Genomic DNA, 56,653 nt, shown 5'->3' with positions numbered 1-56,653 from the left:
GTACCGAGAACCATGGAGGAGGGAATCTGCCGTGACCAGCCTGACCATCCCCGCCGAGTACGTCGACTGGCGGACCAAGGGTTTCTTGCAGCCGGGCGCGCCCGTCGCGTTCGAGGAGTTCGCCGCCGCCCGCCACCAGCTGTTCGGCGGCCCCTTCACCTGGCCGGTGATGGTCGCGCGGGAGTCGGCGCTGAAGCACAACATCGCCGCGCTGGCGTCGTTCTGCGCCGCGCACGACCTCGCGTTCGCGCCGCACGGCAAGACGTCGATGGCCCCGACGCTGTTCCAGGCGCAGCTCGACGCGGGCGCCTGGGGCATCACGGCCGCGACCGCGAACCAGGTCCTCGCCTACCGGACGTTCGGCGTCCCCCGGATCCTGCTGGCCAACGAGCTGCTCGACCCGACCGCGCTGCGCTGGCTCGGCGGCGAGATCGGCCGCGGCCTGGAGTTCCTGCTGTACGCCGACTCCGTCGAGGGCGTCGCCGCGATCTCCGCGGCGGCCGGGGACCGTCCGTTCCAGGTGCTCGTCGAGCTCGGCCACCGGGGCGGGCGGACGGGCTGCCGCACCGTCGAGGAGCTGACCTCGGTCGCCCGCGCCGTGACCGCCGCGCCCGGCACCGAGCTCGCCGGGGTCGCCGGATACGAGGGCGGGCTGCCGGACGTCCCCGCCGCCGGCGCCTACCTCGGCCTGCTCCGCGACGCCACCGCCGAGCTGTCCAAGGCCGGGCTGCTCCCCCGCGACGTCATCGTCACCGCGGGCGGCAGCGCCTACTTCGACCAGGTCGCCGAGCAGCTGTCCGGGGCGTGGCTGCCGGGGCACGAGCTGACCGTCATCCTGCGCAGCGGCGCCTACGTGTCCCACGACGACGGCATCTACACGCAGCGGACGCCGTTCACCCGCATCCCGGGCTCGCTGGACGCCGCGCTGGAGATCTGGGCGCAGGTCACGTCCGTCCCGGAGCCCGGCCTCGCGATCGTCGGGATGGGCAAGCGGGAGGCGCCGTACGACGCCGGGCTGCCCGTCCCGCTGCGGCTCCGGCGGCGGGACGGGACCGTCCACCCGGCGGGCGGGCTGCGCGTCACCGACACCAACGACCACCACGCCTACGTGACGGTCGACGGCCCCCCGCCGCGCCCGGGGGACCTGCTGTGCTTCGGCATCTCCCACCCCTGCACGGCCTTCGACAAATGGCAGGTCATCCCCGTCGTCGACGACGACGAGACGGTGACCGACCTGATCCGCACCTATTTCTGAAACGGCCCTTCCGACACGTCCCACCCGACACGGACTTGAGAGGACCATCATGATCCCCCGCTTGGCGCCGGGCTGCGCGCTGACGTCGACCGGAGTCGTCGCGGTCGTGCGCGGCGCCCGCGCCGGCCGCGTCGCCGACGTCCTGGACACCCTCGCCGACGCCGGCGTCCGCTGCCTGGAGATCACCCTGAACACGCCGGGCGCGCTCGCCGAGCTGCGCGCGGCGCGGGACCGGCTGCCCGGGGACGTCGAGCTCGGCGCCGGGACGGTGCGCACCGCCGCGGACGCGTCCGCGGCGGCCGACGCCGGGGCGTCCTTCCTCGTCGCGCCCGACACCAGCGCGGAGGTCGCCGAGACCGCGGGCGATCGCGGCGTCGCCTACTTTCCCGGCGCGCTGACCCCCGGCGAGGTCGCCCGCGCCTGGGAGCTCGGCGCCACCGCCGTCAAGGTGTTCCCGGCGAACGCGCTCGGCCCGCGCTACCTGCGCGACCTCGCCGAGCCGTTCCGCGACATCCCGCTGCTGCCGACGGGCGGGATCGGCCCCGACACGGCCGCCGGCTACATCGCGGCGGGCGCGGTCGCGGTCGGCGCGGGCGGCTCCCTCGTCGGCGACGCCCTCGACGGCGGCTCCCTGACGGAGCTGGCGGACCGGGCCGGACGGCTCCTCGCCGCCGTGGAGGCCGCCCGATGACCGCGGCGGAACGCCGGTCGGCGGGGGACGGGTCGCGGGGATCGTCGGACGGCTCGTCGTCGGAAGATTCGGGGGCGTCCTCCCGAGGGCGCCGCCCGGAGCCTGAGCCGGGCCTCGACCTCGTCACCTTCGGGGAGACGATGGCGCGGCTGGAGAACCCCGTCGTCGGGCCGATGCGGCATGCCCGCACCCTCGACCTCGGCGTCGGCGGCGCCGAGTCGAACACGGCGATCGGGCTGCGCCGCCTCGGCGGGACGGCCGCCTGGTTCGGCCGCGTCGGCGACGACGAGTTCGGCCGCCTGATCACGACCGTCCTGGCGGGCGAGGGCGTCCAGCTGGGGCATACCGTTGTGGACCGGTCCGCGCCGACCGCGCTGCTGTTCAAGGAGCGCCGGTCGGGGACGCTCACCCGCGTCCAGTACTACCGGACGGGCAGCGCCGGCTCGCGGCTGCGCCCGTCCGACGTCCCCCACGATCTGATCCGCTCGGCGCGCGTGCTGCACGTCACCGGGATCACCGCGGCGATCAGCGGCACCGCCCGGCAGGCCCTCGACGACGCCGTCGAGACCGCGCGGGACGCGGGCGTCCCCGTCTCGCTCGACCTCAACTACCGGCAGGCCCTGTGGACGCCCGCCGAGGCGGGCGAGTGCCTGCGGAACCTCGCCAAACGCGCCGACCTCGTCTTCGCGACGGAGGAGGAGGCCCGGCTGGTCGTGCCCGCCGACGGGGCCCGTCCGGCGTCCTCCCCCGACGACCTGGCCGGGCTCGCCGCGTCCCTGGCCGCCCTCGGCCCCCGGGACGTCCTGATCAAGCGGGGCGCGGCGGGCGCCGTCGCGCTGTGCGAGGGCCGCCTGCACGTCCAGCCCGCGCACAGCGTCCCGGTCATCGACCCGGTCGGCGCGGGCGACGCGTTCGCCGCCGGATACCTCGCCGAGTTCGTCCGGGGACGCCCGGTCGCCGAGCGCCTCGACACGGCCACGGCCGCCGGCGCGTACGCCGTGACCGTCCGCGGCGACTGGGAGGGCCTCCCCAGCCGCGCGGACCTTGATCTGCTGAAATCTGCCGAAGACACCGTCACCCGTTAAGGAGACAGATATGAGCAAGCGTGAACTCCGGAGCTCGGCCGCGCCCGCGCCGCTCGGGACGTATTCGCAAGGCCTGGTGGCCGGCGACTTCGTCTACACGTCCGGCATGGGCCCGATCGACCCGAAGACGGGCGAGGTCGTGGGCGCGGACGTCGCCGAGCAGACCCGGCAGGTGCTGACCAACCTGTCCGCGATCCTCGCCGAGCACGGCCTGGGCCTGGACGACGTCGTGAAGTCGACCGTCCACCTCCAGGATCTGCACCGCGACTTCCCCGCCTATGACGAGGTGTACCGGGCGCATTTCAACGAGCCGTACCCGGTGCGGACCACGGTCGGCTCCGACCTGATGAACATCCTCGTTGAAATCGATTTCGTGGCTTACAAGAGGAGCTGATGGACTCGTCGCTCTACGTCCTGGTGGAGGATCTGCACGGCGGCGTGGACGCCGCGCAGATCCTCTCCCACGGCGTCTCGTCCATTACCGTCGGCGCCGCCTACCACCGCGCGCGCGACGTGACTCCCCACGGACGCACCCGCGTGACTCTGCGCCACGACGGAATCCATTTCCCTCCCGGCGACCTGTTCGACGGGCTCCGCCTCGTCCCGCCCGTCCAGCGGAACGCCGAAAGGGAACCTCTGCGCGCCCTCCGCGAACAGACCCGTGAGCTGGACGTTCCGCTGCACGGCTGGGGCGTGTTCCTCCACAACACCACCCTCGGCCTAGCCTTTCCGGACGTCACCCAGGAGAACTGCTTCGGCGACCGTGCCGCGCCCGCCGACCTGTGCCCGTCCAACCCGGACGTCCGCGCCTATGCCGTCGCGCTCGGCCGCGCCATCGCCCGCCAGGGAATGGACTCGGTCGTCACCGAGTCGCTCCATTTCGGGACGTTCGGGCACGGCTACCACCACGAACGCTCATTCGTCGATCTCGGCCCGGCCGCCGAATTCGCGTTGGGCCTGTGCTTCTGCCCGCACTGCCAGGCCCGCATTCCCTCTGCCGAAAAGGCGAGGGATGCCGCGTCCCGCCTGGCGGCCTCCGTTCTCGACGGCGGGCCGCCCACCGAAACGCTTCCCGCCGTCCTTGAGGACTACGCCCGAGCCCGCACCCCGATCGTCACGTCGCTGGCCGCCGAGGCCGCCGAAGCCGTGGCGGACGAAGGCTCCCGCCTGACGTTCCTCGACCTGACCGGCGCCGTGAAGGGCTACGCCGACGGACGTCCCACCGGCGCCCCGGCCGCCGATTCCGCCTGGCAGATCGGTGTGGATCCACAGGCCGTGAGCGAGGTCGTCCCGTCCTACGCCATTCTTTGCTACGCGCACGACGAGGCCCGCATAGCCGAGGACGTCGCCGCCTACCGAACCGCGCTGGGCGCACAGACGACGCTCCGAGCCGTCCTGCGTCCCGGCCTCCCGGACACGGAGTCGGCCGAGCATCTGGCGGCCAAGGTCAAGATGGCCCGCACGTCCGGCGCGGACACGGTGGACTACTACCAGTACGGCCTCGTCCCGTTGCCGACCCTCGCCCGCATCCCGCACTGACCGTTCGGACACCCGCACCGGCTCGACCCGGCGGCCGATCTTGGACACAGCGCCCCCGCCCGCCGGACGCGCGGTTACGGTGGCCCCCGACAAGAGGACTTCTCCGTACGGGAGCGCAGCGTGACGACCTACGACGAAATCCCGGACGACATCCCGACCTCCGCCCGCGTCTACGGCTGGTATCTCGGCGGCAAGGACAACTACGAGATCGACCGGCAGTTCGCCCTGGCCCACCTGCCCGACTTCCCCGAGGGCCTGGACATCACCAGGGCGAACCGCCTGTTCCTCTACCGCGCCGTCCGCCATCTCGTCCGGGACGCGGGAATCCGGCAGTTCATCGACATGGGCTGCGGCCTGCCGACGGACGACAACGTCCACCAGGTCGCGCAGCAGTTCGCCCCGGACGCCCGCGTCGTCTACGTCGACATCGATCCCATCGTCCTGATCCACGCCCGCGCCCTGCTGGCCGGAGACGGCTCCACGACCGTCATCACCGCCGACATGCGCGACCAGGACACGATCCTGAACCACGACGACACGCGCCGCCTCATCGACTTCAGCGAGCCGGTGGCGGTCCTGTTCCTCTCCGTCGGCCACCACCTGCCCGACGCCGACGATCCCCGCCGCGTCCTGCGCACCATCCTCGACCGCGCCGCCCCCGGCAGCCACCTGGCGTTCTCCCAGGCCGTCACCGAGAACACCGCCCGCGGCGCCGACCTGCAAGCCCGCATGACCGGCGCCGGAATCCCCTGGCAGACCCGCTCCCGCGCCGAGGTCGACGCCCTCTTGGACGGCCTCGTCCCCGTCGCCCCCGGCCTGGTCGACGTCAGCGACTGGCGCCCCGACCCCGACCAGCCGCCGCTGGCCCCCGCCCCCGTCGAGGTCGAGCACTTCCTGGGCGCGTCCAAACTCAACCGGGACTTCCGCGAGTACGGCGGCATCGTCCGCAAGCCATAGACGCCTTCAGCAACCCGCGCATCAAGGGCACGGGTTCGCGGGCGGAAGGCCGAACCTGCCGACCAGGTCCGGACCGCCGCCGAACACGACGATGCGCGCGATGCCCTCGTCCGTCACGTCGAGGACGCCGAGCCCGAACGCGCGGTACACGCCGTCGTCGTCGCGCCGGTAGGCGGCCGCGGCGGGCTGCCCGTTGGCGACGGTCGGGATCATCCGCCAGTCCCCCGGCGAACCGATCACCCGGGCGAGGAAGCGCAGGCAGGTCGCGCGTCCCGAGAACCAGGTGCGGGTGCCGACCAGCTCGATCGCCGCGTCCGTGCGCAGCGCTCGCTCCAGCGCCGCCGTGTCGGCGTTCTCGAAACCGGCGATGTACTGGCCGAGCAACTCCCGCGTGCGCGGCTCGGTGGGTTCGCTGATCCGCCCCCGTTCCGGGTCCACCTCGTCGAGGCGGGCACGGGCCCGCTGCAACGTGCTCTTGACCGCCGCGACGGTGGTGCCGAGCATGTCCGCGACCTCGGCGGCCGGGAACGCGAGGACCTCGCGCAGGATGAACACCGCCCGCTGCCGCGCGGGCAGATACTGCAGGCTGGCGATCAGCGCCAGCCGCAGCCCCTCACGAGAGGCGACGATGGCCGCCGGGTCCTGCGACTCCGGGGCGTCCGCGATCGGCTGCAGCCACGCCACATCGGCCTCCTCGGCTCCGACTGGGACATCCAGGTCGTCGGCGGGACCGCCCAGACCGGACGGCAACGCCCGCCGACCGCGGTTCTTCAACGCGGTCAGGCAGGCGTTGGTGGCGATCCGGTACAGCCAGACCCGCAGCGACGACCGTCCCTCGAACGTGCCGTAGGAGCGCCACGCCCGCAGATAGGTCTCCTGGACGACGTCCTCGGCCTCGTCCGCCGACCCGAGCAGCCGATAGCAGTGCGCCAGCAGCTCGCGCCTGAACGGCTCGGCGCGCTGGGCGAACTCTCCGGCCTCGGGCACCGCGCCCTCCTCGTCGATCACAGGTCAAGCCTTGGACGTACCCAGTCGGCCATGCGGCGGATCGCGTCGTCCGCCTCCGGCGCTCGTCCGGCCGCCATCTGGAAGGTGTGCTGCATGCCGGGGAAGACGTCGAGCCGGACGTCGACTCCGGCCTTGCGGGCGTGCTCGTCCAGGCTCCGGGCGTCGTCCAGCAGCACCTCGTCCCCGGCGGCCTGGATGTAGATCGGTCCCAGCCCGGTCAGATCGGCGTACAGCGGGTTCGCCATCGGATCACGAGGATCGCCGCCCTCCCCCAGAAACGCGCTCGCCAGCCCGCGCACGACGTCCGCGGTGAAGAAGGCGTCCTTCTGCCGGTTGGTCTCGTACGACTCGCCGACGGCCTCCATGTCCACCCAGGGCGAGAACGGCAGCGCGGCGGCAGGCAGCGGCAGCCCCTGCTCCCTGGCCCGCAACTGCGTGGTGATCGACAGCCCGCCGCCGCTGGAGTCACCGGCGAACGCGACCTGCCCGGCGCCGATCCCCTGGTCGAGGAGCCACCGGTAGACGGCGGTGGCGTCATCGACCTGCGCCGGATGGACGTGCCCCGGCACGAGCCGGTAATCGAAGATCAACGCCCGCGCCCCGGTCGCCTTGGCGAGATGGCCGAACAGTTTGCGATGCGAGTACATCGAGCCGCCCACGAACCCGCCGCCATGCATGCACAGCAGCACGTGCCGCTCGCTGCTCCCCTTCGGCACCGCCCACATCGCGGGCCGGCCGCCCGCGTCGGTCTCGATGTAGTCGACCTGGCGCGGTTCGGCCGTCAGACCGCCCCACGCGTCGTCGGCGACCTCGGCGTCCTGCCAGTCGCCCCGGCGCGCCGCCGCCCAATGCCTCTTGACCGCTTCGGACTGCTCACTCGGCATGACCACGTCCTCCTTCCCCTCCGACAATGCAGACCACCGACGCCCAGAAAAGGAATCGCCGCCGCTCAGACACCAGGGAACGAGCGAAAAGATGCCGCCAGGGGGCGCTGCGGCACAAACCTTTCGACCACGGGCACGAAATCGGTTTGAATGCTCGGCATGCAGATGATCGAAAAGCCGTGGGGCGTGGCCGCCTATGGCGCGTCAAGCGTGAAGGCGATGCCCGACCTGGTGCGGGCCAGGTTCAAGGTGATCCGGGTCGAGCAGACGCCCTCGCAGGCGTTCGCCGCGGCCAGCGACGCCGTCCAGGCGGTGCGGCAGACGCTTCGGCAGCACGGGATATCGGACGCGGCCGTCCAGCGTTCACGGCTCGGCCTGAAAAGTTCGTGGAGCTTCGGCGGATCGAAGCGCAAGTTCCTCGGGTACGAGTGCCAGGCCTCATTCGCCGTCGAGTCTGGGAATCTGGACGACGTCCAATCCCTGCTCGTCGATTTGGTCGCCGCAGGCGCCAACGAGATCGAGGGGGTCGACTTCGACGTCACCGGCAAGGGCGACCTGCGAGCCGAGGCTCGCCAGAAGGCAGTCGGCGCCGCCCGTCGCAAAGCCGAGCTGTACGCCGAGGCCGCGGGCGTCCGGCTGGGAGCCGTCGTCCACATCGACGACGTCGACCCCGAACAGGCCGGATTCGAGCGGTATCGCAGCCACAGCTCAGGCGGCGCCGCCTCAGACCAGGATCTGGCCCCCGGCCACGTCGTGGTATCCGCCGCAGTAATCCTGGGCTTCTCCCTAACCCACGACTGACAGGTGCCTCAGCGGGCGGCCAGAAGTTTCTCCATGCCGAGAAGACCGGCCTCCAATGCCCTGAGATCGGGCACGCTCATCCGCCACTCGACGGCCGGCTCACCGCCCGGCGGCGGCAGCCTCGGGCCAGTTTGGTGGGCCAATGGCGAGAGGGGGCTTGCACTTGCCTTCACGCGCAGAGCCTGCCCATAGCCGCCGGCCCTTTCGCCGAGAGCAATGCCTAGACCGGGGCCCGATCGTAAGGCGTCCAACCCTGCCGGAGCGCCTGCCACAACAGCGTAATGACGCGTAACCCATTCAAACCCCGCTGATGAAACGGCCGGGCAGCGAGGCCTTCGTCAGGCAGAGTCAAGCCGGTGAGCGCCTCGACAAGCGGGGACTGATTGAGTGCGTTGGCGAGTTCGGCGACGTGCTGTTCTCGCAACGGACGCCAAGCGGCCCGGCGATCAATGTCGATATTGAGGCCGGAGCGGACGATCAAGTCCACGCGATCGCTGCTGTTCGGTTGTTTCGGAGCTTGGATGACCTACGGGTCGGCCTGTGCGAGCGTGTCCTGTTCAGCGAACAGGGCGGCGAGGTGCTGCCGGGTGGCCGGAGCCGTCGTCCATCGGGACCGGGAGCACCTCGGGCACCCATGGAGGCTCGAGAACGTGGTGGCAGTGCTGGGAGACCGCCTCGATCGTCTTCTCCCTGACCCCGGTGATCTTGCGGTCATCGGTGACACCGACCGAATTTTGTTGACGTCCTTCGCCGGCACGCCGCGGGTGAAGATCGACTCATGTCGCGAAGGTGTAGCTTGACGGATTTATGTGCGTTGTTCTCGCCAATAGTCAGGGCACGGACGCGGGCCGAGGCGTTACATTCGCGGAGTGGGACCGGCGGGACGAATTACGCGATCTACTCGGCTTTGTCTCATCGCCGTCTGCTGTGTAGGCGTCGGGCTTCTAGTGCCGATGCTGTTTCTCACCGCGCGCGGTCATTTCACGGTCGGCGAATTGATCAAAGCTGCTGGGCTGGTCGTGGCGGTGGCCTCGTTCGTGGTGTCGGCGATCGCGTTGTTGCTGCAGCGCTATACCGCGGGAGGCGGAGACGATGCCGCGGTTCTCGACAGGGCCGCCGAACGGCTGGCCAGGCTGGTGCGGCAGCAGTGGGTCGACGAGGTGGCGACGCGTCGCCTGTATCCCGCTCCGATCCGGGTGCGGTGGTCGAGCACGGGACGTCCGGTGGCCGCTTCGGCGAGCGTGGTGATGGGCGAGGAGTCGTCGGACGACCGGTCGCGGCGGTTGGCCTTTCAGGGGGACGTCTCCCAGATCGTCGAACTGATGGACCGGCTGCCGGCGCACCAGCTAGTGATCATTGGGAGTCCGGGGTCGGGTAAGACGGTGCTCGCGGTTCTTTACACCCTTGCGAGGCTTGAGCGGCTGGGACCAGGCGACCCTGTACCGGTGGTGCTCGCGATGTCCAGTTGGAACCCTTCGCGGGAGCATCTCCATACATGGCTGAGCCGGCGCATTGCCGAGGATTATCCGATGCTGATGGACGAGTTTGCCTATGGTCGAGATGCAGCGATTGAGCTGGTCAGGTCTGGAAGGGTCCTACCTGTCCTGGACGGCCTGGACGAAATGTCGGCAGGACTGGTGCCGACCGCGCTCGACGCCCTCAACAACGCGCTCACGGACGGTCATGGCATCGTCTTGACCTGCCGTAGTGGGGAGTACGAGGACGCCGTGACCGCCACGGCGACCCCACTCGCTCGCGCCGCCGTCATTGAGACCGAACCAGTCCCCGCACAGAATGCGATCGCTTTTCTCACCGCGATGAGCATCGACGGCGGAGCGCGATGGGGACGCTTGGTCGACCGGTTGCGCACCAGTCCACTGGATCCGGTGTCCAAGGCGATGTCCACGCCATTGGCGATCAGCCTTGCGCGCTCCGTCTACGCTTCTCCTGAAAGGGACCCGGCGGAACTCTGTGACGCGCATCGGTTCCCGGACGCGGAGACAATCGAGCGCTATCTGCTCGCGCAATATGTCGCGGCCGTCTACGTGCCTCGTCCGCCTCCGCCAGGATGTTACCGGCGAACGTCCCGCTACCGGCTCAAGGCGGTGGAAACGTGGCTGGGTACGCTCACGCATCTCCTCGAGCACCGGCTGACCTGCACCAGCTTCGCCTGGTGGCATCTTGGACGGACCATTCCAATAACCGTCCTGGGGCTTATCAGCGGGGTCCTTGGGCTGCTGAGTTGGCTCGTCTTGGCGGGGCCCCTGGGACTCTTGATCGAACTGTCGCCGGGCATTGTCGTGGTCGTCGGGCTCAGTGCTGTGCGCGCCGCATACGCACAGCCCGATGTGGTGGACGCCCGACGTATCGGAGGCCTGCCGCTTCAGGCCGTCCGCGATGCATTCGGCACCCTTATCGCCACTGCTCCTTTCGCTGCCGCGACCGTGCCGTCACCTATCGACCTATGGAGCGTGGAAGAGTTTCTTCATTCTCTGCTCATATCCGCGGCGTTCGCCGGTGTGCTCAGCCTCACTGTAGGTGCCATGACGTTGGGACAGGACGGCGGGCCGCGCCAGTTCTCCGTCCGTCTGAACAGGCTCGGCAAGCCCCTTGCTGAGGGCCTCTTCTTCGGGCTGCTCGCCGGCCTGGCAGTCGGCATGGTCGTACGGTTGTTCTACGGAAGCGAGCCCGGTGCCGAGAACCTCGCAATGATAAGTTTCATTTCCATCACCCTTGGAATGGCGATACCGGTAACGCTCAGCCGGTGGCTGCGGACTCCGGTGGACCGGGATCAGCCGCTGCACCCACGGTCCGTGCTTTGTGCGGATCGCCGTATCACCCTGGCCGTAGGCGCTGCGGTAGGTACGTCGGCGGCACTGTGCATGGCATTTGTTTTTGTGGCGCTTCACGTGGTTGATCAGGGAAACCCGTTCGATCTCTCCGACGCTCTTTCTGGTACCTACATATTTCTCGTCTTGTTTGCCGTCGCGGTTGCGGCCATCGCTGTTGTCACGTCCGGCTCGGCTTGGGTCTCCTACTCAATTGCTCGATGCTGGCTCGCGTTGTGGAGAAGGCTACCCTGGCGGGTGATGTATTTCCTGGAGGATGCCCACGCCCGCGGCGTGCTACGCAGAGACGGCACCCATTATCAGCTACGTCACGTCCGCCTTCAGGAATCACTTGCTGAGCAGCATTCCGAGAACCTGAACTGCTCGCCACTCACCGGGTTGTTGGTCAACTCTTCAGGATCCTGGCCTCCTTCATGGTACGGCGGCCGACTCGGTACGACGGCTATGACAGTAATTTCCTGCCTTGGCCTTCTGGCCATCACGCTCACGCTTCTCGCGCTGCGGGATATGCAATGACGCCCAGTGCAATATGCCCAGCTGCAGGGAATCGTCGCCCCGGGCGGCTGACCGTCGTAGGGGCCCGGGTTCACTTTGATACCAGCCCAGCTGTGCAGGGCTGCGGTGCCTGAACAGGTCCCTGAATAGACTCAGCGGCGTGCCTTCTGGTGATCTCCCGGCGGCTCCCACGTTCGATGCGGTTACCTCCTGGGCCGGTGCCGGACGAGTGGTGCGTGCCGCCGAATCCGACGTGGCGACCTGGCGGCTTCCCGCACCACAAAAGGCGGCTACCTGCTGGAACAGATCAGGGTTCTCGACCCGCCCGCCTTTGGAGATGGCGACCACCGGACTCACTTCTGGCCCGCGGTGCTGGACCGATGGCTCTTTTGACCAACGGCCTTACCTGAACTCTTCTTAGTCGGTCTCGTTGCGCAGTGCGAGGCCGAGCAGTGCCCAAAGGACGCCCCAGCCGGCGATTGTGAGCACCGGCGGTTCCGGGCTGGTCGCCGCGAAGGGGATCATGAAGCGTAGACGCCGATGCCCAGTGGCACGAGACGGCGCCATCCGGTCCAGTGACCGGAGCGCAGGACGGCGATGCCGACCAGGATCATGCTCACCGCGGTCACCATCGCTGCGGCGGGGCAGGAGCGGTGTGTCGTCGTTGCCCAGGGCCAGGGCGTGGACGTCGACGGCGATGAACACCAGACGTCCGAGTACGGCGCCGCCGATGCCCGCGATCGCCAGCCGTCCGGCGGTACTCGGGGAAGATCGTCTCGGTGGCCATGGCGGCCACCCTTTCTTGGTCGTCGGTCTCGTCCCGCCCCTGCTGCTGGCCGCCGGTCGCCGTCCTCACGCTTCTCCACAAGATCACGAGCGACTGATCTCAAGGTCGCGTCTGGTCTAGCCCGAATAGCGGCAGGCATGGTGTGAGGCCGTCGATGGTGACGGGGACGGTGCGGTGATGTTCCCAGGCGGTACGGGTCAGGAGCAGGCGGTGGTCGATGGTGAGGGCGCCACGGACGACGCGGCGGTCGACGCCGTTGGGCTGGTATCCGAGCTTGCGTGAGACGGCGTGGGAGGCCGGGTTGTCGGCGAACGCGCTGGACACGGCCTCTTGCGCGCCGAGTCCGGCGAAAGCCAGATGCAGCACGGCGGCCCGCATCTCGGTGCCGATCCCTTGGCCCTGGTACCGCCGTCCGAGCCATGACCCGGTGGCTACCTGGCGGGTGATCGCCAGGTCGCGCGCACTGATTTCCTGGACTCCGGCGACCGAGCCGTTGTGAAAGACCGCAAGGTTGAGAGACCAGTCGTGCGGCGCCCAATTCCCCAGTTTCGACCAGTGATATTGGACGACTCCCCGCGCGATCTCGGCGGTCGGCCGGTCAGTCCATGGGACCAGGAACGGCATCGCCTCGGGGGCGTGGATGCCAGCCGCCGCCACTTCGGCCAGGTCGGCGAGCTCTTCGGGCGCTGGCAATCTCAGTTCGAGCCGCGGCGTCCGCAGCCGCAACCCGAGGAGAGGGAAGTGATCGACGAGCATCAGCCCATCCTGCTGACTATCCAGCCGCAGGTCATTCCCTTTTAGCCGCGCCCCCGCCGAGTATCAGCCGCGGTGCTCGGTCAGGCGTGCGTAGAGCGTTGCCAGGCCGGGCGGGGTGTAGGGCGGGGGCGTGGTGTGGCGTTCCCCGTTGGCCGGAGGTGCGAACATTCCCACGGGATAGAAGAAGACCCGGCGTTCGGCGTCGGGCGTGCGCAGGTACACCTCCCAGTAGCGGAGCGATGCGTGCAGGGTGATCTCGGTGACGTCGTCCCAGGCGTAGCGCCAGCGTCGCCATGCGCCGACGATCGTGACGCCCTGGTCGTCGACGATCGCGCGGCCGCGCAGGGCGGCGACGGCCGTCACTAGGGACGCGATGAGGACGGCCAGAAGGATGATCGCGCCGAGCGTCTGCAGGTACGGCAGACCTCGCAGCAGGGCTCGTCCGAGCAGGCCGGTGCTCACGGAAAGGAACGCCACCAGAGCGGTCATGATCAACAGATAGCGGTAGCAGCGCACGGTCCGTTGTTCCATGTGGCAGATGTCTAACAGACCAGGGCCGGTCACAGGAACCCAGGTGGTCAGTTGCCGATCAGCGCCGACAGGGCGGCGTCCGCGATGTCGATCTTCTTGGCGACCTGCCTCGGATGGCCGCCGAACGAGGCCCGCGCCTCCGCCAGGGATTCGACCGCGGCGAGGACCTCCGCGCTCTGCCATCTGTCGTGTGCGTAGGGTTGAGCGAACAGTTTTCCGCACAGACCGGCGATCCTGACATAGGGTCCCAGGGCGGCCGCCACACGTTGTGCCTCGGACACGGGTCAGAATTCATCTGGCAGGGCATCCATGCCCTGGCCGACCGCAGTCTCGGCGATCTCATAGAACATTCCGGGGTCGGATTCCAGAAGATCCTGCAGAGTGAGCACTTCCTCCAGAACCCTCTCCGCGGAGTCGTCTGCTTCTTCGCGCAGCTTCTCGACCGCGGCCCTGACCACTTCGGAGACGTCCAGCCGCAAGACCTTGTCGCTCAGCACACTGACGCTGCGCTCGCCCTCCTTGGCGTGTTCCACGCATGACCTGGCCGTTCGGATGACGTCCCGCGCCAGGCCCCCCGACCAGGCATGACAGAACAGCGCGAATACAGCCGAGAATCTGGTCGCACGTCGCGACAGCAGTTTCTGTGACTCGTCGAAGTTCAGCGGCGAGATCCGGACGATCGTGTCGAAGGACGAGTCGAAGACGTCCCGGACCGGGACTCCGCGAGCGGCGAAGCTGTGGAGGGCATCGGTGGACACCGAGAGCAAGAAGTGCGCGCCGGGGATGTGGAACAGATCCTTGATGCCGTTGATCGCCTCGACGGCCTTGTCGGGGTCGGGCATCTTGTCCAGCTCGTCCACGCAGATGACGACCGACATGCCACTGAGGTGGACGAACTGATCGATGAACTGCCGCAGTGCCTGCACCGACTCGGCATGCGTCACCTCGCGTTCGTTGCGGGTCAGCTTCTCCACGCCCTCGGCACCGGACCGTCCCAGGCGCAGGGCCGCACTGGCGGTCGACTCCACGGTGGTCGACCATTTGAGCAACTCGACCTCCCGCTTGCACAGCCCCGCCAACGTGTTCGGACGGCCAAGCCGGACTCGGCCGACGAACAGCCGCCAGATCGAGCTCAGCCCCCAGCCCGCAACCAGAACCAGGAAAACCAGAGCAAGAAAGCCCAGCCAGCCGAATCCGAACTTGTTCGGGGTGTCAGAGAGGCTTCGGGAATCCCGCTCCCAATACCAGATCAACATCGCGACGATCAGGAGGACGGCGTAGCCGACTCGCCGCCCGATTCGCTCCAGCCTTCCTTGAATCGGTTCGCCGATTCTCAGGCGCCTTGGGTCGCGTGCGGCCGGCTTCAGACCCGAGTGCGCGAGTTCGCTGTGAATGATCCGGGTGAACTCCGCCGGGCTGTAGTAGACCGGAGCGGAGACCCGAACCGTCCGATAGGACTCGTCCCCGATCGGGAGCCCGTGAATACGTGCCCCCAGCTTGTCGTCCGCCATGAGCTGCCACATGAGCGTCGACTTCCCCGAGCCGCGCGGCCCCGCCACCCCGACGGCCGAGGACGCGTGATCGGTTATGAACGAGTAGATGCGCCGGTAGCTGCGCGAGGAGACCGTGTCCAGCCCGTCGAGTTCGACCAGGGCCGGGGCGATGTCCGTCTCCAGCCTGCTGGACCAGCGGCGATCGGATCTCTCCTGCTCATTGATCACTTCCCGGATGACGGATTGGAGCTGTGGAAGGGCGGCCCGCTTCACCCGCTGCCGAGCCACCTTCTGCGCCGCAACGAAGCTGTTCAGGATCTGCGCGCAACAGACAATGGTCGTTGTCGTAGAGAAGAATATGGCCAAGACGCCCCAGGAGCGGATGCTTTTGTAGAAGACGATTGAGGCCACCAAGGCCCCGACCGCCACGGTGGCGGCTGTGAGATACGGTATTACCGGCGTCGCGCGAAGGACCTGGCTCCACCGGAGCTTTTCCAGCTCCGCCGCGACCGGATCCTTTATTTCCCTCTCACGGGCGCGGACGGTGGCAATGATATCGGCTTCGAAATCTCTGCCATATCGCAGTTCGGGATCCGTGCGCAGGAGACGTTCGACCGTCGACTCAAGGAACTCTGGGAAGTTGAACTCAGCCACCCTGCCCCTGCCCCTGGGATGCCGACACTCCGAGTCGGCCCGAATACTCCGAATCGGGAGGGATGATGCTACGTCGCCCGCCTCTCGGAATTCCCTCGGGCCGAATCCGGACTGGGGTCAGGCGGTCTGCAATGTGTGCGGTTCGCGTGTGATGGTGTCGAGGGCGGCCTGCGAGGCGGGGTCGGAGGCCCGGTAGACGACGAGCCGCTGGTGCGGGTCCTGCAACGGGGCGAGCACCTCGAACTCGACGGTGAGCGGTCCCGCCTTCGGGTGCTGCAGGCGCTTGTGCCCCCGCCCGTTCACCCTGACGTCGCGCTGCGCCCACAGCCGGACGAACTCCTCGCTGCCCGAGGTCAGCGCCGCGACCAGGTCGGCGAGCGCGCCGTCATCGGGGTGGGCGGCGCACGAGGCGCGCAGGTCGGCGATGCCCTCGCGGATCACCTGTTCACGGTCGCGGTAGAAATCGCGCATCGCGGGATGGACGATGCACAGCCAAATCGAATTGCGCTGGTCAGCGGGCAGTTCGCCGAAGTCGAGCATCAACGCGGCCATCTCGCGGTTCCAGGCGAGGATGTCGAACCGGTGGTCGAGCAGCATCGCGGGTAGCGGTGACAGATCTTCGACCAGCCGCGCGAGAGAGCTCGCCGCCCGACCGGCGCCGACCGGCCGGGCCGCCGGCCGCTGCCCGGCCAGATCGAACAGGTAGCCGCGCTCGTCATCGCTCAGCCGCAGGACGCGGGCGAGCGCGTCCAGCACGCTCGGGGAAGGGCGCAGCCCCCGGCCCTGCTCCAGGCGGACCACATAGTCGACGCTGACGCCCGCGAGCTCGGCGACCTCCTCACGGCGCAGGCCGGGCGTGCGCCGGGGCCGCTCGGACGCGGGCAGGCCGACATCGGCCGGAGCGAGACGTTCCCGGCGGGCACGTAAGAATGCCGCCATTTCCCGGGTGGTGTCCATCGCCTCGATCCTACGACCGCGGGTGGGAGAGCCGATCCCAGGAAAACCCTTCCCTGGCCGCCGTCACCACCACTGCCGCAGCCTGGACCCGGCACCACGACATGAGGAGAAACCGTGGAACTCGACACCTATCGTCTGCTGGGACGCTCCGGCCTGCGCGTCTCACCGCTGTCGTTGGGCACGATGACGTTCGGGACCGACTGGGGCTGGGGCGCCGACAAGGACGAGGCGCGCCGCATCTTCGACGCCTATGTCGATCGGGGCGGGAACTTCATCGACACCGCCAGCCAGTACACCGGCGGCACCGCCGAGCGCCTGCTCGGCGAATTCGCCCGCGAGAGGCGAGAACGCCTGGTACTGGCCACCAAGTACAGCATGGCCAGGCGTCCGGACGACCCGAACTCGGGCGGCAACCACCGCAAGAGCCTGGTCGCCTCGGTCGAGGAGAGCCTGCGCCGCCTGGACACCGACTACATCGACCTGCTCCACCTGCACGTCTGGGACGGCACGACCCCGGTCGAGGAGGTGCTGCGGGGACTGGACGACCTCGTCCGGGCGGGCAAGGTCCTCTACCTCGGCATCTCCGACACCCCGGCCTGGCAGATCTCCCGCATGCAGACGATCACGGACCTGCGCGGGTGGGCGCCGCTTGTCGCCCTCCAGGTCGAGTACAGCCTCGTCGAGCGGACCACCGAACGCGACCTCATCCCCATGGCACGCGAGCTGGGCCTGGGCGTTGTCCCGTGGTCGCCCCTGGCGAGCGGTGTGCTGACGGGCAAGTACACCCGCGCCGACCTGAATCACGAGGGCGGCACGGACAATCCGGAGGGAACGCGCAGGAACGTCGCGGCCGCCAACGGATCGCTGACCGAGCGCGGCCTGGCCATCGCCGATGTGGTGCGGGACGTCGCCGCTGAGATGGGACGAACCCCCTCACAGGTCGCGCTCGCCTGGACCCTGCTCAACCCGGCGGTCACAGCGCCGATCATCGGTGCCCGCACGCTCGACCAGCTCGACGACAACCTCGGTGCGCTGGACGTCCGCTTCGCCGAAGGCCACCTCGCCGACCTGGACAAGGCCAGCGCGATCGAACTCGGCTTCCCCCACGAATTCCTGGCCCGCCCCATGCCACGCCGCGTCATCTTCGGCGACACCCGCATCGAGAACCACGCATGAGACAGCCCGCCAGGTGGCGACGAGCACCGAGCGCTTACGCCGCTGGTGCGCTAACGACGAAGCGTCAGGGGACGACACGTGGTTCCCCGAGTTCATGCCGTCCAGCGGCGTGCGTAGGACTCCGCCCGAGGACGCCATGACCGCCGATCTGGCCGCCGCGATTCGCAAAGCGGGACTCATCCCGCTCGAAGCCCCGAACCGTTCCGGTTGGCATGGAGTGAATTCCGCCCGGCGGGGCCCATTAGGCTGCAGCCAGGAGACGATCTTGCTCTCGGTCGGACGGATCATGCATGGCAGGGAATTGGATAAGTCGAACGAGGTTCTCGACCGTAACGGGGAAACCGCTTTTCGCTCCCGTAGGCGTCCCCTAGTCCGGGCCAGAGGCTGATGCTGCCAACGGATCACCTGTTCTTCGGGCAAATTGCGTGGATTTGGCTGGCTGTGGAGTACAGGCGATGAAGGGTAGGCCGCATCTGGCCTGAGCGTGGGTCTCGTCGTGTGCGGCGAATCGTGTGAATGTGCTCCTGACTGTGATCCCGCACTCAGGAGTTACCTCATGGTAAAGATCAGGATGATCGTGCACGGCCTGGTGCTTCCGCTGGTGGCCGGATCGACGTTCATGGCCGTGAACGCGGCCGTCGGATCGGCCGCGGCGGCCGAGGATCCCAAGGCGGGCGACGCCTGTACGGCCGCCGATCTGGGGAAAAGACATCCGTTCGTCAAGAGTGCGGTGACCGACCCCACCATCACCCATTTCAAGGGGTTCTACATCACCGACGGCTCGACCGGCACTCAGAGCGTCACGATGAGCACCCAGACCGTGATCGCGGTCGAGGTCGGGAACACGACCCAGATCAGCAGCGGGTTCAGCATCGGGGCCCTGTTCAAGGTCGAGGCGTTCGTCAACCGGACGGTGAGAAAGTCCACCGCCACCACCAACGCCCAGTCCCAGACCATCACCTGGAACTTCCTCAAACCCGGCTACTACGGCCTCTACCAGGGGACGAGCAAGGTCACCGGCGTCTACGGCAGCCTCAACTGCGGCCGGGTCGACCTGGGCGGCGGCCGGTTCGCCACTCGGTGGGTCGAGCGTCCGGGCGGTACGTACACGACCTTCTCCACGATCGAGGAGGGGGCCGTCCGATGTGAGGACAGCGTGCCCGCCGGCAGCATCATGAGCAAAGCCCAGAAGGTTTTGGGCTGCACAGGCGCCCCGGCGAAGGCGCCTCAGCCGTCGTCCGCCCCGGTCGATAAGGCTCCGGGCGACCGCGTTGCGGCGCCCGCGGCGCTGCCGCCGGGTTTCACCTGTTTGGCGGGCTACTACCGGATCGCCACTCCCGATCGTCTGCTGTTCTGGTGGAACGCCGATGGCACCGCCGAGTTCCGGCTGCATGCCTGGGCGAAGTCCACCAGGGCGCAGTGGCAGGTCTGCCAGGGGCCGACCACGGACGGCATGGTCGAGCACGTCTTCCTCACCCGCCAGAGCAAGAAGTGCCTGACCTTGAAGGCCGCGGACGCGCCCGCGGAGAGCGCCCGGTTCGTCGAGGAAGGATGCCGGACCGTCGACGATGGCCAGCGGTTCTACCTCTACCAGGACGTGCCCGGCTCGAACCTCGTCGGCCTGCAGAACAAGATGAGCGGATTCATGATCGGCCAGGAGCGCATCACCGACAACGAGACCATGCGGCAGTACAGCACGGGCAAGGCGGACGGAACGGGAACCTACGTCCTTGAGCCGATCCCGTAGGAGGCCGAAACCCTGCGTCCTTTGTGGAATCTAGTTCCACAAAAGGCGTAGGGTGGGGGCGTGGCTGAGGTGAAGAAGGTCGTGATCGTGGGGGGTGTGGCCGGTGGGATGTCGGCTGCGACCCGGTTGCGCAGGCTTGACGAGAGCGTGGAGATCGTCGTCATCGAGCGGGGCGAGCACGTCTCGTTCGCCAACTGCGGGCTTCCGTACGTGGTGGGCGGGGTCATCCCCGGCCGGGACGACGTGCTGCCGCACACGCCGGAGTCGCTGCGGCGGCGCTTCAACCTCGATGTGCGGACCGGGCAGGAGGCCCTCTCCATCGACCCGGACGGACGCGTCGTGGAGGTCCGCGACCTGCACGGGGGCGGAACCTACCGCGAGCCGTACGACGAACTGGTGCTGAGCACCGGGGCGCGTCCGATCGTCCCGGACGTGCCTGGCATCGAGCGGGCCCACACGCTGCGGGACATCCCCGACATGGACGGCCTGCTCAAAGACCTCGACGCGGGCGCGCACAGCGCCGTGGTCGTCGGCGGCGGGTTCATCGGCCTGGAGACGACGGAGAACCTGGTGCGGCGCGGTCTCGACGTGACCCTGGTCGAGGCGTCCGCGCAGGTCCTCGGGCATCTGGACGTGGAGATGGCGCGGCCGGTCGAGCGCGAGCTGCGGCGCAACGGCGTGCGGCTGATGCTGGAGACCGCGGTGACGGGCGTCGACGGCGCGGGCGTCGCCTTGCCCGATGGGTCCCGTGTCGCGGCGGACGTGGTCGTCCTCGCCATTGGGGTCACGCCGGAGTCGGAGCTCGCGGCGGAGGCCGGCGCGGAACTCGGTGCGCGGCGCGCGATCGTTGTCGACGAGCGGCAGCGCACCAGCCTTCCGCATGTTTTCGCTGTTGGTGACGCGGTCGTGAAGCGGGACCGGCGCGGCGGTGAGCTGCTCGCGCCGCTCGCCAACACCGCGAACCGGCAGGGGCGGCTCGTCGCGGACGTCATCGCGGGACGCGACGCGGGTCTCCGGCCGACGCTCGGCACGGCGGTGCTGCGGGTGTTCGACGTCGTCGTCGCGTCGTCAGGACGGTCGGAGGCGCAGCTTCGCCGGGCCGGGGCGGATCCTCGCGTCGTTCACACGCATCCCGCGAGCCATGCCGGCTACTACCCGGGCGCGCAGCCGATGTCGCTGAAGCTGTGCGTCGACCCGGACGACGACGCGATCCTCGGCGTGCAGGGCATCGGCGGCGAAGGCGTCGACAAGCGCATCGACGTGGTTGCCACGGCCATGTCGGCGGGTGTGACCGCGAGCGGGCTCGCTGACCTGGAGCTGGCGTACGCGCCGCAGTTCGGGTCGGCGAAGGACCCCGTCAACATGCTCGGGTTCATCGCGGAGAACCTCCGCGACGGGGTGGCCGGCACCGTGCAGTGGCACGCGCTGGACGCGGCCGTGGCCGCGGGCGCGCAGCTCGTGGACGTGCGCACCGCGGGCGAGCACGCCGCGAACCGCATTCCGGGCGCCGTCAACATCCCGGTCGACGAGCTGCGCGACCGGATCGGCGAGATCGGACGCGAGGCGATCGTGCACTGCGCGGTCGGGCAGCGCGGGCACACGGCCGCGCGCATCCTCGCCGGTCACGGTGTCCGGGTGCGGAACCTTGACGGAGGTATCCGCACCTGGCTCGCGGTGTTCCCCGAGAAGGACGACTAAGCCTGGGGGCGGGCGGGCTCGGGGGTGCTGGTCGTGACGGTCACTTCCGGCGCTTCGCCGTCGAACCGCTCGACTTGGACGCGGGCTAGCTGGCCGCTGCAGCCCTGCGTCAGGCTCGATGTTCCGGCGTCGATCGTCACCGCGTTCGGGTTGCCGTGCACGCACGTGTTGACGCCGTCGATGGTGATCGGGTCGAACCAGGCGCCTGTGGAGAGTTGGACGACGCCCGGGACGACGTCGTCCGACAGCGCCGCCCCGGCCAGGCAGGCGCCGCGCTCGTTGTGGATCCGGACGACGTCGCCGTCCCGGATGCCGCGGCGGGCGGCGTCGGCCGGGTTCAGCCGCGCGGGCTCGCGGCCGGAGACCTTGCCGTTCTGGCTAGTGGCGCCGACGTCGAGCTGCCCGTGCAGCCGGGTCGCCGGGTTGTTGGCCACGAGCTGGAGGAAGCCCTGTTCGAGCTGCTCGTCGGTGACGCGCTCGGACGGCTCCAGCCAGCGCGGATGGCCGCCGCAGTCGGCGTAGCCGAACGACGCGATCGTGGCCGAATGGATTTCTATGCGGCCGCTCGGCGTCCGCAGGGGGAAGGCGTCCGGGTCGCGGCGGAATGCCTGCATGGGAAGCTCGTCGCGCTGCTGCGGCGGAATCGTCGCGCCGCCCTGCTGCCAGAATTCCTCGTAGGACGGTGCGTCATGGCCCGCCTGGCGCAGCGCGTCGGCGAATTCCCGATAGAGCGTCTCGACCCATTCCGCTGCGGACCTGCCTTCGGTGAAGGCGTCGAGCACTCCTAGCCGTTCGGCCAGGCCGGAGAAGACGGCGTAGTCGTCGCGGGCCTCGCCGTGCGGTTCCAGCACCTGGTGCATCGCCATGAGCCGCCGGTCGTGGCGTCCGGCGCCGATGTCGTGCCGCTCCAGCGACAACGTCGCAGGCAGGACGATGTCCGCGTGCCGGGCCATCGACGTCCAGTACTGCTCGTGCACCACGATCGTGTCCGGACGGCCGAACGCCTCACGCAGCCGGAACAGATCCTGATGGTGATGGAACGGATTCCCGCCCGCCCAGTAGACGAGACGGATGTCGGGGTAGTCGCGCCGCTGGCCGTTGAAGTCGTAGGGCTGACCGGGGTTGAGCAGCATGTCGGCGATGCGCGCTACGGGGATGAATTCGTCGACGGCGTTGTGGCCTTGCGGAACGGCCGGGATCGGCACGGACATCGGCGGACTGCCGTTGTTGCCCATCGAGCCGAGCGAATAGGCGAGGCCCAGACCGGGCCGTCCGATATCGCCGAGTAGGCAGGCCAGGGACAGCGCCGCCCACAATGGCTGCTCGCCGTGCTGGGCGCGTTGAAGGGAATGGGTGACGTTCACCAGGGTCCGGGCGCCCGCGGCGCGGCGGGCGAGCGCGGTGATCTGCTCGGCCGGGACGCCGCACAGCGGACTCGCCCATTCCGGTGACTTCGGCGGCTCGCCGTCCCGCCCGAGCAGGTAGCCGGCGAACTCCTCGAAGCCGACCGTGCAGCGGTCGAGGAACTCCTGGTCGTGCAGGCCCTCCGTCACGAGGACGTGGCACATCGCCAGCATGAGCGGGACGTCCCCGAACGGACGCAGCGGCACCCACGTGGCGGCGAACTCGGGCGGGTAGTCGTCCCGCAGCGGGCTGATGTTGACGACCTGCCCGCCGTTGCGGTGCAGCTCGTCCAGCGCGGACCGGACGCGGTGCTCGGCGATGCCCCCGCTCGCCACGAAGGTGTTCTTCAGGGGCATCCCGCCGAATGCCAGCACCAGTTCGGCGTTTCCGGTGATGGCCTCCCACGTGTGCCACAGGCGGGCGATCTCCTCGGCCGGGGCCACGACGTGCGGGAAGAAGGTCTCCGCCGTCCCGGCGCTGTAGGTCCCGACTGAACGGACGTAGCCGCCGATGCAGTTCAGGAAGCGGTGGACCTGGCTCTGCGCGTGGTGGAAGCGTCCGGCCGACGACCATCCGTACGAGCCGCCGAAGATCGCGTGGTTGCCGTGCTCCGCCGTCACCCGGCGCAGCTCCGCCGAGAGCAGGTCGAACGCATCGTCCCAGCTCACCGGTGTGAATCCGCCGTCGCCGCGACGCGCCGGGCCCGGCCCGTGCTCCAGCCATCCCGTGCGCACCATCGGCCGGGTCACTCGTGTCGAGTGGTGGACGCTGCCCGCGATGTTGCCGAGCAGCGCCGACGGGTCGAGGTCTCCGGGGTCGGGGCGCACTTCCAGGCCGGTGTCCCCGATCCGGGCCTGGTACGGGCCCCAGTGCGAGCTGTGCGAGCGGAACGGCTGGTCGGCGGGCATCTTCTCACTCTCCACTCGGGCGGGCCCGGCCGTCCGGTGGCGGACGGCCGGGCCCTCGGACACCCTGCTCAGGCGACGGCGCGGATCGTCACCTTCATCGGTGCCGCGGAGGCCAGCGTGTGGTAGATCGGGCAGTTCTCCTGGAAGAACGTCACCAGCGTCTCCGCGTCATCCTGCGACGCCCCGCTGATCTCGAAGTCCATGGTGAAGCCGTCATAGACCGGCGGACGCACGTCGGGGTCGCGGCTGGACTCGACGTCGACGGTGACGCCTCGCAGCGTCAGGCCCATTTCGTCCGCCTTCAGCGAGATGACGGCCTGCGCGCAGGTGGCGAGTGCGCCGACGAGCAGTTCCTGCGCGACGAACGCCTCGGCGACGCCCCCGGTCGCGGCGCTGGCGTCGACGACGAGGTGACGGCCCTCTGCGGAAAGGATGAACCGGCCGGGTATTCCGGTCGTGCGGGTTTGTGCGGATGCGGTGGCTGCCATGTGATCCTCCTCGGGGATTCGCGCTTCGGGTCAGGAACGGGTTGCGGCCGCGCCAGCCGCGCCGGCCGCTCCGGCCAGGACGAGCCGGACCCCATGGATCTGGGCCGGGTCGAGCGCCGTGGTGTGGGCGGACGGGGTGGTGGCGTCGAGCGCGCCGACGGCGAGCGTCACCTCGTGGACGACCGGACCGACCGCCGCCAGCCGAGCTGCGGCCTCGGTGCCCTCCCGAGGTTCGAGCAGCGCGATCGAGCGCTCCCCGAACGAGTAGACGGTCGACTGCCCCTCGGGATGCGATTCGCGGCGTGGGGTGTCGCACCCGGTGAGCAGGGCCAGGCCGGACGCGGCGGCGTCCGGGTCGTCGGTGAGGATGGTCACCGCGGCGATGGCCGTGGCGCCGTTGCGGTGCGGGTCGGTGCGCGGCACCCGGATCTCGCGCGGCGTCACGTCCTCCAGGACGAAGGGCAGCTCCGGCCGTCCGGCGCCGATGCCGAGCGCCGACATCCGCAGGGTCCACTCCGGCCCGTCGGCGCGGCGCTTGCCGCCCTCCGCGAACGGGGTGTGCGGAAGACCGCGGTCGCCGGCCTGAGCGAGCAGGCCGCGCAGGTCGGTCGTCGTGACCGAGTAGTCGGCGAGGCCCTCGCCCGCCTCGTCGTACTTGAACCAGCGGTGCTTCGCGGCCTCCGGGTCGTCCCGGTGGAAGGCGTAGAGCTCCAGGTAGGAGCCGTCCGCGAAGCAGACGAGGCGGTGTTCGGCGATGTGCGCGCCCTCGTCGTCGCGGCGGGTCACCTGGAAGCCGGCGTCCTCGAACGAGCGGACCGCGGTCTCGATGTCCCGCACGAGGACGATGACGTGGTCGAACGTGGTGATCATGCAGTCTCCTGGTGGGGGATGGCGGGCATGGCCGCGGGGACTCCGCTGCTCGCGGTGGCGGGGCCGTCGTCGGCCGTGAACTCCAGCAGCCGGGTGTCGGCGCTCGCGATCGCGGTCGTGGCGCCGCCCCACGGCGCGGGCGTGCGGGCGAACGGGCCGGTCGGGGTCGCGAACCGGCCGGGGTCGAAGGGCCGCAGGACCGGCGGCCGCTCCCCCGACTCCAGCCACCCGGCGACGTGCCGTCCGACGGCGGGGGCGAGGGCGAACCCGTGCCCGCTGAAGCCGGTGCAGGTGAAGTAGCCGTCCACGGGTCCCGGGCCGATGATCGGGATCATGTCGGGGGCGAACTCGCGGACGCCCGTCCAGCGGCCCTGGAACGGGGCCGCGGCGAGCGCCGGGGCGAGCTCGGCGAGCTTGGTGCGCGCCTGCCGGGCGGCGACGCCCGCGTGGGCCAGGCTGAAGGTGTACTGGGTCGGGTCGGGACGGGTCGCCGCGCCGAACACCACGGAGCCGTCCGTCCACTGGACGCCGTTGAAGTCCATCGCCGCGCTCGCCACCCAGACGTCCGCGAAGCGGGCCAGCGGCACGGTCCGGAACATGTGCAGGCGGCTGGGCGTGACGGGCAGATAGTCGTCCACCAGCGCGGCGACCGTCGGCGACCACGGGCCGGCTGCGTTGACGGCCAGGTTGGTGGCGACCGTCAGCTCGCCCGCGCGGACGGCCGTCACCTTCCCGGCGGCGACGTCGATTCCGTCGACGGCCGCGCCGCCCACGATCGTGACCCCGGCGCGTTCGGCCGCGCCGATGAGCGCGGACATCGTCAGCTCCGGGACGGCCATCCCGTCCGGGGCGGAGAAGACGCCGCCCGTGTACGTGGGCGCCAGGCCGGGCGCCATTTCGCGGACGGTCGCGGCATCCACCGGTTCCGGGTTCACTCCGTGTGGCCGCTCGCGGGACGCCCGCTCGTGGAGCGATTCGAGCTGGCCGGCGGTGTAGGCGACGGCGAGGTGCCCGCAGCGGCGGAATCCGGTCGGGGCGCCGAGCCGGTCGTCCAGGCCGTCCCACAGGTCGAGCGCCTCGCGCGCCAGCGGGATCTCCAGGATCGCGCGCCCCTGCAGCCGGACGCCGCCGCCGTTGCGCACCGACGCCGCCCGGCCGGGCGTGGACCGATCCAGGACGACGACGCCGAGCCCGCGCCCGGCCAGCTCCAGTGCCACGAAGAGACCGATGATCCCGGCCCCGACCACGACGGCGTCCGCGCCGCGCGGGGCGATCCCGGCGGGCCTGGTCACGCGGCGCCGCCCGGCCGGCGCCGCGCGATCGCCGCGCGCATCCGGTCCAGGATCTCGCCGAGCACCTCCGGCGACGTCGCGAAGTTGAGCCGGACGTGCTCCGCGTACTCGGGCCCGAACTCCTCACCGCCGCTCAGCTGCACCTTCGCCGACTCGCGGAAGAACTTCGCGGGGGTCGTCGTCCCGTCCAGGCCGAGGCCGCTGCAGTCGAGCCAGTACAGGTAGGTCGCCTCTGGCGGGTGCCCGGTGACGGCTGGCGCCAGCTCCTCGACGAACGCGGTGACCGTGTCGCGGTTGGTCTCCAGCTGGCGCAGGACGGCGTCGAACCAGTCGCCGGCCTGCCGCCACGCGGTGATCGTGGCGTCCGCGCCGGCGACGTTGAGGCCGCCGAGCATGCGGGGCGGGAACCGCTTGTGGAAGTCCGCCTGCAGCTTCGCCGAACCGAAGTGGATCACCGCGCAGCGCAGCCCCGCCAGGCTGAACGACTTGCCCGCCGAGTACAGGGTGACGGTGCGCTCGGCGATCTCCGGGCTCAGGCTCGCCATCGGCAGGTGCCGGGCGTCATCGAACAGGAAGTCGGCCCAGATCTCGTCGCTGACCATCACCAGGTCGTGCTCGATCGCGATCTCGGCGACGGCGGTCAGCTCGTCCCGGGAGAAGACCCGTCCGGTCGGGTTGTGCGGGTTGCACAGCATCAGCATGGACGCGTCGCGCGCCTTCTCGCGGAGCCCGTCCAGGTACAGGGCCCAGCCGCCGTCCCGCCTGGTCATGTGGTCGACGACCATCACGCGGCCGGTGTCCTCGATGCCCTCGCGGAACGGGTCGTAGGTCGGGCCCTGCACGATCACGCGGTCGCCGGGACGGCTGAACGCCTGCACCGTGTCGAAGATCGCCTGGACCAGGTCGGTGCAGGCGAGGGCGCGGGCCGGGTCGACGTCCCAGCCGAACCGCGCGCGCATCCGGTCGGCGAAGACCTCGGCGACGGCCGTGCCGAGCGGCTTGCCGTCCCGGTAGGCGTAGCCGAAGTCGGACTCGCGGACGAGCCGGCCGAGCACGTCCGCGACCGGCGGCGCGGCACGGACGTCCATGTCGGCGACCCAGGCGGGCAGCACGTCCTCGCCCACGAGGGCCCATTTGCCGCCGCGGCGGGTCTGCAGCTCGTCCTTGCTCAAGAACAGGTCACTCATCGTGCACCCCTTCCGGTGTCGGGTCGCGCGCCGTCGCGGACGCGCGCGCGGGTGAGGTCCAGCAGGCGGCCGATCCGCTCGGGGGCGGGGACGGCGGCGCCGAAGGTCAAGGTCAGCTCGTCGGCTCCGGCCTGCGCGTATTCGGCGAGGCGGGCTGCGGCGTCGTCCAGCGTCCCGGCGACGCCGAGGGAGGCGAGGAGGTCGGGGGAGAGTTCGGCGCGGATCGCCGCCGCCGTCGCGCCCGCGTCGCGGAGCGCCCGCAGCCGGTCGAGTTCGGCGCCGTGCCCGAGCCGCCGGAGCTGCTGCGGGAAGCCGTGCCCGGACGGCAGCGCCGGGTTCCCCAGCGCGAGCGGAAGCGCCGTGGCGAGCAGGGTGCCTGCGGCCTCGTCCGGATCGTCGGCGATCACGACGGGGAGGGAGAGGACGATGCGGGGGCGTCCGGTCAGCTCCGACTCCCGCCGTCCGGCGTCGAGGATCTCCCGCACCGCGGGCAGGTCGCGCGGACGCAGCAGGCCGCAGATGACGCCGTCGGCCAGCCGTCCCGCCAGCCCCAGCATCCGGACGCCCGCCGCGCCGACGTAGAGCGGCACGGGCGGCGGGGTCGTCTCGATCGACACGTCCTCAAGCCGCAGGTAGTGGCCTTGCAGGGTCGTCGCGCGTCCGGCGAGGAGGGAACGGAGTGCGCGCAGCCACTCCTCGACGGCGGCCAGCGGACGGACGTCGTCCGGCAGCCCACGCGACCGCCGCCACGCCGGGCTCGCGAGCCGTCCGGACCCGATGCCGAGCCGGAACCCGCCGCCCTGCAGAGTGGCCACGGTCGCCGCCGCGGTGGCGGCGGACATGACGTTCCAGTCGCCCACCGGCAGCACGCCGACCCCGGTCTCCACGGTCGCGCCCTGCGCCGCCGCCCGCTGCCAGGCCTGGCCGGAGACCTGGAAGGGGTCGGTGTCGGGGGTGGCGGGGGCCCAGTAACCGTCCACGCCGAGCCCGGCCGTCGCGGTGACCGCGTCCAGCGCCGGGCCGAGGCCGGTACTGCGCGCCCGCAGTCCGAGGGAGAGCCTCACAGCTGCCTCGCGGCCTTGGCGCCCTCGAAGATGGCCTGCTCAAGCTGGCGCGGAGCCCAGCAGTCGCCGACGGCGACGACCGTCCCGACGTGCTCGCGCAGCTCCCGCCACACGCTCCGATCGGCCTCGCCCTTGCTGCACAGCACGACCGCGTCGGCCTCCAGCAGCCGGCGCTCGCGGTCGAGGCGCTCGACCACCGCTCCGGCGTCCTCGACCGCGACGACGCTTTCGAGGGCGTGCATGACGACGCCCTTCTGCAGCAGCCGTTCGTAGAACTTGTGCCAGGTCATGAGGTCGCCGTCCACGCCGGGGAAGGGCGCGGGGGTGACCAGCGTGACGGCGTGCCCGCGGTCGGCGAGGAATTCCGCGACGCTGAGGCCGCCCCAGCGCCCGTCCCAGTCGCCGAGCACGACCCGCTCGCCGAGCACGATCCGTTCGCCGAGCGCAGTGCCCTCGATCGCCTGCCTGCCGGTGAACACGTGCGGCAGGTCCGCGCCGGGCAGGTCGGGCGGGACGTCACTCGAGCCGGTCGCCACGATCACCGCGTCCGGCCGCAGCGCGCGTACGGCGGCCGCGTCCGCCGCCACGCCGAGCCGGACGTCGACGCCGTGCGCGTCCAACCGGCTCCGGTACCAGCGCAGGATCGTGCCGTACTCGCCTCGGTGGGGCGTGCGCTCGATCAGCCGGAGCTGGCCGCCGAGATCGCCGCCGCTCTCGAACAGCGTCACGTCGTGGCCCTTCTTCGCCGCCACGCGCGCCGCCTCCATCCCGGCGGGACCGCCGCCGACCACGACGACGCGCTTGCGCGCGGACGAGGGAGCGGCCGACAGCGGCGCCCAGTCCGACTCCCGGCCGACCCGCGGGTTGTACACGCAGGTGATCGGGCCGACGCGCTGCTGCCTGCTGAAACAGCCCTCGTTGCAGTAGATGCAGGTGCGGATCTCGGCGGCGAGGCCGTCCCGGGCCTTGTTCACGAGCTCCGGTTCCGCGATCTGCGCGCGGGTCATCGCGACCATGTCGGCGCCGCCGGTGCGGACGATCTCGTCCGCCGTCCAGGGGTCGAAGATCTTGCCGACGCAGAAGACCGGGATGTCCAGCTCGGCCTTCGCCATCCGCGCCAGCGGGACGAGCACGCCCGGCTCGACGGTGATCGTCGGGTAGTGGTGGGCGCGGCTGCGCATGCTGGAGTTGGTCCCGGCCGTGATGTCGACGAAGTCGAGCCGTCCCCACTCGACCATCAGCTTCAGCCAGCGCAGGCCGTCCTCAGCGCGGTACCCCTCGTCGACGACCTCGTCCAGGCTGAAGCGGATGCCGAGCGGGAAGTCGGGTCCGACGGCCGCGCGCGTGGCCTCCAGCACCTCGCGGGCCATGCGGAGCCGGTTCTCCTCCGCGCCGCCGTACTCGTCGGTGCGCCGGTTGGAGTGCGGCGACAGGAATTCCTGGACGAGGTTGCCGTGCGCGAACGACAGCTCGACCCCGTCCAGGCCGCCGTCCCGGACGCGGCGCGCCGCCGCGGCGAACGCGCGCACGATCCCGGCGATCTCGTCGCGCTCCAGCTCGTGCGGGACGTCTCGGGTGCGGTCCATCGGGATCGGCGACGGGGCCAGCGGCGGCTGCCCGTCCACGCCCATCACGGTGTTGCGCCCGGAGTGGGACAGCAGCGCGAACACCGCGGTCCCCTCCGCGTGCAGGGCCGCGGAGATCCGCCGGTAGTCCGGGACGATCGAGTCGTCGATGTTCTGCAGCCCGGTCAGCGACGCGGAGACGCCGACGGCGGCGGCCGGGTCGACCGACGTCGCCTCCAGGACGATCAGGCCGACGCCGCCGCGCGCCCGTTCCAGGTGGTAGGCGATCAGCCGGTCGTTGATGCCCCCGTGCGAGAAGCCCGTGCCGTGCGCGCTGCTGAACACCCGGTTCCGGACGGTCAGCCCGCCGATGGCCAGCGGGCTGAGCAGGTGGTCGAGCGAAGCGTCGCGGGGCCGTTCCGGGGGTTCGGCGACACCGGACGGCGAAGTCTCTGTGCTGGTCACCCGGCTTGCCTATCACCCGCTCACGTGCCGAATCAAGAGTTTGTGGAATCTAGTTCCACAAACAGAGGTAGGGTCCGATGTGCGGGTGGCGGCGTCCATCGGACAGTGGATCGGCGCATAACGTCGACACTGCTGGGCGATGCATTCGAGGTCATGAACGAGTTCGCGCGTCTTCGGCGCTCGGTCGCGACAGACCCTTGTCAGAGCCTGGCACACCCCTCTATGTTTTGTGGAACTTCATTCCACAGATGTCCGGAAACGGTGATCAGAGCAGGTCAGCCGTGCCGGCCGCAGATTGGAACCGGACCATGCACCTGCCTTCCGCCGCGCCGTCGCGCGGACGCGCCACCACCCGCCCCGGCACCGCCCGACAGAGGATCACGGCAGCGCTCGCGGTGGGTGTCCTCGCCCTCACCGCCGCCTGCTCCTCCGGGCAGGACGACCCGTCCGGCTCGGCGCCCGGCGCGGGCGGCGAGGTCAACCTGGCCGAGCAGAAACAGCTCAAGCCCGCGTTCACCAAGGACGAGAAGCTGCACGGCATGCTCCCGGACAAGGTGAAGCAGGCGGGCGTGGTGAACGTCGCGCTCAGCACCGGCAACCCGCCGATCACCATGCCCGGCCGGACGCAGGACACGGTCAGCGGACTCGTCCCGGACCTCCAGACGGCGGTGTCGCAGCTGCTCGGCGTGAAGTTCGAAGGGGTCATATACCCGACGACGGCGGCGCAGCTGCTGGCCATCAGCTCAGGCCGCGCGCAGATGGCGTGGAGCACCAACGCCGACACCCGCGAGCGCCAGCAGAAGTACGACTTCGTCGATTACATGAAGATCAACTATGTGCTGGCCGTTGCACCGCGCAACCCGAAGAAGATCAACGAGACGAAGGACGTCTGCGGAAAGGTGTACGGCTCCGTCAAGGGATCGATCGACATCAGCGACGCCGTCGCCGCGATGTGCAAGAAGAACGGCCTCGACGCCCCGAAGATCTCCTACCTGGAGGACGTGCCCAGCATGCTGCTGGCGCTGAAGTCCGGGCGGATCGACACCTACCTCACCACCGACACCTACATCGTCTACGAGCGGTCGCAGGGCAACGAGATCGAGTCGGTCCCGCCGCCCATGGGCGCCGACACGATGTTCGGCATCACCATCTCCAAGCAGGACAAGGAACTCAGCGCGGCGGTGCTCGCGGCCCTCAAGAAACTGCATGACGAAGGCTGGTACAAGCAGGCGTTCGACCATTGGGGCGTGACCAAGATGATGGTCCAGCCGGGGCTCAACATCGGCGACCAGACGGCCCTGTTCGGCTGATGTCGCAGGCACACGAGACATTGGGCGGCGGCGCCGGGCTCGCGAAGGAACCCGGGGCGGCCGGAACGCGGGCCGGGGAGAACGCCGTCCTCATCGGACGGCGCCATCCCTGGCGCTGGGTCAGCGGCGCGCTGGCCGTCGTCGTGGCCGGCGCGGTCCTCAAGTCGATCCTCACCAACGAGGCGCTGGAATGGGACGTCGTCCGCGAGTTCTTCCTCGACGGCGGAATCCGCAAGGGCCTCTGGACGACCATCTGGCTCACCCTGGCCGTCACCGGGGTCGGGCTGCTCCTCGGCACGTTCATCGCCGCGATGCGAATGTCGAAGAACCCGGTGCTGTCGGGCCTGGCGTGGCTCTACATCTGGATATTCAGATCGGTTCCACTGCTCGTCCAGTTGCTGCTCTGGTTCAACATCGCCTACCTGTATCCGACCATCTCGCTGTCCGTCCCGTTCGGCCCGGCGCTGTTCTCCGGAGCGTCGAACGAGCTCATCTCCCCGCTGATGGCGGCATTCCTCGGACTCACCCTGCATGAGGCCGCCTACGCCGCGGAGATCGTGCGCGGCGGCATCCTTTCCGTCGACCAGGGACAGACCGAGGCCGGGGACGCGCTCGGGCTCAGCCGGGTGAGGATCTTCCGCCGGATCGTGTTGCCGCAGGCCATGCGCAGCATCGTGCCGGCCGCCGGGAACATGCTGATCGGGACGCTCAAGGGCACGTCCATCGTCAGCGTCATCGCCGTCACCGAGCTGCTCTACTCGGCGCAGTTCATTTACAACCGCACCTTCCAAGTGGTGCCGCTGCTCGTCGTGGCGACGCTCTGGTACATCATCATGACGACGATCCTGTCGTTCCTCCAATACTTCGTGGAGCGCTATTACGGACGCGGCGCCACGCGCAACCAGCCGGACAACCCGGTGCGCACGTTCGTCTCGTCCGTGCAGAGAATCTTCGGCCGGTTGAATTCGGCCGGGCAGGCTCGGGGAGGCGGAAAATGACCGTCGCGAAATCCGCCGCGGAATCCGCCGCCGACACCGAGCCGATGGTCCGGATCTCCGGGCTGCGCAAGAGCTACGGGGATCTCCAGGTTCTGCGCGGGCTGTCGCTGGACGTGGCGCCCGGCGAGGTGCTGTGCCTCATCGGCGCGTCCGGGTCGGGGAAGAGCACCATGCTGCGGTGCGTCAACCGCCTGGAGAACTGGGACGCGGGCACCATCGAGGTGAACGGCGAACTGGTGGGCTACGCGCCGAAAGGATCGGCGGCGGGCGAGGCGCCCGTGCTCCGCGAACTGCCGCCGAAACGGATTCGCGCCCAGCGCGCCGAAATCGGAATGGTCTTCCAGCACTTCAACCTCTTCCCGCACATGACGGCGCTGGAGAACATCATCGAGGCGCCGGTCGCCGTCCGCCGGATCGGCCGCAAGCAGGCCGTCGCCGACGCCGACGAACTGCTGAAGATGGTCGGCCTCGAAGCCAAGCGCGACGTCTACCCGCGCCAGCTCTCCGGCGGGCAGCAGCAGCGGGTCGCCATCGCCCGCGCCCTCGCCATGAAGCCGAAGCTGATGCTGTTCGACGAGCCGACGAGCGCGCTCGACCCGGAACTCGTCAAGGAGGTCCTCGGCGTCATGCAGCTGCTCGCCTCGACCGGCATGACGATGATCGTGGTGACGCACGAGATGTCGTTCGCGCGCGACGTCGCCGACCGGGTCGCCTTCATCGACCAGGGCTCGATTCTCGAAATGGGTCCTCCGGACGAGGTGCTCGTCTCGCCCCGGCACGAGCGGACCCGCGCGTTCCTGAGCCGGCTGCTGTGACAGGAGCGGCATGACAGAGAAAGGACGTCCCATGGCGGACGAGACCGGAGTGTGGAGGCCGGGGCCGCAACTGCTCCGCCATTCCCGCATCGTCGAGTTCGCGAACTGGGCGCGGGACGAGAAGGCGGCGCCACTGTCCGACGCCGCCGACTACTTCGCGCTCCAGGAATGGTCGGCGACGCACGTCGAGGACTTCTGGGACGCGGCCGCGCAGTTCTTCGACGTCCGTTTCCACACCCCGCCGCGGGCCGTGCTCGCCGACCGGGCGATGCCGGGCGCGCGCTGGTTCCCGGGCGCGACCCTGAACTTCGCCGAGCACCTGCTCGCCGGCCACCCCGGCGACCGCACCGCGATCATCGCCCTGGACGAGACCGGCGGCCGCAGGAACGTCACCTACGCCGAGCTGCGCGAACTGGTCGCGTCGTTCGCCGCGCACCTGGACGGCCTCGGCGTCCGGCCCGGCGACCGGGTCGCCGGCTACCTGCCGTCCGGCGTCGAGGGCGTCGTGGCCTTCGCCGCCGCGGCGAGCATCGGCGCATGCTGGGCGCAGGTGGGACTCGACTACAACGCGCCCGCCGCGGCCGACAGGCTCGCTCAGCTTGAGCCGGTCGTGCTCGTCGCGGCGAGCGGCTACCGGTTCAAGGGCCGCGCGCACGACCGGCGCGACCAGGTGACGGAGCTGCGCCGACGGCTTCCGAGCCTCCGGCACACCGTCACGGTCGACCCGATCGGCGCCCCGCTGCGGCTGTCCGGGGATGTGACGGAATGGGAGGACGCAACGGCAAAGTCTGCGGCCTTCGCGCCCGTCCCGGTGCCGTTCGACCATCCGCTGTGGGTGCTGTTCACGTCCGGGACGACCGGACTGCCCAAGGGCATCGTCCACGGGCACGGCGGGATCCTGCTCGAACAGCTCGTCGCGGAGGGGCTGCACTTCGACCTCGGCTCCGGCGACACGTTCTTCTGGTACACGTCTCCGAACTGGATGATGTGGAACGTCCAGGTCAGCGGGCTGCTGTTCGGGGCCACCATCGTCCTTTACGACGGCGGCCCCACCAGTCCCGGCGTCGACGCGCTGTGGAGGATCGTCGCCGAGAACAGCGTGAGCGTCTTCGGCACCAGCCCCGGCTACCTCCAGGCGTCCGCGAAGGCGGGCCTCGAACCGGCCCGCGACCTCGACCTTTCCGCGCTGCGCACCATCGGGGTCACCGGGTCGGTGCTGCCCGCGTCCGGGAACCGGTGGGTGCGCGAGCACATCGGCGCGGACGTCCAGGTGAACTCGGTCAGCGGCGGCACCGACATCGTCGGCGCGTTCGTCGGCGCGGCGCCCACGACCGCCGTCCGGGACGGCGAGATCAGCGGCCCCGCACTCGGCGTCGCGCTCGCGGCCTGGGACGACGACGCCCGCCCGGTCATCGGCGAGCCCGGCGAGATGGTGATCACCGCGCCGCTGCCGTCCATGCCGCTCGAACTCTGGAACGACCCGGACGGCGAGCGCTACCGCGACGCCTATTTCTCGACTTTCCCCGGGGTATGGCGGCAGGGCGACTCGATCACCGTTTTCGAGCACGGCGCCGTGCAGATCCACGGACGCTCCGACGCCACCCTCAACCGGAACGGCATCCGCCTCGGCACCGCCGAGATCTACGACGCCGTCGAGGCGCTGCCTTTCGTCCAGGACTCGCTCGTCACCGGAATGGAACAGGCGTCCGGCGACTACTGGATGCCCATGTTCCTGGTACTGACACCCGAGACGGAATGGACGCAGGAAACAGAGAGGATGGTCCGGGACGCGATCGCCCGGCACGCCTCACCACGGCATGTCCCCGACGATTTCCACATCGTCCCGGCACTGCCGCACACGCGCACCGGCAAGAAGCTCGAAGTGCCCGTCAAACGCATTCTTCAGGGCGCGGACCCGGCATCGGTGTTCAGCCCGGGAGCGGTCGACGCGCCCGAGTCGGTCGAATGGTTCGTCCGGCTCGCCGCCGAACGCCGAGCGAAATCCGAATGAGCGTCGCCGACGCGACGTCCACCCATAGACGAGGAGAGACCGTGCAGACCAGGCTGCGCATCTACACGCTGCGCGAAGGAAAGGGCGACGAATTCGTCCAACGCTGGACGGAGACACTCGTCCCGCTGCGCCGGAAGCTGGGCTTCGAAGTGCTCGGCGCCTGGCGCGTCCCTGACCGCCGCGAGTTCGTCTGGATCGTCGGCTGGCCCGGAGAGGGCAGCTACGACGACGCCGAACGCGCCTATTACGAGAGCCCGCTCCGAAAAGAGATTCCCTGGCGCGCCGAGGACTTCATCGAAGCGGCCGACATCCGGACGATCGAGGCCGTGGAAGGCTTCGGCGACCCCGCCGAAGCGTCGCGTGGCCCTATCCTGTGACCATGGCGACCGCCGAGATCGAACGCAGAACGGGCGCCCGCGCCATCGACCGCGCCATCGCCCTTCTTGAGGTCTTCTACGAGGTCGACGGAGCCATTTCGCTCAGCGAGCTGGCGACCCGGCTCGACCTGCCGCCGTCCACCGTCCACCGGGTCGCGCAGGCGCTGCTGCGCGGCGACCTCCTCGCCCAGGACCCGGAGACCGAGAACTACAACCTCGGCGCCGGGCTCGTGAACCTCGGCCAGGTGGCCGCGAAGCGCATCGGGCTGAGCCGCGCCATCGACGTCCTCAACGAGCTCGTCGCCGAGACGCAGGAGACGGCCGGTATCGCCGTCCTGCGCGGGCAGCGCGCGCACATGCTGGCGCGCGTCGAGACCGACAGCGCGCTGCGCGTCCACCTCGCCACCGGGCCGTTCGTCGGCCTGCACTGCACCGCCGTCGGGAAGCTGCTGCTGGCCTACTCGGCCGACCCCGCGCAGATGATCGACGACCTCGGCCCGCTGAAGGCGTACACGCCCGACACCGTCACCGACCCGAAGAAGCTCCTCGCCGAGTTCGCCGCGATCCGCGGCGACGGCTACGCCGTCAACGAGGGCCAGATGAACGTCGGGGTCCGGGCGCTGGCCGTCCCCGTCAAGGGTCCGGGCGGCGAGACCGTGGCGGGCCTATGCATCGAGGCCCCTGCGGTCCGCCTGGGCGACGACCGGATCGGCGACCTGATCACGCGAATGCAACTCGCCGCCGAGCGCATATCCAAGGTCGCCACATTCGACGGCTCCACGTGACGCCACCCAGCAGCACACGCCCGACCTGACTAGCCGCCGTCAGCTGGACGGCAACAGGACCGGCACATGCCCCTAGCCATGTCACTCACCTGTTCGCAACCTCTGCATCAATCGGACTGGCGGTAGCGACAAGGCCCTACTCGGCGTCACCGCCGCCGCCTGGCCCTGGCGGCGAGCCTCACGGTGCGCCGGCCTGCCACGGCGGTGACCGTGGTGGGCCTGGTAATCAGCGCCAATCTTCGCTCCGCCGGGCTCGGCTCGCCGCCCGCGGCGTGGTCGCTCCGCCGCTGCTGCCCGCCTGCTAGGCGGCCACCGCCGTGGGTCCCCGTCGCGCCGGACCCCATCGGGCCCCAAAAACGAAACCAGCGGTTCGCTCGATCCGACGGGATCAAGGTGACCGCTGGTAGGTGGCGGAGGATCGGGGATTTGAACCCCGGATGGGCTTGCACCCAAACCGCATTAGCAGTGCGGCGCCATAGACCGGACTAGGCGAATCCTCCAGTAGCCGTGAGGCCCAGACAGGTTACCGGTTCGGCGCGCCTACCGGCAAAGTCTGGCCCGTGGGTCCCAGCAGCATAGTGCGAGACGGCGCCGCTCCGCGAAGAGGACGGGCCGGCGTTCCGCTCCCGGGGCCGCGGGAGCGGATCGCCGATGGTCAGCCGCCCAGCCGGAAGGCACTGAACCCGCAGGCGTCGGCCAGGTCGTTGCCGTGGCGCTGCATGGCGGCGGTGTCCGGCTGCCGGACGCCCGACATGTCGCCGGAGCTCAGCTTCTTCAGCATCTCGGCGGTCTCGTCGAGGTCGCCGGCGAACGCGGTCGCGGCGGTCTCGACGTCGCCGCCGGCGTTCTGGCCTTCGGCGCGCACCTTGGCCGCCGTGTCGGAGAACTTCTGGGCCGTCGTCGAGGCGCCGCTGGGCGACGTCGACGACATGGAACCGGTGGAGAAGGTCCGCAGCTCCTTCTCGATGTTCTTGCACGCGGTCGACTTCTTGCCGCCGGCGATGGCGTCGACCGCGCCGCAGCCCGTGGAACCGAGCAGCAGGCCACCGACGGCGAGGGCGCCGACCAGCTTGGTGGCGGACATGCGCATGGGGATTCTCCTTCAGGGGGGATTGGGCAGAGGACGAGCTAGACCTCACAGGTCACACTAGTCACTGGTACCACTTTGGCGTACCTTGACCACCGAGGGTTCCGTGACTCAAGTCACACTCACGCAACGATGCGTCCGCCAATCGATTCGCGGTCGGGTCGACGGAGCCGGTACAGTAATCCCGGCAAGCACCCGTAGCTCAACGGATAGAGCATCTGACTACGGATCAGAAGGTTAGGGGTTCGAATCCCTTCGGGTGCGCCACCTCAGGGGCCCTTTCCGATCATGGAAGGGGCCTTTGGTCTGTGCCGTGGCCGCCGGTCGCCGGACGGCGCGTCCGGTCGTGAATCGTGCCACATCCCGGCCCTGCGTCGACCGGGTTCGGACCGATGCCCTAGGACGGTCCATTCGCGGGGGATTCGCGGGCCTTTCACCTTCTGATCCGTAGTCAGATGGTCAGTGGGGGAATGTGAGGCGGACGGTCGTTCCCCTGGACGGTTCTGAGAGGAGTTCGGCGCGTCCGCCGTGGGCGGCGGCTATGGCGGCGACGATGGGGAGGCCCAGGCCGGCTCCGGGGGAGTTCTGGTCGGTGCGGTGGAAGCGTTCGAAGGCGCGGGCGGCGTCTTCGGGGGACATGCCCGGTCCCTTGTCGGTCACTTCGATCAGGCCCGGTGCCAGACGGATCGTCGCGGGTGTTCCGGGGGGCGTGTGGGTTCTGACGTTGGCCAGGAGATTGGCCAGCACCTGGCGGATGCGGGGCTCGTCTACCTGGGCGATCAGGGAGTCGGGGGCGTCGAGGGTGACGGGGTGGTCGGGGGTCGCGGCGGTTGCGTCCGCTATGGCGTCTCGGGCCAGGGGGACCAGGTCGGTCGGGGACGGGGCCAGGGACGCCTCGCGGTCCAGGCGGGCCAGTTCCAGCAGGTCGGTGACCAGTTTGTTCATGCGGCCCGCCTCGTCCTCGATGCGGCGCATGGCGTCGGGGAGCTCGTCGGGGCCGAGGGCGCCGTGCCGGTACAGCTCCGCGTAGCCCTGGATGGTCGTCAGCGGGGTGCGCAGCTCGTGCGAGGCGTCGGCGGCGAACTCGCGGACGCGGGCCTCGGAGCGGCTCCGGGCCCAGAACGCCTGCTCGATCCGTTCCAGCATCACGTTGATCGCGGCGGCGAGCCGGGCGGTCTCGGTGCGGGAACCCGGGCCGGGCATGCGGGCGCGCAGGTCGCCGCCGGCGGTGATGGCGTGCGCGGTGGCGGCCATCCGGTCGAGCGGCAGCAGGCCCCGGCCGATCAGGCGGCGGCCGAGGACGATCAGCACGGCGAGCAGGAGCGACGCCGTGGCGATCTCCGACAGGACGAGGTTGCGCACCGCCGAATGGATCTCGTTGAGCGGGGACGCGACGACGACGATGCCGTTCCGCCAGGGGCGTGCCACTGCGCGCAGTCCGGAGAGGGAGAACGGTTCCAGGGTGCGGGCGCGGTCCGACAGTTCGGCCTGGCCGAGCCTCTCGACCTCGGCGACGGCGCGGGCGGGGGACGGCTGGTCGCCGCTCAGGACGCGCACCCGTCCGGCCGGGCCGATGGCCAGGACCACGAACTGTGCCGGGGCGACGCCCTGGTCAGGCAGGCCGGGGCGCAGGAGCCGGGACACGGCGCGGTCGCGGGTGCCCTGGAGCTGCTCGTCCACCCGGTGCATCAGGTAGCCGCGCAGGACGAGCGCGCTGACCAGGCCCATGATCGCCAGCCCGGTGAAGGTGACGGCGAGCAGGCCGGCGAGCAGCCGGGCGTTGAGCGTCATGGCCGCAGCGCGTAGCCCACGCCGCGCTGGGTGTGGATGAGCGGCGTGCCGAGCGGGTCGAGCTTGCGCCGCAGGTAGCTGATGTACGTCTCGACGACCTGCGGGTTTCCGTGGTCCCAGCCCCACACGCCCGCGAGGAGCTGCGTCCGCGACAGGACCATGCCCGCGTTCCGCATCAGGTAGGCGAGGAGGCGGAACTCGGTCGGCGAGAGGTCCACGTCGACGCCGCCGCGCCGGACCCGCCAGTGCGCCTCGTCCAGTTCGAGGTCGGCGACGCGCAGGACACCGGTGTCGGACGGCGCCGGCGAGGCGGGCGGCGGCGCGGCCCGGCGCAGGACGGCCCGCACGCGCGCGATCAGGGCCTCGATCGAGAACGGCTTGGTGACGTAGTCGTCGCCGCCGAGTGTCAGACCGGTGACCGTGTCGGACGGGGTGTCGCGCGCCGTCAGGAAGATCACCGGGACCTGGTCGCCGCCCGCGCGGAGCCGCCGGCACACCTCGAAACCGTCCAGGTCGGGGAGCATGACGTCCAGGAGCACCAGGTCGGGGCGCTCCTCGCCCGCCGCGCGCAGCGCCTCCTCGCCGGTGCCCGCGGTGACGGTCGCGAAGCCGTGGAAGCGCAGCGCGACGTCGATCAGGTCGCGGATGTTGGCCTCGTCGTCCACGACGAGCACCCGCCGGTTCTCGCTCATCGGCTCCCGCAGATCGTGCCGTACGCCCTGGTCGTAGCTCCGACCGTACCGGCCTTAGCGGGGCTTGGGGACGCGGACCAGCCGTGCGTTGCGGGTGTCCCCGGAGCGTTCGCCCGCCACCAGGACCTGGTCTCCGGCGGCGAGCGCCTTGAGCGTGGCCTTCTCTCCGTTCTTGCGGACGCGGGTCTGCGCGTTGGCCGCCCACGTCCAGGTGGCGCCGTCGTCGCTGCGGACGGTGAGGGTCGTGCCCGAGAGCGCGGTGATCTTGCCGCGCTGCCAGGTCGCGAGGTGGAACCCGTCCTTGCGGCGGACGGTGGCCTCGCCGTGGACGCCGCGGAAGGGGCGGGCGTGCCGGTGGGGGTGCCGCTTGCCCGGGTGGCCCTTGCCGTCGCGCCAGTTCTTGCCTTGGGGGCCGTCGCCCCGGTGCGTCTTCGTCCCCGAGTCGGCGGCGGACGGCGACGGCGACGGGTCGGCGGCGGCCGCGGGGACGGCGAGGTAGAGGCCGAGTCCGAGGAGACCGGCGGCGCCGACCCCGGCCGCGATCGTCTTGCGGTTGGTTCGCATGGGGCCCATTCAATCGGTGGTGACTGGTAGAAGTCTGTGCGGAATTCTGGGAGATCCCTGGGAATCTCCGTCGCGGGTCATTTCAGGGCGGCGAGCATGGTGGTGGTGAGGCGGACGGCCTGGTCGCGGGCCTGGGACGGGTCCTCGGCGTCCGCGACGGAGAGGGCCAGCTCGGTCAGCGCGCCGTAGAACGCGGCGGTGGTGAGCGCGAGCGGATGCGGGCCGCCGTCGCCGAGCAGCGCGGTGAGGCGGTCGGTGAGGATGGCGCCGAGGTGGCGCTGGTCGAGTTCGCGCCAGCGCCGCCAGCCGAGCGCGATCGGGCCCTGGAGCAGGACGATCTCGCGGTAGTCGGGGTCGGAGCAGATCTCCAGGAAGGCGCGGATGCCTTCGGCGGCCTGGTCCTCGGGTGCGTCCGCGCGGGCGTTTGCGCGGGCCATCGCGGCGGTGATCCGGGACGCGGCCTGGGTTTCGAGCTCCTCGAAGACGGCCTCGAAGAGGCCCTGCTTGCCGGCGAAGTGGTGGTAGAGGGCGCCGCGGGTGAGCCCGGCGGCGCGGACGAGCTCTTCGGCCGAGACGGCGGTGAAACCGCGTTCCGCGAAGAACCGGCGGCCGGCGTCGAGGAGGGCGGCGCGGGTGCTCTCCGCGTACTGCGCGCGTCGCGCCTTGACCTGCTCCATGCGGCCTGTATAACACATACAAGACGTATGTCAGATGCGTCCTGCATGCGGGGAGGGGACATGGTCGACGTCGCGATCGTGGGGGCGGGCGTGGCCGGGCTGGTCGCCGCGCGCGACCTCGTCCGGGACGGGCGGGACGTGGTCGTCCTGGAGGCGCGCGACCGGGTCGGCGGGCGGCTGCTGAACGGCGAGCTGCCGGGCGGGGAACCGATCGAGGTCGGCGGCCAGTGGGTCGGGCCTGGTCAGGACGCGGTGCTCGACCTGATCGGCGAGCTCGGGCTGTCCACGTACCCGACGTACGACGAGGGGCGGCGCATCGCCGAGATCGGCAGGACGCGCGGCGAGTACACGGGCCGCGTCCCGCGCCTCTCCCCCGTCGTGCTCGCCGACATCGCGCAGGGACAGTGGCGCATCGACCGCCTGACACGCGGAATCCCGGTGGACGCGCCGTGGACCGCCCCGCACGCCGCCCGCCTGGACGCCCAGACCTTCGAGACCTGGATCCGGCGGAACCTGCACACCGCCGGGGGACGCGCCTTCATGCGCCTGATCACCCAGGCGGTGTTCTCCGCCGAGGCCGGGGACCTGTCGGCGCTGTGGGCCGCGTTCTACGTCGCATCCGCGGGCGGGCTTGAACCGCTGATCGAGACGACCGGCGGCGCGCAGCAGGACCGGATCTCCGGCGGCTCCCAGCGCATCGCGCTGGCGCTGGCCCGCGAGCTGGGGGACCGCGTCGTGCTGGACGCGCCGGTTAGGGAGATCGAGTGGACGGACGACGCCGTCCGGCTCCGCGTGCCCGGCCGCGCGGACGTGCGGGCCCGCCGGGCGATCATCGCCGTCCCGCCGCCGCTGGCCGGACGGATCCGCTACACACCCGGGCTGCCCGGCGACCGGGACCAACTCGTCCAGCGGATGCCGATGGGACGCGTCATCAAGGTCAACGTCGTGTACGACGAGCCGTTCTGGCGCCGGGACGGGTTCAGCGGCCAGGTGACCAGTGACCGGCGTCCGTTCGGCATCACGTTCGACAACACGCCGGAGAGCGGCTCGCCCGGCGTGCTGGTCGGCTTCCTGGAAGGACGGCACGCGGACATCGCCGCGCGCCTGACCGCCGAGGAACGCCGCGCCCAGGTCGTCGCCGACCTCGCCGCATACTTCGGGCCGCGCGCCAAGGAGCCCGTCGCGTACATCGAACGAGACTGGGCCGCCGAGGAGTACTCGCGAGGCTGCTACGGCGCGTTCGCCACGCCCATGACCCTGACCCGCTTCGGCCCGTCCCTGCGCCGCCCCGTAGGCCCGCTGCACTGGGCAGGCACCGAGACCGCGACCAGATGGGCGGGCTATATAGACGGCGCCGTCGAATCAGGCCACCGCACCGCCCGCGAAACCACCGCCCTCTAAGCAACCCCCGCCTGGCCACGAACCCGCGTAGCGCGTGAGGACGCTGAACGGCGGGGCGTTTCTAGTTTGCCGCCCTCTAGGCGTCCTGGCGCTTGGTCATGCACCCGCGTTGCGCGTGAGGATGGTCGCTCTTGAGGCAGCGCTTACGTGGACCATCGCTCTTTAACGAGTGCCCCGGCGGCAGGGCCTGGGTGGGTTGCTAGTCAGTGGGGGTGGCGAGGGTTTGTAGGACCTGGTCGCCGTATTTGGCGAGTTTGTTTTCGCCTACGCCGTTGATGCGGCCCAGTTCGGTGAGGGATGTCGGGACAGCGGTGGCGATCTCGCGGAGGGTGGCGTCGTGGAAGATGACGTAGGCGGGGACGCCCTGTTCCTTCGCGGTGGCGGCGCGCCAGGCGCGGAGGCGCTCGAAGATCGGCATCGCCTCGGCGGGCAGCTCGACCGGGGTCTTGCGTTCCTTGGCGGTCTTGGCGGCCTTCGTGGCGGGACGTTCCGGTTCGCGGCGCATCATGACCTGGCGCTCACCGCGCAGGACCTCGGCACTGGCGTCGGTCTGGAGGAGGGTGCCGTGGTCGCTCTCGACGGCGATCAGGCCCTGCGCGAGGAGCTGCCGGACGACGCCGCGCCACTCGGCCTCGCGCAGGTCGGCGCCGACGCCGAACGGCTTGAGGGAGTCGTGGTCGAACTGGATGACCTTCGCGCTCTTCTTGCCGAGCAGGATGTCGATGATGTGCCCGGCGCCGAACTTCTGGCGCCGTTCCCGGTCGAGCCGGACGATGACGGACAGGACCTTCTGCGCGGGGACGGTCGCGTCCCACGATTCGGGCGGTGTCAGGCACGTGTCGCAGTTGCCGCACGGTTCGGCGGACTGGCTGAAGTAGTTCAGGAGCTGGACGCGGCGGCATTCGACGGTCTCGCAGAGCGCGAGCATCGAGTCGAGGTGGGTGGCCTGGCGGCGGCGGAACGCGGCGTCGCCCTCGCCGCCGTCGATCATCTTGCGCAGGTTGACGACGTCCTGCAGGCCGTAGGCGAGCCAGGCGGTGGACGGGAGGCCGTCGCGTCCGGCGCGTCCCGTCTCCTGGTAGTAGCCCTCGACCGACTTCGGCAGGTCGAGGTGGGCGACGAAGCGGACGTCGGGTTTGTCGATGCCCATGCCGAACGCGATGGTCGCGACGATGACGAGGCCGTCCTCCCGGAGGAAGCGCGACTGGTTGGCGGCGCGGGTCCGCGCGTCCAGGCCGGCGTGGTACGGGAGGGCCTCGATGCCGTTCTCGGTCAGGAACGCGGCGTGCTTCTCCACGGAATTGCGTGAGAGGCAGTAGACGATGCCCGCGTCGCCCTTGTGCTCGGTCTGGAGGAGGCGCAGGAGCTGGCGTTTCGCGTCGGTCTTCGGCTCGATCCGGTACTGGATGTTGGGGCGGTCGAAGCTGGCGACGAAGTGGCGGGCTTGTTCGAGTTGGAGGCGGGACGCGATCTCGGCGCGGGTGGCGTCGGTGGCGGTCGCGGTGAGGGCGATGCGCGGGACGTCCGGCCAGCGTTCGTGCAGGCCGGACAGCGTCAGGTAGTCGGGACGGAAGTCGTGCCCCCACTGCGACACGCAGTGCGCCTCGTCGATCGCGAACAGGGACACGTTCGCGCGGTCGAGCAGGTCGACGGTCGCGGGGAGGCGGAGCCGCTCGGGCGCCAGGTAGAGCAGGTCGAGCTCGCCCGCGACGAACTGCGCCTCGACGACCCGGCGCTCGTCGAGATCCTGCGTGGAGTTGAGGAAGCCCGCCTGGACGCCGAGCGTGCGGAGGGCGTCCACCTGGTCCTGCATGAGGGCGATGAGCGGGGAGATGACGACCCCGGTGCCCTTCCGGACCAGCGCCGGGATCTGGTAGCACAGCGACTTCCCGCCGCCCGTCGGCATGAGGACGAGCGCGTCCCCGCCGCCGGCCACATGCTCGATGATGTCCCGCTGGCCGTCCCGGAACGCGTCGTACCCGAACACGCGCCGCAGGACGTCGAGGGTCTCCGGGCTCTCGGGGGAAGTCATCGGCCCATACTATGAGCCGCCGCCGACACCGTCCCGGGTTCTCCTACCTGTGGATAACCTCCACCAACTCGGGGGTGATTTCATCGAGGTCGTCCGCTATGTGGGCCGCCAAGGCGAGGGCGTCGGCGGGCGGCGGGTGCGCCGGGCGGGGGACGGCGATCACCGTCATCTCCGCGGCGTGGGCCGAGCGGAGGCCGTTGGTGGAGTCCTCGATGGCCACGCAGGCGCGGGCGGGCACGTCCAGTTGCGCGGCCACGGTGAGGTATCCGTCCGGCGCCGGTTTGCCCCGGTCGACCTCCTCGGTGGACACGGTGGCGCGGAACAGGCCGTCCACCCTGAGCTGGCCGAGCACCAGGTCGATGAGGGCGCGCGGGGACGAACTGGACAGCCCGAGCGGACGGTACTCCGCCATCCGCCGGACCGCGGCCTTCGCGCCCGGCAGCAGCGGCAACCCGTCCTGGTACCGCTGGGACATCCGGTCGACCACCTCGTAGGCGACGTCCTCGGACGTGACGCCGTCGACGAGGTCGTCCGCGATGTACCCGGCCCACTCCAGGGTGCTCATCCCCATGAGGCGCTCCTGCGTGTCGGGCAGCCAGCGTCCGCCGTGCTCGGCGACGTACGCGCGCCGCACCTCCTCCCACACGGGTTCGGAGTCGATGAGGACGCCGTCCAGGTCGAACACGATGGCCTGCACGGGCATGGTCCCCTCCGCGATCTGTCTCGGTGCGCGTCGCCGCGATCACTACCCGATGCGACCGGGACGGAACCGTGCGCATTGGAACGGACTAACCCGCTCTGACATGGATTAATCCGGGCGAATGCGACATGATCCAGTTTCGTTCTGGCATGGTGGAGACTCTCCGCCCCCTCCGGAGTCAACGCGCAGAGGAGAGCTGCCCATGGTGTTCCTCGGTTTCCTGCTGGTCGCGGCCGCCATCGCCGTCGTCGTCGGGGTCGTCCTCGACAACACCGAGCCCGCGACCCTGATCGTCTACGGCCAGACAGTGCCCGGCGTGAGCGAGCAGTGGCAGGTGTTCTTCGCCGGCGCGGGCGTGGCCGTCGTGTTCTTCACCGGCATGATGCTGACCTTCCTCGGCGCGGGCCGTCGCGTGCGCGACCGTCGCGACCTGCGCGACCTGCGCGAGGAGCACGAGGAGTCGCTGACCACCCTGGAGATGGAGAAGCGGCGCCTGCAGCGGGAACTCGCGCGCGTCCGGGAGAACCCCGCCGCCCGTCCCGGCCCCGGGCAGGCCCCGGTTCCTCCGTCCGGTCCCGCCGGTCCCGCCGGTCCGGGTGGTCCGGGTGGTCCGGGTGGTCCGGGTGGTCCGGGCGGCCACGTGGGTGGGCACCGGCGGTCCGCGCGGCGGGAGACGGCCTCCGCCGTCCAGGGGACCCATGTCGCGGGACGTTCGCAGATCCCGGCCAGTTCCCCGTTCTTCGACCGCCAGGACTGACCCGTCCGCCAGGGCTGAGCCGTCCGCCAGGACTGACCCGTCCGGCCGAATCGCCTGGTGGAGACCCAGGTGATGCGGGACGGGTCGTCCTGGATGATGAGCGGGGCCTTCGCGCTAATCGCCGCGCAGAGGGATGACGAGTCCGGTACGCGCCGATCAGGATCGTAGTGTGCGGATTCTTCTCAAGGTGGGCATCACCGCGGTCGCCCTGTGGGTCGCCACGGTGCTGATCGGCGGCATCTCGGTCGACGGCGACACGGGCGCCCGCCGCGCCCTCACGCTCGTCGCCGTGGCCGCCATCTTCGGCCTGGTCAACACCTTCATCAAACCGGTCATCAAGACGCTCGGCTGCGCCTTCTACGTGCTCACGCTCGGCCTGATCGGCCTCGTGGTGAACGCCCTGCTGCTCTGGCTCACCAGCGAGCTGGCGGGGGAGCTCGACCTGCCGTTCCACGTGACCGGCTTCTGGCCGGCGTTCTGGGGCGCCATCGTCGTCGGCGTGGTCGGCTGGCTGCTCCACCTCGTCGTCCCCGAGAAGGACGACAGGAAGCGCGACAGGAAGGACGACAGGAAGAGGGACTGACCGTCAGCGGGCGTCCACGAGATGTGGAGCGGCGGTCGCGGCGCGCTCGAACGGACCGTCCTCCAGCCCCCACCCACCGCCATTCAACGGACGAGCTCCGCTCGACGAGCCTGTCTCCAGCCTCCCGGCGGGCGCGTCGGCGTATTCGCGGTAGGCCGGCGGACGGACGCCGGGCGCGCTCACGAGGATCCAGCGGCGGGTCCGGACGGCGCCGATGAGGAACTCCGCGTCCGTCAGCGCGCCCGCGTCCGCGACGATCAACGCGTCGAACTCCTCGTCGCGGGCGGTGAGGCCGACCCCGGTGGGCGTGCCGACGACGAGGTCGGCGGTGCGGAGCAGGACGTCGCCTTCCGCCGTCCGCCGGCCGTTCGTGTAGGCGGTGAGCTGCTCGATGCGGGCCATCGCGCGGCGCTGATGCGCGGGGACGGCCTCCGGGTTCTCGGTGGGATCCGAGCCGCAGATCTCCAGGACGTTCTCCCGCGACCGCGCCTCCGTCCGCTCCGCCGTCTCCAGATCGGCCTCCCGGGCGGCCAGTTCCTCCGCGGCCTCGGCGGTGTGGCGTTCGAGGGCCTCCTGCGTGTCCGTCGCCCGGGCCGCTGCGGCCTCCGCGTCCGACCGGGCCTGCCGCGCCGCCGCCAGGGCCTCCTCGCGGGCCGTCCGGGCCGCGTTCACCCGCTGCTCGATGACCTGCGCGGCCTGCTGCGCGGCGTGCGCGCGCCTGCCCTCCTGGTTCGCCTTCTCCACCGCCGCCGACGCCAGCCGCGACTGCTCCTGATGCTCCCGGCCCGCGGTCTCCCGCTCCGTCGCCAGCCAGGTCAGCTCCGTCCCGAGCCGCTCCTGCGCCTCCTGCGCCTGCTGCAGCCGCGCCCCGCCCTCCGACACGAACGACGCCAGACCTCGCCGCACCCGCTCCGCGTGCTCCGCCGCGTCCTTGGCTTCCCGCGCCCGCTTCGCCGCCTCGTCGGCCTCGCGCGTCCGGGCCTTGACCTCGGCGCGCACGCTCCGCAGGTCCGACGGCGGCGACGCGACGTGCAGCCGCTGCCCGAGCGTCATCTTCCGGCGTACCGCTGACAGCGCCGACTCCGCCGAGACCAGCCGGTAGTAGGCGGCGTGCCCTTCGGCTGCCGCGTCCGCGTCCGCGGCCGTTAGCCGGTGCGCTTCCTCAGCCGCCCCTGGGAGCGCCTCCCGCGCGCGTGCCAGCTCGTCGGTGAGCGATGCCTCTGCTTGCCGTGCGCCCTGCAATTCGGCCTGCGCCGTCTTGGCGCGTTCGTCCAGCTGGACGCAGCGCGCGTAGGAGGCGTCGGCCGTCCGGGTCACCGCGTTCGCCTCGGCCGCTGCCTCCTCCGCGATCGTCCGCAGCCGTTCCGCCTCCGCGCGGGGACCGGCCAGCTCCGCCTCCGCCTCCTCCTGGACGGCGGTGAGCCGCTCCGCCTCCGCCTCCGCCCGGACCGCCGCCTGCTCAGCGGCTTCCGCCGCGTGCCGCGACTCCTCGATCGTGCTGTTCAGCGCCGCCCGCTCCGCGTCCAACGCCTCGCGACGGCGCAGGTACCCGGTTCGGACGGCCTGCAGCGCCGCAGAGTCCCTCGGCCACTGCTCCAGCCACATCAGCCCGCGCCGCAGCAGCCGCGCCTCCGTCTCCCACGACAGCCGCCACGCCTCCCCCACCGGCCGCAACGCCGCCGACCGCACCCGCGTCTCCGGCGCCGACGGCCCTTCCGCCGGGACGATCGGTTCCCCCTCGGGCGCGGCGGGAAGCGCCTCAGCCCGCGTCGCGCCCGCCCCCGCACCTGCTTCGGTTTCCGCCGGCGCCGTGCCGCTCGCCTCGGTCTCCGCCGCGATCTCGGGTTCGGACGGTCCGGTCAGGGGCTTGAACTCGACCGTCCCGTTGGATCCGTGCTCCCGCACCGGCGACGGTTCGGGGACCTCCTCGTCGTCCACCGGCGGCAGGGCCTGCGTCTCCACCGAACGAGCCTCCGCCGTCGCCGGCTGGGTCTCGATCATCAGGGAGAACACCTCGGGATCGTCCTCCAGGCGCCGCAGCAGCTCGGCGGCCCGCTCCGGCGTGGGCGCGACCAGCAGCGCCCGCCCGTCCGCGGCGGTCAGCTCCTTGACGCTCTCGTGGACGACGTCGTCCCCGTCCTCCGCCTGGACCAGCCGGAGCAGTTCCGTCTCCTCCAGCGACCCGGGCGCGACGAGGAACCGGGCCACGACCTCCCAATCGCCTGCGACCCGCTCTTCGCGCAGTGCCCGCAAGGCCGCGATATGCGGCGTCCAGCCGACCGGCGGGACGTCCTCGGGCACCGCTTTCAGGCGGTCGTCGAGCTGCTCGTAGAACGCGGTCAGCGACCCGTACACGTCTTCGACCAGGTCACGTCCGCCCCACCCCTCCTCGGGGAGCTTCGTCCCGAGGGGCGGCGTCTCTCCGATCTCCGGCAGCGGCATCGTCCCGAACTCCGCCCGGGGATCCAGCAGCGCTTCGTCGTCCCCGCCTGCGGGCTCGCCGTCCGCGTCCGTCCCGTCATCATCAGCGGCCGGCAGATCGGGCGCTGTCTCCGTGCCGGTGGCCGTCTCGTCGCGCAGATCCGTCTCGTCGCGCAAATCCGAGTCGGCGGCCTCGGCGAGCGGTTCCTCGGCGGCGTCCGATTCGGTGACGGGGGCGTCTTCGATTTCGATGCTGTCGTCAACGGTCACGTCGTCGGAGGGCGATTCCTCAGCGTCCTCCGGTTCGGCGACCCGCACGTCTTCATTTGGGGACGTGTCGGACGTGTCGGACGGGTCGTCCGGCAACGGGAAGGTGATGGTCGGGATCTCGGACTCGGGGACGTAGACGGGCGTGGGCTGCCCATGCTCGGAGGTTTCCGGGCTCTCGTCCTCGGGCCCGTTGCTTCCTGTGGGTTGCTTCACCAACGTCATCCCGTCCCAGATCGACCGCCCGGGGCCGTATTTTCCCCTTCTGCCCGGGACTAACGTCTCACAGGTGAGCGATCACCGGTGGCCGGCCAGCACGGCGTGATGATCTTCACCGTCCCGGGCCTGGGGGTCCGGGTGGACGAGCGCGCCGGACAGCCGGGGCAGCGCGTGCAGCAGGCTGTGCTCGGCCTCGACCGCGATCTGATGCGCGCGGACGACGGTGGACGCCGGGTCAACAACGACATCGCATTCGGCACGGAGCCGGTGCCCGATCCAGCGGAGCCGGACGTCACCCACACCCAACACGCCAGGTGTTGAGGAGAGAGCGGCCTCGGCACGGTCGACCAGGGCGGGGTCGACGGCGTCCATGAGGCGGCGCCAGACCTCGCGGGCCGTCTGCCACAGGACGGTCAGGATCGCGACGGTGATCAGCAGTCCCACGACTGGGTCGGCCCAAGGCGCACCCAATGCGACACCAGCGGCGCCCAGAAGAACAGCGAGCGAGGCGAATCCATCCGTACGGGCGTGGAGGCCGTCCGCCACAAGGGCGGCGGAGCCGATCCGGCGCCCGACGCGCATGCGGTACCGCGCGACCAGCTCATTGCCCACGAACCCGACGAGCGCGGCGCCCGCTACGGCCGCCACGTGATCCACAGGCTGTGGATGAGCGAGGCGCTGGACGGCCGCGTACCCGGCGGCCGTCGCGGACGCCGCGATGGCGAGGACGATGACCACCCCGGCCAGGTCCTCGGCGCGTCCGTACCCGTAGGTGTAGCGGCGGGTCGGCGGGCGCCTGCCGAGGATGAACGCGATGCCCAGCGGGACGGCGGTGAGCGCGTCGGCCGCGTTGTGGAGCGTGTCGCCGAGCAATGCCACCGACCCGGTGAACACGACCACCACCGCCTGAAGGACCGTGGTCGCGCCCAGCCCCGCAAGGGAGATCCACAGCGCGCGCATCCCCTGCGCACTCGCCTCCATGGCCGAGTCCACCTTGTCGCTCGCCTCATGCGAATGAGGCCGCAGCACGTGAAGCACCCGCCCCTTGGCCCGTCCTCCATGCCGGTGACTTTCCCCGCTGCCTTCCCCGTGGACGTGCCCATGCCCATGCCCGTGCCCGCCGATCGGCCCGCCGTGCTCGGCGCCGTGCCCGGCGGTCTGCCCGGCGTCGTGGGCGTGCTTGGGCTCGACGATGGGGCCTTGACGGTGGTCGTCGTCCGGGGCGTGGTCGTGGGTGCTCATAGGTCCACGATGGCGTGGAAAACGCGTTGCAGCATCCCGACAACTGCGCTGTTGTCGCAGGTACGCGGGCTGTGTCAGTGCGGGTTGGTGGCCAGTAGCTCTGCCAGGAGGTCGTCCAGGGTGACGATGCCGGCGAACTCGTCCGCGTCGTTCACGACGGCCAGCTGGGCGCGGGCGCGCCGCATGCGGCTGACCGCGTCCAGGATCGTCGTCTCCGCCGTGAGGACGGGCGCCGGGTGGGCCAGCTCGCCGGCGCGGCGGTCGCCGCCGGGCTCGGTGATGGCGGCCCGGACGTGGACGATGCCCGTCGTCGCGCCGTCCAGGTCGCGGACCAGGAGGCGGTTGTGGCCGCTGGCGGTGGCGGTCCGCCGGATCTGCGCGGCGGTCGCGTCCGCGCCGATCGTGGTGACGGACGTGGCGGGCACGACGAGGTGCCCGACGGTGGCCTCCCGCGCGGAGATCGCGCGGCGCAGCAGCTCGTGGTCGTGCCGTCCGATGAGGCCGAGGCGGCGGGACTCGCCGACCAGGTGGCTGAGCCGGGCCGCGTCGGTGTGCGGGTCGAGCTCGTCCTTCGGCGTGACGCGGAAGAGCCGCAGCAGCGCGTTGGTCGCCGCGTTCAGCGCCGACAGGATCGGCCTGGACACCTTCGCGAACGCGCGGAACGGCAGGGCCAGGATCAGCGCCGCGCGTTCCGGGTGCGTGATCGCCCAGGACTTCGGGGCCATCTCCCCGATGACCATGTGCAGGAACGTGACGACGGCGAGGGCGCAGGCGAGCGCGATGGCCTTCGCGCCCGTCTCCGGGACGCCGAGCGCGTGCAGCGGCGGTTCGAGGAAGTGCTCGAACGCGGGCTCGGTGACGATCGCGAGGCCCAGCGAGCACATCGTGATCCCGAACTGCGCGCCGGCGAGCATCAGCGACAGCTCGCGGACGCCCGCGAGGGCGGCGACCGCGGGACGGCTGCCCTTCGCGGCGGCGCGCTCCAGCTGCGGCCGGTTGGCGGCGACGAGCGCGAACTCGGCCGCCACGAAGAACCCGTTCCCGACCAGCAGCAGGGCGGTGATCAGCAGGGTGGTCAGCGGGTCCATGACGCCTCCACCGTGCCGCCCTCGGAGGCGGCCTCGGCGGCCTCGGCCTCAGCGGTCTCGGCCTCGGCGGTCTCGGTCTCAGCGGTCTCGGCAGCCGGGGCGGGGGACTCGCAGGGCGGGTCGGAGACTTCCGGGCGGTCCGCGGGGGCGGCCGCGGTCGCCGTCCGGATCTGGATCTTCTCGGCGACGCGGCGGGCGACGCTGACGACCTCCAGCTCCACCGGCCCGCCGTCCAGGTCGACGGTGAGGCGGTCGCCGGGGCACGGCAGCCGGCGCAGCTCCGCCATGACGAGCCCGCCGAGCGTGTCGTAGGCGTCGCCCTCGGGCAGGTCGAGGCCGGTGAGGCGCTCGACCTCGTCGATGCGCATGCTCGCGTCGACGAGCCAGGACCCGTCCGGGCCGGACGTCGGGGCGTCCTCCCGGCGGTCGGTCTCGTCGGCGATCTCCCCGACGAGCTCCTCGGCGACGTCCTCGAAGGTGAGGATGCCGGCGAGGCCGCCGTACTCGTCCACGACGCAGGCGAACTCCTCGCCCGCGTCCCGCATCTGCTCGATGACGCCGTACAGCGGCTGGCTGCCGGGGACGAGCAGCGCCTGCCGGGTGACCTCGCCGACCGGGGTGGACGGGTCCAGCCCGTCGTCGGCGACCTCGCGGACGCCCGCGACGCCGACGACGTCGTCCACCTCCTGCCCGTAGACGGGGTACGCGCTGTGCCCGGTCTCGCGGATCAGCGCGACGAGGTCGGAGAGGGGCGCGGTGGCGGGCAGCGTCCGGACGTGCGGGCGCGGGACCATGACCTCGTCCGCCGTGAGGTCGCCGAACGACACGGCCCGCTCCAGCAGCCCGGACAGGTCGGCGGGCAGGTGCCCGGAGATGTGCGACTTGCCGATGATGTCGCCCAGCTCTTCGAGCGTCGCGCCGCTGTGCAGCTCCTCGACGGGCTCGACGCCGACGGCGCGCAGCAGACGCTCTGCCGCGCGGTCGAACAGCCGGATCAGCGGACCCGCCACTGTCAGGTACACGAGCGTGGACGCGGCCAGCGCGCGCGCCAGCGATTCGGCGCGCGCGAGCGCGAGGTTCTTGGGGAACAGCTCGCCGAGCAGCATCTGGATGAGCGTCGCCAGGACGAACCCGGTGGCGAGCGCGATCGCGCCGGTCGCCCCCTCGGGCACGCCCGCGACCTCCAGGGCCGGACGGATCAGCTCCGCGAGCGCGGGTTTGGCGATGAAACCGACGACCAGGGTCGTCATCGTGATGCCGAGCTGCGCGCCCGACAGCATGAACGACAGCCTGCCGATGACCTTGACCGCACGCCGGGCGGACGTGTCACCCCGTTCGGCGGCCTGTTCCAGCGTCGCGCGGTCGGCGGCGACGAAGGCGAATTCCTGGGCGACGAAGTATCCGGTGGCGGCGGTCAGAAGGACCACCGCGAGCACTCCCAGCACCGCGCTCAGCATGAGGCGCCGGGTCTATCAAGGGGGTCCGACACTGCGGACTCACCACTCCTCTCGTACAGGACTACCTGTCGTAACGTCACCCCGGACACCGAGGTTCCCGATGCACAGAGTACGTCCAGGGAGGTCACCCGCCTACGTCCCGGAAGGTCACCGGCCACGCCCGGCCGCTCGTGCCCGGACGGCGGGTCGGCAGGGGGGCCGTCGCGGACGGTCGATCATCTGGGGCAGAATGACGCTTGTCTCGTTCAGTGTCACGGATCACACTTGTATGAGAGGGTACGTCCGATACTGGGCAGGTCCGTGCTCCCAGACCGCCTGACGGGCATGCTCAGGGGGATGGTTGGAGAGCGATCGCGGGGCTGACGTTGGAGCAGAGCGGGGCCGGGGCTGCCGCGCCCATGAGCCGTGAAGGCGTCGACCATGCCCTGCGGAAGCTTCGCGAGGAACGCGACCGCATCTCCGCGTCGCTCCTCGACCTCGACGGGCATGAGGGCAGCCGCCTCCTCGAAGGCGCCCGGCTCACCGGGGAGACATGGCGGCGCTGGGAGGACGCGAAGACCAGGATGACGACGCTGTGGGCGCTGTTCGACGCCTACCAGCGCGTCCTGGACGCCGCGTCCGAGCTGCGCGAGCGCTCGTCCCGCCCGGACGCCGCGACGCTGGTCGAGCTGACCGGGATGCTCGCGGGCCAATCCGTCGAACTGCCCGACGGCGAGATCCCGCTGCAGGACCGCACGCTCCTCGGCCCGCAGGAACGGCGCGCGACGCTGGACGAGGCCGTCACGATGATGTCCGCCGCCTACGACTTCGTCGCGGGCGAGATCGCCGCCGCCGACGCCGCCTGGACGGCCCTCCTCCTCCCCCTCGAAGAGGTGGAGGAGAGCTGGCGGGACACGGCGCGGCTCGCGCACACCCTCGACGGCACCCGCCATCCCGAGCTGGACCGCGTCGGCCGCGAGCTGACCGCGCTCGGCCGCGTCGTCCGCACCGACCCGCTGTCGCTCGTCCGGGACGGCCGTCCCGACACCGGCCGGCTCGACCGCGTCCGCGCCGTCCTGACCTCGCTGGGGGACGAGCTCACCGGCGTCGCCCGGATGCGGGACGACTACGCGGAGCTCGTCGCGCGGGTCACGGCGTCCATCGAGGAGGTCGAGAGCACGGAGCGGCGCGCCTGCGAGGCCCACGCCACCGCCCTCGTCAAGATCCAGTCGCCGAACCTGCCGGCGCCGTCCCAGGGCCTCGGCATCGCGCTCCGCGACCGGCTCGCCGCCCTGGAACGGCTCCGCGAGGCGGGCCGCTGGGTCGAGCTGGCCGGACGGTTCGCCGAGCTCGACCGCGCCGCCGCCGAGGCGCTGGAACGTGCGCGCGGCGACCTGCGTCTCAGTGCCGGTCTGCTCGACCGGCGCGGCGAGCTGCGGGGCCGCCTGGAGGCGTACCGCGCCAAGGCCGCCCGGCTCGGCGTCGTCGAGGACGAGCAGCTCACCGAGCTGTACGGGGAGGCCCGCGACATGCTGTGGACGGCGCCGTGCGACCTGCGAAGGGCCACCACGGTGCTCGCGGAGTACCAGCGAGCGGTCAGGGCGTGCGAAAGCGAGACGGGGACCCGCCGATGAACCGATGCACCCAGCCCGGCTGCACCGGCGAAGTGGAGGCCGACGGCTTCTGCGACGTCTGCGGCATGGCCCCCGCCACGCCCACCGAGGCGCCCCCGCCGGCTGAAGCTCCGCAGTCGGCTGGAGCCGCGCAGACCGCCGAAAGCGCGCAGACCGCTGGAAGCGCGCAAGCCGCTCAGGGCGCGCAAGCCGCTCAAGCTGCCCAGCCCGCTGAGGCCGCGCAGTTCAGGCAGGCCGCGCCGTCTTCTGGTGCCGCGCAGGGTGCTCAGGGTGCTCAAGGTGGGCAGGCGGGGCCGGGAGTGGTGCCGCGGCAGGGGGGCGGGAGGTCCTCGGCTTCCGGGGCTGGGCGGGCTGGGGTGACCAGGCAGCAGAATCCGGTGGCGCCTCCGACCACGAGGCAGCCGGGTGGGTCTGTGCCGTCCGCGCCCAGTGGACGGACGGGCCCGAGTTCGGCTTCGAGTGGTTCGGCCAGCAGCGGGTCGCGGACGCTCGGGTCCGGACGGACGGCGTCGCGCGGCGGGACGCGGGGGACGGGGTCAGGCGGGTCGGCGCGGCGCGGGATGCTCGGCGCCGGGCTGGTCGAGGTGCCGCCCGTCCCGGCGCGCGACCCGGCCTCGGCGATCATGGAGAAGCCGGAGGTCCCGGAGAACAGGCGGTACTGCAGCCGGTGCGACGAGAAGGTCGGCCGCAGCCGGGACGGGCGGCCGGGACGCACCGAGGGGTTCTGCGCGAACTGCGGGCATCCGTTCTCGTTCACGCCGAAGCTCCACGCGGGCGAGCTGATCGGCGGGCAGTACGAGGTGCTCGGGTGCCTGGCGCACGGCGGGCTCGGCTGGGTGTATCTGGCCCGCGACCACAACGTCAGCGACCGGTGGGTCGTCCTGAAGGGGCTGCTCGACACCGGGGACGCCGACTCGCTGGCCGCCGCGACGGCGGAGCGGGCGTTCCTCGCCGAGGTCGAGCATCCGAACATCGTCAAGATCTACAACTTCGTCCGGCACGACGACTCCGGCTACATCGTGATGGAGTACGTCGGCGGGCGGTCGCTGAAGGACATCCTGCTGAGCGTCCGCCGCGAGCACGGCGACACGGCCGCTCTGCCGCTCGGCCAGGTCATCGCGTACGGGCTGGAAGTGCTGAGCGCGCTCGGCTACCTGCAC

General features: G+C 70.7%; 50 protein-coding genes and 2 tRNA genes (2 of these 52 running past the window's edge). 24 read left to right on the top strand and 28 right to left on the bottom strand.

Features of this window, described 5'->3' with window-relative positions:
• The 7 genes from ACH35V_RS15845 to ACH35V_RS15815 form a co-directional block, all read left to right on the top strand.
• Nucleotides 1-35, top strand: partial view of an IclR family transcriptional regulator C-terminal domain-containing protein gene (locus ACH35V_RS15845; RefSeq protein WP_395973030.1) — the final stretch only. It extends 1,003 nt beyond the left edge of the window; 35 of the gene's 1,038 nt are visible here — the last part of the coding sequence; the start codon falls outside the window, past its left edge; the stop codon is at nucleotides 33-35.
• The gene (locus ACH35V_RS15840; protein WP_395973028.1) at nucleotides 32-1,255 is read left to right on the top strand and encodes an alanine racemase; all 1,224 of its coding nucleotides are present in this window, start codon (nucleotides 32-34) and stop codon (nucleotides 1,253-1,255) included. The genes ACH35V_RS15845 and ACH35V_RS15840 overlap by 4 nt, the downstream gene beginning before the upstream one ends.
• A gap of 49 nt (nucleotides 1,256-1,304) precedes the next feature.
• Entirely contained in the window at nucleotides 1,305-1,946 is a 642-nt protein-coding gene (locus ACH35V_RS15835; RefSeq protein WP_395973026.1) for a bifunctional 4-hydroxy-2-oxoglutarate aldolase/2-dehydro-3-deoxy-phosphogluconate aldolase, read from the top strand.
• Nucleotides 1,943-3,031 carry a sugar kinase gene (locus tag ACH35V_RS15830; protein WP_395973025.1) on the top strand — a complete coding sequence of 363 codons (1,089 nt, stop codon included), beginning with the start codon at nucleotides 1,943-1,945 and terminating at the stop codon, nucleotides 3,029-3,031. Before ACH35V_RS15835 ends, ACH35V_RS15830 begins: the two co-directional genes overlap by 4 nt.
• A 10-nt stretch (nucleotides 3,032-3,041) precedes the next feature.
• A complete protein-coding gene (locus ACH35V_RS15825; RefSeq protein WP_395973023.1) occupies nucleotides 3,042-3,425 on the top strand; it encodes a RidA family protein in 384 nt (127 codons plus the stop codon).
• Nucleotides 3,425-4,570: a hypothetical protein gene (locus ACH35V_RS15820; RefSeq protein WP_395973022.1), complete on the top strand. Its 1,146-nt coding sequence runs from the start codon at nucleotides 3,425-3,427 to the stop codon at nucleotides 4,568-4,570. Before ACH35V_RS15825 ends, ACH35V_RS15820 begins: the two co-directional genes overlap by 1 nt.
• A gap of 120 nt (nucleotides 4,571-4,690) precedes the next feature.
• A complete protein-coding gene (locus ACH35V_RS15815; protein ID WP_395973021.1) occupies nucleotides 4,691-5,527 on the top strand; it encodes an SAM-dependent methyltransferase in 837 nt (278 codons plus the stop codon).
• 21 nt (nucleotides 5,528-5,548) lie between these two features.
• Here ACH35V_RS15815 and ACH35V_RS15810 read toward each other — a convergent pair whose 3' ends face one another.
• Nucleotides 5,549-6,535 carry a sigma-70 family RNA polymerase sigma factor gene (locus tag ACH35V_RS15810; protein WP_395973020.1) on the bottom strand — a complete coding sequence of 329 codons (987 nt, stop codon included), beginning with the start codon at nucleotides 6,533-6,535 and terminating at the stop codon, nucleotides 5,549-5,551.
• On the bottom strand, nucleotides 6,532-7,419 hold the full coding sequence (locus ACH35V_RS15805) for an alpha/beta hydrolase (protein WP_395973018.1): 888 nt from the start codon (nucleotides 7,417-7,419) through the stop codon (nucleotides 6,532-6,534). The genes ACH35V_RS15810 and ACH35V_RS15805 overlap by 4 nt, the downstream gene beginning before the upstream one ends.
• Before the next feature lie 159 nt (nucleotides 7,420-7,578).
• On the opposite strand from ACH35V_RS15805, the gene ACH35V_RS15800 reads away from it, so the two are divergent.
• Nucleotides 7,579-8,220 (top strand): SIMPL domain-containing protein, encoded by a 642-nt coding sequence (locus ACH35V_RS15800; protein ID WP_395973016.1) that lies wholly within the window; start codon nucleotides 7,579-7,581, stop codon nucleotides 8,218-8,220.
• A gap of 220 nt (nucleotides 8,221-8,440) precedes the next feature.
• Here the strand turns inward: ACH35V_RS15800 and ACH35V_RS15795 are convergent, their stop codons facing one another.
• Entirely contained in the window at nucleotides 8,441-8,707 is a 267-nt protein-coding gene (locus ACH35V_RS15795; RefSeq protein WP_395973015.1) for a hypothetical protein, read from the bottom strand.
• Between the two features lie 466 nt (nucleotides 8,708-9,173).
• Between ACH35V_RS15795 and ACH35V_RS15790 the strand changes: the two genes are divergently transcribed.
• A complete protein-coding gene (locus ACH35V_RS15790; RefSeq protein WP_395973014.1) occupies nucleotides 9,174-11,585 on the top strand; it encodes an NACHT domain-containing protein in 2,412 nt (803 codons plus the stop codon).
• 865 nt (nucleotides 11,586-12,450) lie between these two features.
• On the opposite strand, the gene ACH35V_RS15785 is transcribed toward ACH35V_RS15790, so the two are convergent.
• The 5 genes from ACH35V_RS15785 to ACH35V_RS15765 form a co-directional block, all read right to left on the bottom strand.
• A complete protein-coding gene (locus tag ACH35V_RS15785; protein ID WP_395973012.1) occupies nucleotides 12,451-13,107 on the bottom strand; it encodes a GNAT family N-acetyltransferase in 657 nt (218 codons plus the stop codon).
• 63 nt (nucleotides 13,108-13,170) lie between these two features.
• Entirely contained in the window at nucleotides 13,171-13,638 is a 468-nt protein-coding gene (locus ACH35V_RS15780; protein ID WP_395973011.1) for a hypothetical protein, read from the bottom strand.
• Between the two features lie 47 nt (nucleotides 13,639-13,685).
• Nucleotides 13,686-13,919, bottom strand: a complete 234-nt coding sequence (locus ACH35V_RS15775; RefSeq protein WP_395973010.1) for a hypothetical protein — start codon at nucleotides 13,917-13,919, stop codon at nucleotides 13,686-13,688.
• Nucleotides 13,920-13,922: 3 nt separating this feature from the next.
• Complete coding sequence (locus tag ACH35V_RS15770) at nucleotides 13,923-15,785, bottom strand: P-loop NTPase fold protein (protein WP_395973008.1); 1,863 nt, start codon at nucleotides 15,783-15,785, stop codon at nucleotides 13,923-13,925.
• Nucleotides 15,786-15,902: 117 nt separating this feature from the next.
• The gene (locus ACH35V_RS15765) at nucleotides 15,903-16,742 is read right to left on the bottom strand and encodes a helix-turn-helix transcriptional regulator (protein ID WP_395973006.1); all 840 of its coding nucleotides are present in this window, start codon (nucleotides 16,740-16,742) and stop codon (nucleotides 15,903-15,905) included.
• Nucleotides 16,743-16,856: 114 nt separating this feature from the next.
• Between ACH35V_RS15765 and ACH35V_RS15760 the strand changes: the two genes are divergently transcribed.
• From ACH35V_RS15760 to ACH35V_RS15750, 3 genes are all read left to right on the top strand, one after another.
• Nucleotides 16,857-17,918: an aldo/keto reductase gene (locus ACH35V_RS15760; RefSeq protein ID WP_395973005.1), complete on the top strand. Its 1,062-nt coding sequence runs from the start codon at nucleotides 16,857-16,859 to the stop codon at nucleotides 17,916-17,918.
• Nucleotides 17,919-18,474: 556 nt separating this feature from the next.
• A complete protein-coding gene (locus ACH35V_RS15755) occupies nucleotides 18,475-19,665 on the top strand; it encodes a hypothetical protein (RefSeq protein ID WP_395973003.1) in 1,191 nt (396 codons plus the stop codon).
• Nucleotides 19,666-19,725: 60 nt separating this feature from the next.
• Nucleotides 19,726-21,363: an FAD-dependent oxidoreductase gene (locus tag ACH35V_RS15750; protein ID WP_395973001.1), complete on the top strand. Its 1,638-nt coding sequence runs from the start codon at nucleotides 19,726-19,728 to the stop codon at nucleotides 21,361-21,363.
• Here ACH35V_RS15750 and ACH35V_RS15745 read toward each other — a convergent pair.
• From ACH35V_RS15745 to ACH35V_RS15715, 7 genes are all read right to left on the bottom strand, one after another.
• Nucleotides 21,360-23,675, bottom strand: coding sequence for a molybdopterin-dependent oxidoreductase (locus tag ACH35V_RS15745; RefSeq protein WP_395972999.1), 2,316 nt, complete (start codon nucleotides 23,673-23,675; stop codon nucleotides 21,360-21,362). The two genes, ACH35V_RS15750 and ACH35V_RS15745, sit on opposite strands and share 4 nt — an antisense overlap.
• A 68-nt stretch (nucleotides 23,676-23,743) precedes the next feature.
• The gene (locus ACH35V_RS15740; protein WP_395972997.1) at nucleotides 23,744-24,163 is read right to left on the bottom strand and encodes an OsmC family protein; all 420 of its coding nucleotides are present in this window, start codon (nucleotides 24,161-24,163) and stop codon (nucleotides 23,744-23,746) included.
• Nucleotides 24,164-24,193: 30 nt separating this feature from the next.
• Nucleotides 24,194-25,033, bottom strand: a complete 840-nt coding sequence (locus ACH35V_RS15735; protein WP_395972995.1) for a VOC family protein — start codon at nucleotides 25,031-25,033, stop codon at nucleotides 24,194-24,196.
• On the bottom strand, nucleotides 25,030-26,325 hold the full coding sequence (locus ACH35V_RS15730) for an NAD(P)/FAD-dependent oxidoreductase (RefSeq protein WP_395972994.1): 1,296 nt from the start codon (nucleotides 26,323-26,325) through the stop codon (nucleotides 25,030-25,032). Before ACH35V_RS15730 ends, ACH35V_RS15735 begins: the two co-directional genes overlap by 4 nt.
• A complete protein-coding gene (locus ACH35V_RS15725; RefSeq protein ID WP_395972992.1) occupies nucleotides 26,322-27,512 on the bottom strand; it encodes a MalY/PatB family protein in 1,191 nt (396 codons plus the stop codon). Before ACH35V_RS15725 ends, ACH35V_RS15730 begins: the two co-directional genes overlap by 4 nt.
• Nucleotides 27,509-28,576: an LLM class flavin-dependent oxidoreductase gene (locus ACH35V_RS15720; RefSeq protein WP_395972991.1), complete on the bottom strand. Its 1,068-nt coding sequence runs from the start codon at nucleotides 28,574-28,576 to the stop codon at nucleotides 27,509-27,511. Before ACH35V_RS15720 ends, ACH35V_RS15725 begins: the two co-directional genes overlap by 4 nt.
• Nucleotides 28,573-30,606 (bottom strand): FAD-dependent oxidoreductase, encoded by a 2,034-nt coding sequence (locus ACH35V_RS15715; protein ID WP_395972989.1) that lies wholly within the window; start codon nucleotides 30,604-30,606, stop codon nucleotides 28,573-28,575. Before ACH35V_RS15715 ends, ACH35V_RS15720 begins: the two co-directional genes overlap by 4 nt.
• Nucleotides 30,607-30,914: 308 nt before the next feature.
• On the opposite strand from ACH35V_RS15715, the gene ACH35V_RS15710 reads away from it, so the two are divergent.
• Genes ACH35V_RS15710 through ACH35V_RS15685 form a run of 6 tightly spaced genes read left to right on the top strand, consistent with a single transcriptional unit; the run spans nucleotide 30,915 to nucleotide 36,902 of the window.
• Entirely contained in the window at nucleotides 30,915-31,916 is a 1,002-nt protein-coding gene (locus ACH35V_RS15710; RefSeq protein WP_395972987.1) for a transporter substrate-binding domain-containing protein, read from the top strand.
• Nucleotides 31,916-32,914, top strand: coding sequence for an amino acid ABC transporter permease (locus tag ACH35V_RS15705; RefSeq protein WP_395972985.1), 999 nt, complete (start codon nucleotides 31,916-31,918; stop codon nucleotides 32,912-32,914). Before ACH35V_RS15710 ends, ACH35V_RS15705 begins: the two co-directional genes overlap by 1 nt.
• Entirely contained in the window at nucleotides 32,911-33,729 is an 819-nt protein-coding gene (locus ACH35V_RS15700; protein ID WP_395972983.1) for an amino acid ABC transporter ATP-binding protein, read from the top strand. Before ACH35V_RS15705 ends, ACH35V_RS15700 begins: the two co-directional genes overlap by 4 nt.
• A 31-nt stretch (nucleotides 33,730-33,760) precedes the next feature.
• Nucleotides 33,761-35,740 carry an acetoacetate--CoA ligase gene (locus ACH35V_RS15695; protein ID WP_395972981.1) on the top strand — a complete coding sequence of 660 codons (1,980 nt, stop codon included), beginning with the start codon at nucleotides 33,761-33,763 and terminating at the stop codon, nucleotides 35,738-35,740.
• A 41-nt stretch (nucleotides 35,741-35,781) separates the two neighbouring features.
• On the top strand, nucleotides 35,782-36,117 hold the full coding sequence (locus tag ACH35V_RS15690; protein ID WP_395972979.1) for a hypothetical protein: 336 nt from the start codon (nucleotides 35,782-35,784) through the stop codon (nucleotides 36,115-36,117).
• Between the two features lie 2 nt (nucleotides 36,118-36,119).
• On the top strand, nucleotides 36,120-36,902 hold the full coding sequence (locus tag ACH35V_RS15685; protein ID WP_395972977.1) for an IclR family transcriptional regulator: 783 nt from the start codon (nucleotides 36,120-36,122) through the stop codon (nucleotides 36,900-36,902).
• Between the two features lie 408 nt (nucleotides 36,903-37,310).
• On the opposite strand, the gene ACH35V_RS15680 is transcribed toward ACH35V_RS15685, so the two are convergent.
• Both ACH35V_RS15680 and ACH35V_RS15675 read right to left on the bottom strand, forming a co-directional pair.
• Nucleotides 37,311-37,402: transfer RNA gene (locus ACH35V_RS15680), tRNA-Ser, on the bottom strand.
• A gap of 155 nt (nucleotides 37,403-37,557) precedes the next feature.
• Nucleotides 37,558-37,992, bottom strand: a complete 435-nt coding sequence (locus tag ACH35V_RS15675; RefSeq protein ID WP_395972976.1) for a hypothetical protein — start codon at nucleotides 37,990-37,992, stop codon at nucleotides 37,558-37,560.
• 188 nt (nucleotides 37,993-38,180) lie between these two features.
• On the opposite strand from ACH35V_RS15675, the gene ACH35V_RS15670 reads away from it, so the two are divergent.
• A tRNA-Arg gene (locus tag ACH35V_RS15670) sits at nucleotides 38,181-38,256 on the top strand.
• Nucleotides 38,257-38,448: 192 nt separating this feature from the next.
• Here ACH35V_RS15670 and ACH35V_RS15665 read toward each other — a convergent pair.
• The 4 genes from ACH35V_RS15665 to ACH35V_RS15650 form a co-directional block, all read right to left on the bottom strand.
• Nucleotides 38,449-39,780, bottom strand: a complete 1,332-nt coding sequence (locus ACH35V_RS15665) for a sensor histidine kinase (RefSeq protein ID WP_395972974.1) — start codon at nucleotides 39,778-39,780, stop codon at nucleotides 38,449-38,451.
• Nucleotides 39,777-40,472, bottom strand: a complete 696-nt coding sequence (locus tag ACH35V_RS15660; protein ID WP_395972972.1) for a response regulator transcription factor — start codon at nucleotides 40,470-40,472, stop codon at nucleotides 39,777-39,779. Before ACH35V_RS15660 ends, ACH35V_RS15665 begins: the two co-directional genes overlap by 4 nt.
• A 54-nt stretch (nucleotides 40,473-40,526) precedes the next feature.
• Complete coding sequence (locus tag ACH35V_RS15655; protein ID WP_395972970.1) at nucleotides 40,527-41,036, bottom strand: DUF5666 domain-containing protein; 510 nt, start codon at nucleotides 41,034-41,036, stop codon at nucleotides 40,527-40,529.
• Nucleotides 41,037-41,113: 77 nt separating this feature from the next.
• Complete coding sequence (locus tag ACH35V_RS15650) at nucleotides 41,114-41,713, bottom strand: TetR/AcrR family transcriptional regulator (protein WP_395972969.1); 600 nt, start codon at nucleotides 41,711-41,713, stop codon at nucleotides 41,114-41,116.
• A 60-nt stretch (nucleotides 41,714-41,773) separates the two neighbouring features.
• On the opposite strand from ACH35V_RS15650, the gene ACH35V_RS15645 reads away from it, so the two are divergent.
• Nucleotides 41,774-43,114: a flavin monoamine oxidase family protein gene (locus ACH35V_RS15645; RefSeq protein WP_395972968.1), complete on the top strand. Its 1,341-nt coding sequence runs from the start codon at nucleotides 41,774-41,776 to the stop codon at nucleotides 43,112-43,114.
• Nucleotides 43,115-43,313: 199 nt separating this feature from the next.
• On the opposite strand, the gene recQ is transcribed toward ACH35V_RS15645, so the two are convergent.
• Nucleotides 43,314-45,146 (bottom strand): DNA helicase RecQ, encoded by a 1,833-nt coding sequence (gene recQ / locus ACH35V_RS15640; protein ID WP_395972966.1) that lies wholly within the window; start codon nucleotides 45,144-45,146, stop codon nucleotides 43,314-43,316.
• A 43-nt stretch (nucleotides 45,147-45,189) separates the two neighbouring features.
• Complete coding sequence (locus ACH35V_RS15635) at nucleotides 45,190-45,849, bottom strand: HAD family hydrolase (RefSeq protein WP_395972964.1); 660 nt, start codon at nucleotides 45,847-45,849, stop codon at nucleotides 45,190-45,192.
• A gap of 199 nt (nucleotides 45,850-46,048) precedes the next feature.
• Between ACH35V_RS15635 and ACH35V_RS15630 the strand changes: the two genes are divergently transcribed.
• Both ACH35V_RS15630 and ACH35V_RS15625 read left to right on the top strand, forming a co-directional pair.
• The gene (locus ACH35V_RS15630) at nucleotides 46,049-46,603 is read left to right on the top strand and encodes a hypothetical protein (protein WP_395972962.1); all 555 of its coding nucleotides are present in this window, start codon (nucleotides 46,049-46,051) and stop codon (nucleotides 46,601-46,603) included.
• A gap of 169 nt (nucleotides 46,604-46,772) precedes the next feature.
• The gene (locus tag ACH35V_RS15625) at nucleotides 46,773-47,186 is read left to right on the top strand and encodes a phage holin family protein (protein ID WP_395972960.1); all 414 of its coding nucleotides are present in this window, start codon (nucleotides 46,773-46,775) and stop codon (nucleotides 47,184-47,186) included.
• A 3-nt stretch (nucleotides 47,187-47,189) separates the two neighbouring features.
• Here the strand turns inward: ACH35V_RS15625 and ACH35V_RS15620 are convergent, their stop codons facing one another.
• From ACH35V_RS15620 to ACH35V_RS15605, 4 genes are all read right to left on the bottom strand, one after another.
• Entirely contained in the window at nucleotides 47,190-50,090 is a 2,901-nt protein-coding gene (locus ACH35V_RS15620) for a hypothetical protein (protein WP_395972959.1), read from the bottom strand.
• A gap of 81 nt (nucleotides 50,091-50,171) precedes the next feature.
• Nucleotides 50,172-51,335: a cation diffusion facilitator family transporter gene (locus ACH35V_RS15615; RefSeq protein ID WP_395972958.1), complete on the bottom strand. Its 1,164-nt coding sequence runs from the start codon at nucleotides 51,333-51,335 to the stop codon at nucleotides 50,172-50,174.
• 74 nt (nucleotides 51,336-51,409) lie between these two features.
• Nucleotides 51,410-52,423: a hemolysin family protein gene (locus tag ACH35V_RS15610; protein WP_395972956.1), complete on the bottom strand. Its 1,014-nt coding sequence runs from the start codon at nucleotides 52,421-52,423 to the stop codon at nucleotides 51,410-51,412.
• On the bottom strand, nucleotides 52,411-53,868 hold the full coding sequence (locus ACH35V_RS15605; RefSeq protein WP_395972955.1) for a hemolysin family protein: 1,458 nt from the start codon (nucleotides 53,866-53,868) through the stop codon (nucleotides 52,411-52,413). Before ACH35V_RS15605 ends, ACH35V_RS15610 begins: the two co-directional genes overlap by 13 nt.
• Before the next feature lie 410 nt (nucleotides 53,869-54,278).
• Here ACH35V_RS15605 and ACH35V_RS15600 point away from each other — a divergent pair, with 410 nt between their 5' ends.
• A complete protein-coding gene (locus ACH35V_RS15600) occupies nucleotides 54,279-55,493 on the top strand; it encodes a hypothetical protein (protein WP_395972954.1) in 1,215 nt (404 codons plus the stop codon).
• Nucleotides 55,494-55,767: 274 nt separating this feature from the next.
• Here ACH35V_RS15600 and ACH35V_RS15595 read toward each other — a convergent pair whose 3' ends face one another.
• Nucleotides 55,768-56,118 carry a hypothetical protein gene (locus ACH35V_RS15595; protein WP_395973448.1) on the bottom strand — a complete coding sequence of 117 codons (351 nt, stop codon included), beginning with the start codon at nucleotides 56,116-56,118 and terminating at the stop codon, nucleotides 55,768-55,770.
• Here ACH35V_RS15595 and ACH35V_RS15590 point away from each other — a divergent pair.
• Nucleotides 56,054-56,653 carry the 5' end (the start) of a tetratricopeptide repeat protein gene (locus ACH35V_RS15590; protein WP_395973423.1) on the top strand. Its footprint extends 1,461 nt past the window's final position, so only the first 600 of its 2,061 coding nucleotides appear in the window; it begins with the start codon at nucleotides 56,054-56,056; its stop codon lies off the right edge, out of view. The genes ACH35V_RS15595 and ACH35V_RS15590 overlap by 65 nt on opposite strands.

This window comes from Actinomadura sp. 1N219, from assembly GCF_044326405.1.
Classification (GTDB): domain Bacteria; phylum Actinomycetota; class Actinomycetes; order Streptosporangiales; family Streptosporangiaceae; genus Spirillospora.
This window is presented reverse-complemented; position numbering and strand designations above follow the sequence as displayed.

Coding starts and splice junctions, on each gene's coding strand:
- ACH35V_RS15835 (WP_395973026.1), top strand. CDS start 1,305: ATGATCCCCCGCTTGGCGCCGGGCTGCGCGCTGACGTCGACCGGAGTC.
- ACH35V_RS15830 (WP_395973025.1), top strand. CDS start 1,943: ATGACCGCGGCGGAACGCCGGTCGGCGGGGGACGGGTCGCGGGGATCG.
- ACH35V_RS15825 (WP_395973023.1), top strand. CDS start 3,042: ATGAGCAAGCGTGAACTCCGGAGCTCGGCCGCGCCCGCGCCGCTCGGG.
- ACH35V_RS15820 (WP_395973022.1), top strand. CDS start 3,425: ATGGACTCGTCGCTCTACGTCCTGGTGGAGGATCTGCACGGCGGCGTG.
- ACH35V_RS15805 (WP_395973018.1), bottom strand. CDS start 7,419: ATGCCGAGTGAGCAGTCCGAAGCGGTCAAGAGGCATTGGGCGGCGGCG.
- ACH35V_RS15800 (WP_395973016.1), top strand. CDS start 7,579: ATGCAGATGATCGAAAAGCCGTGGGGCGTGGCCGCCTATGGCGCGTCA.
- ACH35V_RS15790 (WP_395973014.1), top strand. CDS start 9,174: ATGCTGTTTCTCACCGCGCGCGGTCATTTCACGGTCGGCGAATTGATC.
- ACH35V_RS15785 (WP_395973012.1), bottom strand. CDS start 13,107: ATGCTCGTCGATCACTTCCCTCTCCTCGGGTTGCGGCTGCGGACGCCG.
- ACH35V_RS15780 (WP_395973011.1), bottom strand. CDS start 13,638: ATGGAACAACGGACCGTGCGCTGCTACCGCTATCTGTTGATCATGACC.
- ACH35V_RS15765 (WP_395973006.1), bottom strand. CDS start 16,742: ATGGACACCACCCGGGAAATGGCGGCATTCTTACGTGCCCGCCGGGAA.
- ACH35V_RS15755 (WP_395973003.1), top strand. CDS start 18,475: ATGGTAAAGATCAGGATGATCGTGCACGGCCTGGTGCTTCCGCTGGTG.
- ACH35V_RS15745 (WP_395972999.1), bottom strand. CDS start 23,675: ATGCCCGCCGACCAGCCGTTCCGCTCGCACAGCTCGCACTGGGGCCCG.
- ACH35V_RS15740 (WP_395972997.1), bottom strand. CDS start 24,163: ATGGCAGCCACCGCATCCGCACAAACCCGCACGACCGGAATACCCGGC.
- ACH35V_RS15735 (WP_395972995.1), bottom strand. CDS start 25,033: ATGATCACCACGTTCGACCACGTCATCGTCCTCGTGCGGGACATCGAG.
- ACH35V_RS15725 (WP_395972992.1), bottom strand. CDS start 27,512: ATGAGTGACCTGTTCTTGAGCAAGGACGAGCTGCAGACCCGCCGCGGC.
- ACH35V_RS15710 (WP_395972987.1), top strand. CDS start 30,915: ATGCACCTGCCTTCCGCCGCGCCGTCGCGCGGACGCGCCACCACCCGC.
- ACH35V_RS15705 (WP_395972985.1), top strand. CDS start 31,916: ATGTCGCAGGCACACGAGACATTGGGCGGCGGCGCCGGGCTCGCGAAG.
- ACH35V_RS15700 (WP_395972983.1), top strand. CDS start 32,911: ATGACCGTCGCGAAATCCGCCGCGGAATCCGCCGCCGACACCGAGCCG.
- ACH35V_RS15695 (WP_395972981.1), top strand. CDS start 33,761: ATGGCGGACGAGACCGGAGTGTGGAGGCCGGGGCCGCAACTGCTCCGC.
- ACH35V_RS15685 (WP_395972977.1), top strand. CDS start 36,120: ATGGCGACCGCCGAGATCGAACGCAGAACGGGCGCCCGCGCCATCGAC.
- ACH35V_RS15675 (WP_395972976.1), bottom strand. CDS start 37,992: ATGCGCATGTCCGCCACCAAGCTGGTCGGCGCCCTCGCCGTCGGTGGC.
- ACH35V_RS15665 (WP_395972974.1), bottom strand. CDS start 39,780: ATGACGCTCAACGCCCGGCTGCTCGCCGGCCTGCTCGCCGTCACCTTC.
- ACH35V_RS15660 (WP_395972972.1), bottom strand. CDS start 40,472: ATGAGCGAGAACCGGCGGGTGCTCGTCGTGGACGACGAGGCCAACATC.
- ACH35V_RS15655 (WP_395972970.1), bottom strand. CDS start 41,036: ATGCGAACCAACCGCAAGACGATCGCGGCCGGGGTCGGCGCCGCCGGT.
- ACH35V_RS15650 (WP_395972969.1), bottom strand. CDS start 41,713: ATGGAGCAGGTCAAGGCGCGACGCGCGCAGTACGCGGAGAGCACCCGC.
- ACH35V_RS15645 (WP_395972968.1), top strand. CDS start 41,774: ATGGTCGACGTCGCGATCGTGGGGGCGGGCGTGGCCGGGCTGGTCGCC.
- recQ (WP_395972966.1), bottom strand. CDS start 45,146: ATGACTTCCCCCGAGAGCCCGGAGACCCTCGACGTCCTGCGGCGCGTG.
- ACH35V_RS15635 (WP_395972964.1), bottom strand. CDS start 45,849: ATGCCCGTGCAGGCCATCGTGTTCGACCTGGACGGCGTCCTCATCGAC.
- ACH35V_RS15630 (WP_395972962.1), top strand. CDS start 46,049: ATGGTGTTCCTCGGTTTCCTGCTGGTCGCGGCCGCCATCGCCGTCGTC.
- ACH35V_RS15615 (WP_395972958.1), bottom strand. CDS start 51,335: ATGAGCACCCACGACCACGCCCCGGACGACGACCACCGTCAAGGCCCC.
- ACH35V_RS15610 (WP_395972956.1), bottom strand. CDS start 52,423: ATGGACCCGCTGACCACCCTGCTGATCACCGCCCTGCTGCTGGTCGGG.
- ACH35V_RS15600 (WP_395972954.1), top strand. CDS start 54,279: ATGAGCCGTGAAGGCGTCGACCATGCCCTGCGGAAGCTTCGCGAGGAA.
- ACH35V_RS15595 (WP_395973448.1), bottom strand. CDS start 56,118: ATGATCGCCGAGGCCGGGTCGCGCGCCGGGACGGGCGGCACCTCGACC.